This is a genomic window from Methylobacillus draconifructus, from assembly GCF_045984355.1.
In the GTDB taxonomy this organism is placed as follows: Bacteria; Pseudomonadota; Gammaproteobacteria; order Burkholderiales; family Methylophilaceae; genus Methylobacillus; species Methylobacillus flagellatus_A.
The window spans coordinates 56,899-114,569 of record NZ_JBJQII010000003.1 but is presented as its reverse complement, the minus strand read 5'-3'; the positions used below and the strand labels follow the sequence as shown (position 1 = coordinate 114,569).

Here is a 57,671-nt window from a genome sequence, read left to right as displayed (position 1 = left end):
CCAAGCTGGCCCCGGTGCGCCAATCCAACCTGTGCATGGAAATTGCGCTGCCGACGCACCCGCTCGAGGATATCAACGACGAGAACGGCGAGATCGCATTGTGCACCTTGTCCGCGTTCAACCTCGGCGCGCTTGAAAGCCTCGACGAACTGGAAGGGCTGGCCGATCTCGTCGTGCGTGCATTGGACGCCTTGCTCGAATACCAGGATTACCCGGTCAAGGCCGCGCTCAACGCTACCGACAAGCGCCGCTCGCTGGGCGTGGGCGTGATCAACTACGCCTATTACCTCGCCAAGAACGGCACCGGCTACACCGACGATGCGGCGCTAGGGCTGACCCACCGCACCTTCGAGGCGATCCAGTACTACCTGTTGAAGGCCTCGGTGCAGCTCGCGCGCGAGTTCGGCCCTTGCGGCGCGTTCAATGAAACCACTTATTCGCAAGGCCTGCTGCCCATCGACACCTACAAGAAGGACCTCGATGCGGTGTGCCAGGAAGCATTGCAACTGGACTGGGAGCAACTGCGCAAGGACATCGTCGCGCACGGCTTGCGCAATTCCACCCTGACCGCGCTGATGCCTTCCGAGACCTCCAGCCAGATCGCCAACGCCACCAACGGCATCGAGCCGCCGCGCGGCCTGGTGTCGGTCAAGCAGTCCAAGGACGGCATCCTGCGCCAGGTGGTGCCTGAGATCGAGCGCCTGCGCAACCAGTACCAGCTGCTGTGGTCATTGCCCAACAACGACGGCTACCTCAAGCTGGTGGGCATCATGCAGAAATTCGTCGATCAGTCGATTTCCTCCAACACCAATTACGATCCCAAGCGCTTCGAAGGCGGCAAGGTGCCGATGAAGCAATTGCTCAAGGACCTGCTGCAAGCCTACAAGCTGGGCGTGAAGACCCTGTACTACCACAACACCCGCGATGGCGCGAGCGAAGGCGGCGATGCTGGGGACGACGGCTGCGAAAGCGGCGCGTGCAAAATCTAGGCAACGGGACTAATTAATGGCTAACAAAACTAAGCGAAGCGCTCCTGGCTAGGCGCTCTGCCGCAGGCAGTACAATGAGTACGACAAGGCAGGGCAACAAAGCCAGGAGAGTTTTGTTAGCCGTTCTAAATAGAGCAGGGCGGCCATGCGCCGCCCTGACGGGATATATCGGGACAAGTCATGGCATACAGCATTTTTTCCAAGGTCGACAACGAACAACTGAAAGAGCCGATGTTCTTCGGGCAGCCGGTCAACGTGGCGCGTTACGACCAGCAGAAATATCCGGTGTTCGAAAAGCTGATCGAAAAGCAGCTTTCCTTCTTCTGGCGTCCGGAAGAGGTGGACGTGTCGCAGGACCGCATCGACTACCAGGGCCTGCCCGACCATGAGAAGCACATCTTCATCAGCAACCTGAAATACCAGACGCTGCTGGACTCCATCCAGGGCCGCAGTCCCAACGTCGCCTTGTTGCCGCTGGTGTCGCTGCCGGAGCTGGAAACCTGGGTCGAGACCTGGGCGTTTTCGGAAACCATCCATTCGCGCTCCTACACCCACATCATCCGCAACATCGTCTCCGACCCGGCGCTGATCTTCGACGATATCGTGCGCAACGAGAACATCGTCGCGCGGGCGAGCGATATTTCCGCCTATTACGATGACCTGATCCATTACACCATGCTGTATTCGCAATTGGGCGAGGGCGACCACGTCATTAACGGCGAGACCAAGACCGTCAACCTGCGCGAGTTGAAGAAGCTGCTGTACCTGTGCCTGATGAGCGTCAATATCCTGGAGGCGATCCGCTTCTATGTCAGCTTTGCCTGCTCGTTTGCATTCGCCGAGCGCAAGGTGATGGAAGGCAATGCCAAGATCATCCGCCTGATCGCGCGCGACGAGGCGCTGCACCTCACCGGCACCCAGCATATGCTCAACATCATGCGCAGCGGGCAGGACGACCCCGAGTTCGCCGGTATCGCCAGCGAACTGCAGGACGAATGCTTTGAGATGTTCAAGCGCGCGGCGGAGCAGGAGAAGAAATGGGCCGACTATTTGTTCAAGGACGGCTCCATGATCGGCCTCAACCGCGACATCCTCTGCCAGTACGTGGAATACATCACCAACAACCGCATGGCCTCGGTCGGTTTGCCTGCCGCGTTCCCCAATGCCAAGAGCAACCCCATCCCCTGGATCAATACCTGGCTGGCGTCCGATACGGTGCAGGTCGCTCCGCAGGAAGTAGAGCTGAGCTCCTACCTCATCGGCCAGATCGATTCCGAGGTCAGCTCCGACGATCTCGGCGACTTCGAGCTTTGAGCACGGTCCGCACCCAGCACACCAGCTTTAGCCTCATCCCCCAAGAAACCCTGCTCGACGGTCTCGAACGTACCGGCCACGAAGTGGAGTACCAGTGCAGGGGAGGCTATTGCGGCATGTGCCGGGTGCGCCTGCTGGACGGCGAGGTGCAATACCTCGAGCAACCATTGGCATTCGTTGCCGCCGACGAAATCCTGCCATGCTGTTGCGTGCCCCGGTCGGATGTCAGGGTGGATTGCGAACTCAGGCCCGAACTGCGGGATTGGCAAGGGCAGGAAGACATGTTCCCCGTGCAGCAGCCGCTTTTCGCCGATGCGTTGCCTCTACCGGAGCGGCCTCCTGCGAAGAAAGCGCGTAGAAAAAGAACCACCAAATCCGCTGCATCGGCAAGCAATTTATCTTTATTCTAAAAGTTGTTGTTTTTTTGCCGAACTCATCAGTACAAAAGTGTAAATAAAATGTAACAATTATTATTTCCTAATGCTGTTGAGAATGATTTTTAATAAAATCGCTGCTTTTCTTTCGTCAGGGAAAAGCAATGAAGCAAACTCCAATATTGGCAGTCCAGAAGCCAAAGCTTGTGTATCTCGTGGTCGGCGCATTGTTCGCAATGCCTGCCATCGCAGCGGATAGCGATAGTTCGGTATTACCAGAAGTAGCCGTCGTCGGCGCCAAGGCTGGCGATGAAAGCGGCAGCTATGTCGCCAAGAAGACCAAAAGTTCAACCAAGACCGATACGCCCGTTGTAGAAACGCCGCAATCCATTTCGATTGTCGATCGCAAGGAACTGGACGACCGTAATGCGCAGACCTTGAACGAGGCAGTTGCATACACTGCAGGCGTGAGATCCGAGGTCGGCGGTATGGATAGCCGAGCCGACAGTTATTCCATTCGCGGTATCAAGGGCGGTATGGAAGCCGATGCCGGCATTTCCAACCTATTCCAGGACGGCCTCAAAGTACCCGCTGGCGGCATGTGGAACCGTGCCAGTTTCGACAACTTCGGTTTGGAGCGTATAGAAGTGCTCAAAGGACCATCGGCCGCCGTGTACGGACAGATTACTCCCGGCGGCATGATCAATCTTGTCAGCAAACGGCCAACGGCAAACCAGGTCAACGAAGTGCGTTTGCAAGGCGGCAGCTTCGATCAATACAAAGCAGCATTCGATATCGGCGGCAGCCTCGCTGACGATCAGTCGGTTTTGTTCAGGCTGGTGGGTTCGTTCAATGATGGTGGTTCCCAGATCAAACATAACGATTTGCAACGGACCTACTTCGCACCAAGTCTGCTCTGGCAGATTTCGGACAAGACTAGCCTGACATTGTTGGCACAGTATCAACGTGACAAGGGAGGAGCAACTTTCCAGTTCCTGCCATATTACGGCACGGTGGCATTCAACTCTGCGATTGGCGGCCGTCTCGATCGCGATACGTTCTATGGTGACAAGGACTGGAATACTTATGATCGTGAACAGTCTACGGTAGGCTGGGAATTCGACCATCGTTTCAATGATACATGGCAGTTCCGCCAGAATTTGCGATATACAAGTATTGAGAATACCTATAAGTCGGTAATTGGTGGAAGAAATGATGGCTCTAATGGATTACTTCAGCGTCGGTCTACTTTGGGTGAAGGTAAGTCTGATGGCGTAGCGGTTGATAATCAGTTGCAAGCCGATTTTGCGACCGGAGAATTGCAGCACACGGTGTTACTCGGATTGGATGCGCAACGGTTCAGTTGGAAGAATGAACGTTCTAATGGTACTGCAACTGATATTTCCCTGTTGAATCCAAGATATACCAGTGCGGGTGACTATGCGATGACATTGGGTTGGTCTCAGGATGTAGATCAAAAGCAAACAGGCGCTTATATTCAAGAGCAGGCTGCATTGGGCAACTGGCGCTTCAGTCTGGGCGGTCGCTACGACTACTTCGACAATACGATGTTCAATGCCGTCAATGGTCGTCGATTTGCTTATAATGATCATGCGTTTACATGGCGTACTGGCGCAGTTTATCAATTCGATAATGGCATTGCTCCGTTCGTCAGTTATTCCACTTCGTTCGATCCAGGCATGTTAGGCGTTGCAATGCTGAACGATGCAGATGTGAAGCCTGTAAAAGGTAAGCAGTACGAAGCAGGCGTGAAATACCAGCCACCAGGCAGCAATAGCTTGATCACTGCTTCTGTATATGAGTTGACGCAGGATAATCGGGTAGTGACGGCTGGTGTCCCTAATACAATTGTTTGCCCAGATGCAACCGGGAATACGTGTTATACGCAGGTCGATGCGAGGATACGTGGTTTCGAGCTGGAAGGTAAAGCTGCTGTTACCGATAATCTGAGCTTACTCGGTAGCTATACCTATATGGATAGTGAAATTACCAGTAACAACAGTTTGACCGAAAGCAAAGGCGCGGCTATTCCTCAAGTTGCCAAGCACATGTCTTCATTGTGGGCAAATTACGTTTTTACTACTGGTTATTTGGATGGTTTAAGCGTAGGACTAGGCGCTCGCTACGTTGGTGGGAGTTATGGTGTCGCCCGTGCTGCAGGGCCAGCAGATAATCTTTATCTGCATACCGATGCATATACGACTTATGATGCTGCACTACGATATAACCTGAAGTCATTGGGATATGCTGGCGCCGAGTTTGCAATCAATGCCAGCAACCTGACGGATAGGTTGTATGTGACTACTTGTACAGGTTCAACTGCTTGCTACTACGGTTCAGGCCGTGTAGTCAACGCTACCCTGAAGTACAACTGGTAATTTGATCCAGGGCGATTGTCCGCGATGAGCGGGCAATCGCTTTTTTATGGATGAATAATGTGAAGCTGAATCCGATTTTATTTACAGGCCTCTTGTATTTATGGGCAATGCAGCCTGGTGCCAGTATTGCGGAAGAGAATAGTGCTTGGCGGGAAGCGACTTTGCCGATAGCCCAGCAGCAGGATATCCGTTCGTCAGCGACAGGCAAGACTTACCGTATTTTTATTTCCAAGCCCATGTCTGAACCGCCTGCCGGCGGCTTCCCCGTGATTTATGTGCTGGATGGGAATGCATTATTTTATCCGGTTTCCATGCTGGTACATGGGCAGTCCCAACGGCGCGATGCGACCGGCATAGTGCCGGCAGTGGTGGTGGGGATCGGTTACCCGACGCAGGCAATGCTGGATGAGGTATCCCGCGCTGAGGATTTGACGCCGCCAGCACCCGACTTATCCAATACCGGCGACCAGCGTGCTCCCAGGCAGGGAGGGGCAGACCGTTTTCTGGATTTTGTCGAGCACGAGTTGAAGCCTATGATTGCCAAGGAAGTCAATATCGATCCGAAGCAACAGGCCTTGTTTGGACATTCATACGGCGGCTTGTTTGCCCTACATGCATTATTCACACGCCCCCAGGCTTTCCAGGTTTACATCGCTTCCAGCCCTTCCATTTGGTGGAACAAGCAATTCATTCTCGAGGAGCAGAAACGATTCTCTGCGCAGTCGTCTATCGACCTGGGACAATCTCGCTTGCTGCTGATGGTGGGCGGTCTGGAGCAACGGCCGCTGGCCGGCTCAGCTTCACAATCGCCCAGAATGGCCCATATGCAGCAGAGGCGCATGGTGGATGCCACGCGCGAGTTGGCTGAAGAGTTGCAGCATAGCCGTCCGCATGGGTTGGATACTTTCTTCCGGTTGCAGAAAGGGGAGAATCATGGCACCGCCATGCTGACGGGCAGCATCCGGGCAGTGGAGTTTTTCCTGGGCAGGCATGAGCAATTCAATGCGGGAACATTAGGTCAATGAAACCGTCTCGCGATATCGGCTTAAGGGTGCTGGCTGCGTTTGTCGGCGGTTATATCCTGACGGCCTTGTTCAACCTAGTGTGGGTGCTGTGGTGGCCCGGTCATCGTGCGGATGCGGTCTATTACGGCACCTTGTTGCCGTGGACGGTATATTGCGCGGTGATGATATGGGCATTTTCCGCGCGCAGCGCCTGGCGTGCCTGGGGCTGGATTGTCCTGGTCGCGCTTGTACTTGCCATATTGTGGGGACTGGCCCGGCTCGTAAAATGAAGAAGACGTTTTCCTTATCGATGGCCTGGCTGCACACCTGGTTTGGCTTGTACCTGGGATGGCTGTTGTTTGCGGTATTCCTGACCGGCACCATGGCGGTATTCGAGCACAGCATTACGCACTGGATGCAGCCCGAGGCCAGCATTGACCGCTCTGTTCCTCTGCCTTCCTTTGAAAAACAGCTTGAGGTAGGCCAGGCTTACCTGGAGCAGCATGCGCTGAGGGAGAAAGGCAGCCTTTGGAGAATTATCCCGGCAGGGGAGCATCATCCCACTTTGGACGTCGGATGGCGTGACAAGGGAAAGAATCATGAAGTGGCCCTTGATCCCTATTCCGGCCAAGAGATTGATATACGTGAAACCGAAGGCGGGGAAATGCTCACCCATTTCCATTACACCCTGTTGGCCGGTATCCCCGGCACCATCATTGTCGGGCTGGCTGCGGTCGTCATGCTGGTAGGGCTGATTAGCGGCATTGTGATTCACAAACGCATATTCAAAGACTTTTTCACATTTCGCAAGCAATCATCTTCACAGCGCTCATGGCTAGACGCCCACAACGTAGCAGGGGTCATGATGCTGCCATTTCTCTTGATGATTACCTATACAGGATTGGTGATGCAGCCGCTGGTTTTCCTGCCTTTAGGTATCAAGGCCGCTTATGAGGACCCTCGGGCACTTCGTGCAGACGCGGTGCAGTCTTTCGACCTGCCTTACGTCGGCGAACAGGCGGCATTGCTCAATATATCTTCATTGCTACCACGGGCGAGGGAGTCGCTTGATACAGTGGAGTGGGTGGTCATCAAGAACGGCGGCGACGCTTCCGCGGTCGTCGAATTCTACGAGAGCATCGATCACAAGATTTCCGCAGTGGCTAATCATGCCGCATTCAATGGCGTCAACGGGGAGCTGATCGGGGCGCAGACAGAATGGCGCGACTCTGCCTACATTTTCCGCGCTTTTGTCGGCACGCATGTGGCGGTGTTCGGCGGCTGGACGGTCTCCTGGCTGTATTTCATTGGCGGCGCCGTGAGTTGCGGCTTGATTGCCACAGGGATGGTGCTGTTCACCATCAAGCGCCGCAAGCGGCCTGAAAATGAGTTCGGCGCTGCCAGTGGCCGCGTATATAGGTTGATCGAGGCGCTTAATGTGGCAGCCGTCATGGGCAGTATCAATGCCATATTGATCTATTTCTGGGCGAATCGCGTATTGCCGGCTGACTTGGCAGGGCGCTCCGACTGGGAGGTGCGCGCCTTCCTGTTCACATGGCTGGCAAGCCTTGCGCATGCCTTGGTACGCAAGCCATTGGCTGGCTGGCGCGACCAGCTTGTCTTTGCCGTTGCGCTGTGTTGGCTGTTGCCGGTGTACTCGTGGCTGAGCGGTCAGCCCAACTTGCTGTCTTTCTTGCAAAGAGGCGACGGCGTAGCGTTAGGCGTTGAAAGCACGATCGTGGCATTCGGCGTGTTGCTTGCCGTCGCGGTGCCCAAGGTTTCCGGCGCGATGCGGGGCGTGCCTGCCAGGCGGAAAGGCTAGTGTTTTTTTATTCCTTGATTGCTGAAGTGCGGTTGTTCTGGCTTGGCACTGCGCCAGCTGATCCTGCTAAGAATATGGGTTGATTTGATGGGTAATACTTCTTTGTTGGCTGCTTGCTTTGTGACGTATGCCCTGGCTTATGCGGGCATGACTGCGTTGTGCCTGGCCATGGAAAAACATTATGCCCAGGCAATGCGGGGAGCCGATCTGCCTGCGGGCAGGAAAAAGTGCTTGAAGGTGACGGGCTGGAGTCTTCTCGCCCTGGGCATATTGTCCAGCATCCATGGATGGAACCCGACCATAGGCATCGTGGTCTGGAGCGGCTTTGTGTCGGTGGCAGCAATCAGCATGGTGCTGGTGCTTTCCTATTTTCCTACCCAGGTTGTCCGGATAGGCGCAAGCGCTTTGGTTATGGGCTTGCTCAACCTGCTGGCTCTCATGCTCGGCTAAGCGCCGCGAACTAAATCCTTAGGCGTCGTTGCTCTGCTTGCCGTACTGTGTTTACTGCCTCGGCAGGGAGGCTCGCCAGAATTGCCGCACTGAATTTATTCGGGGCTTTCAAGGCCATTGTTACCGACTTAATCGGGTCTAATTCTTGTCAATGACGCGCGAGCTGGCAAAAATATCCCACATGGTGATGAACAGCGCGGCGATCAGCGGCCCGATCACGAAGCCGTTGAGGCCGAACACCGCCATGCCGCCCAGCGTGGAGATCAGCACTACGTAGTCGGGCAGCTTGGTATCCTTGCCGACCAGGATGGGGCGCAGGATATTATCTACCAGGCCGATCACGAAGACCCCGAATGCAATGAGGATGACGCCTTGCCAGATGGCGCCTGTCGCGAGGAAATAGACCGCAACCGGCGCCCAGATCAGGCTGGCCCCCACCGCCGGCAGCAATGAGAGGAACGCCATGATCACGGCCCATAGCAGTGCCGCCTGGATGCCGAGTATCCAGAAAATCAGCCCGCCGAGCGCGCCTTGGGTAATCGCGACGAGAATATTGCCTTTGACCGTGGCGCGGATGACGGTGGTGAACTTGTTGAACAGGTGGCGCTTGTGTTCGGCGCTGAGCGGGATGGCTTGCTTCACGCGCATGGAAAGCGAGGTGCCGTCCCTTAGCAGGAAGAACATCAGGTAAAGCATGACGGCAAAGCCGACCACGAACTGGAAGGTGTTCTGCCCGATACTGAGCGCCTTGGTCGCCAACAGTTGGCTGCCCTGCATGGCCAGCTGCGAAAGCCTGTCCTGGAAGCTCCTGACGTCGGTCAGGCCGACGCGTTCCAAAACCCGGTGTACGGGAGCCGGCGCGGCATCCAGTATTTCCTGCGTATACACGGCAGGATTGATCTCCCCCGTCTTGAGTTTCTGGAACAGCGTAGCGCCCTCATGCACCAGGGAGCTGGCAATGATGACGACCGGCACGATGACGATGACGATGCAGGTGCTCAGCGTGCCGAGCGCCGCGAGGTTACGGCGGTTTTTCGTGGCTGCAAGCAGGCGCCGGTACAGCGGCGTGAACAGGATGGAGAGAATCACGCCCCAGAATACCGCGCCGTAAAAAGGCAGCAGGATGATGATGAGCCCGGCGGAAACCAGCAGGAGCAGGAAGATGAAGGATTTGTTATGGAAATCGGCACTGTTCATGAGGCGGGAGTCTACTGGTTAAACACGCTGGCGCACAGCTTATTTCCACATCACGTCGCTTTGGTTCTGGATAGCGGATTGCAGCAGTTCTATCAACGGCAGGGCCCGATTCTTCAGGCTGACATGAGTGGCTTCGTCCTCAGTAGCCGGCGATTCAGCGCTATCGGGTGCGGTTGCGCCTTCGAGACCTTGCTGCAAATGCTGCAACGCCTGTGGCACGTCGGCGGCGAGGATTGCTCCGGGAATCGTGCCGCTATGGCCCATGAGTTGGAGCAGTTGCTTGGCGACATCGCCAAACAGCATGATGTCGCTATAACGGGAGGTGGAAAAGGTGACGAGCATGGTGGCGGCCTTGAACTTGAATATGTGGGCAGGCCATCTGGCAAACGCAAGACAGCCCGCGGTAGGGATTAGTCGGTTTTGCTGCCCGGGCCGGCCAGGTACCAGACAATCAGGCCAAGCACAGGGAAGATCAATACGCCAAGAATCCATAGGATTTTCTTTACCGTGTCTGCCGAGCTCTGGATAATCTTGATAATCGCATAAATGTCTGCAATGAGGATCAATAGACCGATGACGCTTTGCATGATGTTTTCCTTTTTCTTGGTGGTGGAAGAGACGGCAGAGACTCCCTGCTGCAGTTCGGATAGGAGCGTACGCTGCACATGCAATCCGTAATATCAGACTACACTGAATTACAAGTAGGACTTTACCGACTCGCCGCAGGGCTTGGCAAGCGGAGATTGCATGCCTTGACGGGGCGAATGCGTGGCTGACAGGATGCGTTTGCCTGTCACGGTATTGACCGGGTTTCTCGGCGCCGGCAAGACCACCTTGCTCAACCGATGGCTGCGGCATCCGCAGGCGCAGGATACCCTGGTCATCGTCAATGAGTTCGGCGAGACCGGCCTCGACCACTTGCTGGTAGCGCATCAACAGGAACAGCCCATGATAGTGGAGCTGAGCAATGGCTGTCTGTGCTGCCGGCTGCGTAGCGACCTCAAGCAGACGTTGAAGGACATCCATTGGCGCTTTTCCCGCAACGGCGTGCGGCAATTCAAGCGCGTGGTGATCGAGACCAGCGGGCTGGCCGATCCCGCCCCTGTCCTGCATACCCTGATGACCGACGCCTATGTTGCATCAGCCTACCAGCTGGATGGCGTGGTTACGGTGGTCGATGGGCTGTTGGGGAGGGCAACCTTGGAGCGTCATCCGGAGGCTGTGAAGCAAGTGCAGCTGGCAGACCGCCTGTTGGTTTCGAAGACCGATCTGGCCGGCAGCGACGTATTGCATCGACTCGAGGCATGCCTGCATCAACTGAATCCTCTAGCGACGTTAACCAGGCTGGATCCAGCCCGGCCTGACGCATCAGGATTCTCACTCTTATTTGGGTCGGCGCCAGCCGCAGGTTTCCCGCATTGGTTATCAGCGCTGGCGACGCCGGCCTTGCATGGCGGCGAGGCAACCACCTTGAGCCTGTCGCTGGACAAGCCTGTTCCCAGGGCGGATTTCGAGCGCTGGCTAGAGATACTGCGCGATGACGACAGCCCGGGACTGTTGCGTCTCAAAGGCGTGTTCCATATTGAGGGAGAGCCCGACCCGATAGCGGTGCACCGCGTACAGCACGTATTGCATGCGCCCGAGCCCTTGCCGCATTGGCAGGGCCGGGACCGACGCAGCCGACTGGTGCTGATTACCCAGTCGGGAATCGGCAATGACGAGAGGCAATTGTTGCAGCCTCTTGCCAGGTTTATGGATTAAGTTTGGCAGCTCAAACCCGTGGTTGCCTTCTTGAGCAACTCGTACTGCCCGCAATCAAAGCTTCCACAGGCACTATATCTGCATCAACGCATCGCGGATCCTGATTTCATCCAGCCCCTTGCCGATCAGGACAATCCGGGTAATCGGCTCGTCTTCATCCCAGCCTTGCAGCAGGTTGGGCGGGTAAAGCGTGTGGTGCACTGCATGCACCGCCAGGGGCGCCGGCTGGTCCTCGGCATGGATGATACCCTTCATGCGCAGCAGGTTTTCGCCATGCGTGGCGCAAAGCCATTGCAATACGGGTTCGAGCTGCAGCCAGGTTAGCGGCTTGGGCATGGTCACGGTAAAGCTGCCGATTTCGTCCTCGTGCACGGCTTGCGGCAGCATGCCGCGCCTGGCCTTGGAGCGCGACGGCGCACGCAGCCAGCGCTGCGGCTGCGCCTGCGTGCCGCCGGGATTGAACAGGCCTGCGTCAATCACCGCGGAGGGATCTATCTCGCCATGGCTGATGCGGTATTGGGTGGCGCCGGGGTTGAGCTCCTGCAGCGCCGCCGAGAGTGTATCCAAGCTTTCCGACGATGCCAGGTCGGTCTTGGTGATGAGCAGCACATCCGCCACGGCGGCCTGCTTGCGCGCCTCGCCGTGGCCTGCAATCTGCTGCAGGCCGTAGGTGCTGTCTATGGTGACCACTACCGCGTCCAGGCGGTAGGTGGAGGAAATCACCGGCTCGTTGAGCAGGTTGGCCATGATGGGGCCGGGGTCCGCCATGCCGGTGGTCTCGATCACCAGGCGGGAAAAAGCGGGGATCGCTTCCAGCTGGCGTTTGAAGAACAAATCGCGCATGGTGTCCGCCAGCTCGTTGCTCAAGGTGCAGCACAGGCAGCCGGACTCCAACAGCACGGTGTTGTCGGCAATATGTTGGCTCTCGACCGTGCGGGCGAGGATATGGTCCAGCCCGGCGCTGCCGAGCTCGTTGATGATGACGGCGGTGTCCTTCATGCCGGGGTGGTTGAGCAGCTTGTTGAGCAGCGTGGTCTTGCCGCTGCCGAGAAAACCGGTCAGCAACGTCACCGGGATGCGATGGTCCAGCGTCATTGAAAAATTCCTTGAGTCCCTTGGGTATGTTGTGAGGATAGCAGGATGCCGTATTGGGGTTACGGCATTCGCATTTTAAACGAGAATGGCGGTTCCTGGCCAAAGGCAAGCGTGCCGGCAGTAGTCAGGCGGCGCTTTCTTCCGGTTGGCGGTCCCAGGCGGGGAAAGGGTCGTTGAAATCCCCCCATGCCTGCATGCCGAGCATGAGTTCGGCATCCGTCAACAGGCAGTGGTCGAATTCCCGCCTCAGGTCGGTTTCGTCCATCTTGCTACCGATCAGCACGATCTCCTGCTGGCGGTCGCCGAATTCGCCGGAAAAGCGCGAGCGGATGATGCTGAGCGATTCCATGTCCTCGGGCCAGTAGGCCTTGGGCGTGGCGGCCCACCAGTATCCGGCCGGTCCGTGCCGGGTGATGGAACCGGCCTGGGACCAGCTGCCGCAATAGGCGGGGCGGCTGGCAATCCAGAAATGTCCCTTGGAGCGGACGACGTTCGGCCACTCGCGCGAGAACCATCGCCACAACCGTTCCGGGTGGAAAGGTCGGCGCGCGCGGTAAACGAAGCTCGTGATGCCGTATTGCTCGGTTTCCGGCGTGTGCTCGCCGCGCAATTCCCTGAGCCAGCCCGGGGCGGCCTGGGCTTCGGCAAAATCGAACAGCCCGGTGTCGAGCACCTGGTCGAGCGGCACGCGGCCGAATTCGCTTTCCACGATCCGGGCGCGCGGATTGAAGCTTTTCAGGATGCCGTGCAATTGCTGCAATGCCTCCTGGCCGACCAGGTCGGTCTTGTTCAGCACGATGACGTCGCAGAATTCCACCTGCTCGATCAGCAGGTCGACGACGGTGCGCTCATCCCCTTCGCCCATCGAGGAGCCGCGTTGCGCCAGCATGTCGCGTGAGGCATAGTCGCGCAGGAAGTTGAAGGCGTCCACCACGGTGACCATGGTGTCGAGCCGTGCGATGTCGGAAAGGCTGGTACCGTTTTCATCGCGGAAGGTAAAGGTTTCGGCGACGGGAAGCGGCTCGGAAATGCCGGTGGATTCGATCAGCAGGTAGTCGAAGCGCCCGGCTTCCGCCAGGCGCTTGATCTCGACCAGCAGGTCTTCGCGCAGGGTGCAGCAGATGCAGCCGTTGCTCATTTCCACCAGTTTCTCTTCCGAGCGCGACAAGTCGGCTCCGCCCTCGCGGACGAGTTGCGCATCGATATTGACCTCCGACATGTCGTTGACGATGACAGCGACGCGCTTGTCCTCGCGGTTGTTCAGGATGTGGTTGAGCAAGGTGGTCTTGCCGGCGCCGAGAAAGCCGGACAGCACGGTGACGGGGAGTTTGCGGGTGGTTTGCATAGTGGTTCCTGGAGTTTGATGATTCTTACAAGAGTGGCTGACAAAACTCTCCTGGCGTTGTTGCCCTGCCTTGCCGTACTGCTTGTACTGCCTGCGGCAGAGCGCCTGGCCAGGAACGCTTCGCTGAGGTTTGTTAGCCGCTCTTAATGGCTGTATTGGCGTTCGCGCCTTTCATGCCGCTCCTGCGCCTCCAGCGAAAGGGTGGCGGTAGGGCGGGCGAGCAGTCGTTGCAGGCCGATAGGCTCGCCGGACTCTTCGCAATAGCCGTATTCGCCATCGCGGATGCGCTGCAATGCCGCGTTGATTTTCTTTTCCAGCTTGCGCTCGCGGTCGCGCGTACGCAGTTCCAGCGTATGCAGTTCTTCCTGTGTGGCGCGGTCGGCCGGGTCGGGAAATTCTTCGTGTTCCCTCAGGTGCTTGCTGGTCTCGGCGGCGTTGTCACGGATATGGGCGAGCTGCTGCTCGAGCAGGCGTTGGAAGAAGGCAAGCTGCTGCGGGTTCATGTAATGTTCTTCAGGCATGGAAAGCAATTCTTCAATGCTGACGACGTCTGGATTCGGCATGGTTTTGAATAATAAATGCAACAAAGTTGCATTTTAGGGTGTGGCGTCTTGATGTGCAACTATGTTGCAATTAATTTTATCTTAAGGGGAGGTTGATGCAAAGACCGGCCCGCGCCTTAAAGAAAGCCTGGCCTAGAGGAATCAGTTTCTTGCGGAATTACAGTGGTCGCATTGACCTTTTATATTGAGTTCGACCGACTCGACGGTAAAATGGGAGGGTACGCTATTGGGAATGCGCGGCTTGACTTCGTCCAGGCAGAATATCTTGCCGCAGGAGGAGCATTCGAAATGCGCATGGTGGTGCTTGGCGTTGCGCTGGGTCAGCTGGAAGCGCCTGGCGCGGTCGTCGCCCATGATGGGATGCACGAGGTTGCACTCCACCAGCCAGTCGAGAACGCGATACAGGGTGACGCGGTCGAAGGGCGCTTCCTTGGTCAGCGTTTGCAGTAATTCATGATGCGTGAGCGGGAATTCCGACTCCATCAGGACATTCAATACAGCAACACGTGAGGAGGTCGGGCGCTGCCCAATCTCATGTATCATTCGTTCGGCGTTATGCATAGGCGCTAAATTACAGACAATCATCACGTGCCGTCAACAGGGCACGTCCAAAAAGCAGGATTATGAACGTATTTTTTGAAGAAGAGGGCAGTTTCAAGGTTGCCTCGGTCATGACGGAAAACCCCAGCTCTCTCCAAGTAGAGGCCATTTCCGGCAAACGCTCCAAGATCAAGTCCGCCAACGTCTTGATGCGCTTCGAGGGCGCATTGTCGGGATTCATGGAAAACGCCAGCGCAGAGGCCGAGGGCCTCGATGTCCCATTTCTTTGGGAATGCTGCGGCGAGCCCGAGTTCGGTTTCGAGGAGCTTGCCGAGGAGTATTACGGCGGCAAGCCGACCTCCATCCAGGCGGCCGCCGTCGCCATCCGGCTGCATGGCGCGCCCATGTACTTTTACCGCAAAGGCAAGGGGCGCTACAAGGCCGCTCCCGAGGAAACCCTGCAGGCCGCGCTGGCCGGGCTGGAAAAGAAGCGCCTGCAAGCCGAGAAGGTGGCGCAGTATGTCGAGCAGCTCAAGGCCGGACAGTTGCCTGCCGAGTTCGACGGCAAGGTGATAGACGCCTTGCTCTACCAACCTGACAAGAATAGCCTGGAATGGAAGGCGCTGGAGCAGGCGGCGGGAGAAAGCAACCAGCATGTCGTCCGCGTGCTGGCGTCGTGTGGCGCAATTTCATCCGTGCATGATTACCACCTCGGCGCGTTCCTGCGGGAATACTTCGCCGAAGGGCAGGGCTTCCCCGACATGGACCCTCCCGTATTGCCGGCGGATCTGCCGCGTGCCGAGGCCGAGGCATTCAGCATCGACGACAGTACGACCACCGAGATCGACGATGCCTTCACCCTGGTGCAGCTGGCCGACGGCGTGACCAGGGTGGGCATCCATATCGCCGCACCTGCGCTGGGCATCCTGCCGGGCAGCCAGCTGGACCAGGTCGTCATGCAGCGGCTTTCCACCGTCTATATGCCCGGCAACAAGATCACCATGCTGCCGGAGGATGTCGTGACGCCGTTCAGCCTGAACCAAGGCGAATGGCGGCCGGCGCTTTCGCTTTACCTGGACGTGGCGCCCGACTTGAGCATCATCAAGCGGGAAAGCCGCGTCGAGCAGGTCAAGGTGGCCGAGAACCTGCGCCATGACACGCTGGAGCCTTTCTTTAACGAGAACACGCTGGAGCAGGATACGGGCCATCCCTATTGGCAGCGCCTGCTGTTCCTGTTCCGGCTGGCCGAGTCGCTGGAAAAGGCGCGCGGCAAATATGATCCCACACGCCCGGTCCAGCTCGACTACAACTTCTACGTCGACGACGGCCGGGTGCGCATCGTCGGCCGCCGCCGCGGCGCGCCGATCGACAAGCTGGTCGCCGAACTGATGATCGAAGCCAACAGCCATTGGGGCGGCCTGTTGGCCGAGCACAATGTGCCGGGCATCTACCGGGCCCAGAACGGCGGCAAGGTCTACATGACGGTCAAGGCCGAGCCGCACCAGGGGCTGGGCGTGAACCAGTACAGCTGGAGCACTTCGCCGTTGCGCCGTGCGGTGGACCTGGTCAACCAGCGCCAGATCGTTGCCGTGGTGCAGGGGCAGGAGCCTGTTTATCCGCCAGGTAGCGACGAGCTGGCGGTGGTGATGCGCAACTTCGACCTGACCTACAACGCCTATAACGAATTCCAGACGCGCATGGAGCGCTACTGGTGCCTGCAATACCTGTTGCAGGAAGACATCCATGAGATCGGCGCCACTGTCTGGCGCGAGAGCCTGGTGCGCCTCGACGGCATGCCGCTGATCGCCAAGGTGCACGGCATGCCCGAGCTGGCGCCCGGCAGCCGCGTGATTATTGAAATCCAGAAGGTCGATACCTTGCTGATCGAGCTCGAAAGCCGCTTCAAGGCGGTGGAGCATGCCGAAGCCGCGGCAGAAAGCGAGGCGGCCTGATGTTCAGGGTGGGGCGCAAGATCGCGCGCAGCATACACAAGGCCATTACCAGCGAAGACAGCGTCGATGTGAGCGAGATCGACGGCGTGCGCTCCCTGCACCTGGGGTCGGACACCATCCAGAGCTCGATGCGCATCAAGGACCCGTACGCGCTGGAGCTGCGCTACTCGCGCGGCATGATGGTGTACCTGCTGTTCCAGAAGCAGCCGCGCGACCTGGTGGTGCTGGGTCTGGGCGGCGGCTCGATTCCCAAATACGTTTACCACCACATGCCGCAGGTGAAGACGCGGGTGGTGGAAATCAACCCGCGCATTATCGAGGTGGCGCGCAGCCACTTCTTCACCCCGGAAGACGACGAGCGTTTCGAGATCATCGAGGGCGATGCCGCCGCTTTCCTGCGCGACAACCCGGGCACGACTTCCATGCTCATGATGGATGCTTTCGGCAGCAACGGCTTGCCGCCCGACCTATGCTCGCAGGATTTCTTCGATTCCTGTTTCGAGGCGCTGACGCTGGACGGCATGTGCGCGATCAACCTCTGGGGCAGCGACAAGAATTACGACGTCTACCTGCAGCGTATCGAGACCAGCTTCCATGGCCGCATCCTGGTGATGCCCACAGGCAGACCCGGCAATGTGGTCGTGTTCGGCTTCAAGCGCGCGCCGAACGATTTGCGCTGGAGCACGCTGCGCGTTCGCGCCAAGGCGCTTGAAGCCGAGCACAAGGTCGAGTTCCTTGAGTTCGTCGAGCGCTTGCGCGAGCACAACCCGAGTACCAGCAACCGCTTGTTGCTGGAATCCTAACAGCCTTCAGGATACCGCATGCATTATCAATTTTTTGCCACTTGTCCGCGCGGACTGGAATCCCTGCTCGAATACGAGCTGAAAAGCCTCCATGCGCGGCAAATCAAGCCGACCGACGGGGGCGTGGGTTTTGCCGGGGATATGCTCCTCTGCTACCGCGCCAACCTCGAGAGCCGCATCGCCACGCGTATCCTGCTACAGGTCGGCAAGGGGCGCTACAGCAACGAGGACGAGCTTTACCAGGGCGCATACAAGATCGACTGGGCGCAATGGTTCGAGGTGGAGCAGGATTTCATGGTCAAGGTGACCGGCGTGAAATGCCCGCTCAAGAGCCTGGAATTCGCGACGCTGCGTATCAAGGACGCTATCTGCGACCGCTTCCGCGAGGAAGTCGGCAGCCGGCCCTCCGTCGACACACGCGAGCCGGATGTGCGCGTGCACGCCTACCTGGGCGCGGAGGAGTACCAGCTTTACGTGGATACTTCCGGCAATGCCTTGTATCAGCGCGGCTTGCGCCGTTCCAGCATCGAGGCGCCGTTGCGCGAAAACCTGGCCGCAGGCATCCTCAAGCTTTCGGGCTGGCAGCCAGGCATGCCCTTGCTCGACCCGATGTGCGGCAGCGGCACTTTCCTGCTGGAGGCGGCGATGATCTCCCTGGATATCGCGCCCGGAAGCAACCGCAGCTTCGGTTTCGAGCGCTTGAAGAACTTCAATGCCGGCGCATGGCAATCCCTGCTCAAGCAGGCGAAGAGCCGGGCCAAGCCCGTGACATTCCAGGGCATCTACGGCAGCGACGCGGACCTGCGCGCGGTGAGGGTGACCCGCAAGAACCTGGAGCAGGCCGGATTGCTGGAAGCGGTGCAAGTCGCGCATCGCGATTTCACCGAGGCGGTTCCTCCTGCGGCTGAGGGTATCCTGGTCGCCAACCCGCCGTACGGCGTACGCATCGGCGAAGATGAGGAGCTGGCGGCGCTCTATCCCAAAATGGGCGAGGCGCTGAAAAAGAAGTTCGCCGGCTGGAACGCTTATTTCCTTACCAACGACATGCGCCTGCCCAAGCTGATGCGGCTATCGCCCACCAAGCGCACGCCCCTGTTCAACGGCCCGCTGGAATGCCGCGTGTTCGAGATTAAGATGGTGGCCGGCTCCAACCGCAAGGAGAAAAGCAATGACTGACGACAGCAGGCGGCCGGATTCCCTGGAAAACCTGCGCGCGAGGATCAACCATTTTGTCGCCGAGCGCGAGTGGGATCAGTTCCATACGCCCAAGAACCTGGCCATGGCGATGATCGTGGAAGCGGCGGAAGTGGTGGAGCATTTCCAGTGGGACAGCCCGGCCGAGAGCGCTGCGCTGACCGATGAACGCAAGACCGAGGTCGGCCACGAGCTCGCAGATACCTTCGTTTACCTGCTGCGTATTGCCGAGGTGTGCGGCATCGACCTGATTGCGGCAGTCAATGCCAAGATAGACCTCAACGCGAAGAAATATCCCGCCGACAAGGTGCGCGGCAGCAACGCCAAATACACCGCATACCAGGAGCAGTGATGGTCGGTGACGAATGACTACCATAGACCTGGTTTGCTTGCGTCATGACGTCGAGCGATATGCCAGAGACGGAATCTCTTGCTACTATTGAGTCTAGTTAACCCGAAAATTCCAGCCCGAAAATCCAGCCAAGAAGAAATGCCATCCATGTTCCCAGATACCGAAGCCGCGCCAAAAACCATCTACCTCAAGGACTACACGCCTGCGCCTTACCTCGCCTCGCACATCGCGCTCAAGTTCGAATTGTTCGAGGACAAGACCGTTGTCAGGTCGGAAGTCGCCTATGCGAAGAACCCGTCGGCCACCTCGAACCGGCTGGTATTGAACGGGCAGGACCAGGTCGTCCAGTCCGTGGAATTGGACGGGGCGCCGTTCGACGGCTATGTGCTGGAAGGCGACAGGCTCGTCATCGACGATGCGGCGGAGAAATTCACGCTCGCGATCACCTCCGAGATACACCCGGAAACCAATACCGCGCTCGAAGGGCTGTACAAGTCCCAAGGCACTTTCTGCACCCAGTGCGAGGCGGAAGGGTTCCGCCGCATCACTTACTTCCAGGACCGGCCAGACGTCCTGGGCATCTTCTCGGTGCGGATCGAGGCGGACAAGGCGCATTACCCTGTGCTGCTGTCGAACGGCAACCTGGTGGCTGCTGGCGATCTGGAGCAAGGCCGCCACTTTACCGAATGGCACGACCCGTTCCCCAAGCCTTGCTATTTGTTCGCCCTGGTCGCCGGCGACCTGGTGCGCATCGCCGATAGCTTCCAGACCAGGTCCGGCCGCAATGTCGATCTTCATATTTACGTGCGCCAGGGGGACGAAGGGCAATGCGGCCATGCCATGGCGTCGCTCAAGAAAGCCATGAAATGGGACGAGGACAAGTACGGGCGCGAATACGAGCTTGACCTGTTCAACATCGTGGCGGTCAGCGACTTCAACATGGGGGCGATGGAGAATACTTCGCTCAACATCTTCAATACCAAGCTGGTGCTGGCGCACCAGGAAACCGCGACCGATGCCGACTTCATCAGCGTCGAGGCGGTGATTGCGCACGAGTATTTCCATAACTGGACCGGCAACCGCGTGACTTGCCGGGATTGGTTCCAGCTTTCATTGAAGGAAGGCCTGACCGTGTTCCGCGACCAGGAGTTCAGCGCGGACATGAACTCGCGCGCGGTCCAGCGCATCGACGACGTCGACCAGCTGCGCAGGCTGCAGTTTCCCGAGGATGCGAGCCCGCTGGCGCATTCGGTGCAGCCCGACCACTTCATCGAGATCAGCAACTTCTACACCATGACCATCTATGAAAAAGGGTCGGAGCTGATCCGCATGCAGCATGCCCTGCTTGGCGAGGAGAAGTACCGCCAGGCCACCGATCTCTATTTCCAGCGCTACGATGGCCACGCGGTCACCATCAACGATTTCGTCCAGTGCATGGCGGACGCCTCAGGGCGCGATATGTCGCAGTTTTTCCGCTGGTACAAGCAGGCTGGCACGCCGAGCCTGCAGGCGAGCGGCCGTTACAACCCGGAAGCCGGGCAATATACCCTGACCCTCAAGCAATCCCAGCCGGACACGCCAGGGCAGACCGGCAAGCAGCCGTTGCTGATCCCGGTTGCGGTGGGATTGCTCAATGAGGCTGGCGAGGAGACGCATGCCACCCGCGTGCTGGAGATGACGGAGCCCGAGCAAAGCTTCACCTTCGACAACGTGCCGTCGCGTCCCGTGCCTTCCATCCTGCGCGGATTTTCCGCGCCGGTGAAATTGTCCACCGACCTCAGCGACGACGACCTGCGCCTGTTGCAGCTCAAGGACACGGACGGTTTCAATAAATGGGAGGCCGGCCAGACCATTGCGTTGCGCACCATTCAGCGGGTCATGGCCGACAGTGAAGCGGATATCGCGCAATTCATCGCCGATTTCGGCGTCCTGCTGGAGCAAGGCTTGAGAGAGGACACAGACAAGGCCTTGTTGGCGCGCGCCTTGTCGCTGCCCTCCATCGCGGTCATCGCCCAGGCGCAGGACGTGGTCGACCCAGCCGCGATCGACCAGGCGCGCAGCGCCATCCTCAATGCCATCAAGCGCGCGCATAAGGATACGCTGGCCTCGCTGTACGAGCATAACCGCGGCGCGGGAGAGTTCTCCATTTCGCCGGCGGCGATGGGCCGCCGCGCGTTGCGCAACGCCTTGCTGGATTTGCTCACCGTGACCAATGGCACCGGGTGCGCCGCGCGCGGCAAGGCGCATTACGACCAGGCCGACAACATGACAGACCGCGTGGCCGCCTTGTCCAGCCTGGCGGACAGCAACAAGCCGGAACGCGATGAGGTGTTTGCGGATTTCTACGAGCGCTTCAAGGGCTACCAGCTGGTGGTGGACAAATGGTTCTCCCTGCAGGCGATTGCCAACCGGGAAAGCGTTTTCGAGGATTTTGCCCGGCTGCGCCAGCATCCCGAATTCAATATCCGCAATCCGAACCGCGTCAGGGCGCTCTATTCGGCGTTTGCCGTGAACAACCCGGTGAAGTTCCACGACCCCAGCGGGCAAGGCTACGCCTTGCTCCGGGACGCGGTCATCGAATTGAACGCGATCAACCCGCAGATCGCCGCGCGCCAGGTAACGCCTTTCCGCGAATGGAAACGCTACACGCCGGTGCTGCAAGCCCAGATGCAGGATGCCCTGCGCGCCATCATGGAAACTCCCAACCTCTCGAATGACGTATTCGAGGTGGTGAGCAAGTGCCTGCAGGCATAGGCATGCCCGTAGCGGCTCATAAGACTTGATGAGCCGCTACGGGCCTTCAATCCAGCTTACTGATTTACGCAGTTTGCCTTGATTGTATTTTGACGGTCAATTGTTGAAACAATTGGTTTTCAAGCGGTTTTCTTAATCGAGCGACGAAGGAGAGGGCAATGGGCAATCCGATCTGTACGGAAGACGAAATCAAGGCATTGGTGCATGCTTTCTATGCCGACATCCGCCAGGACGAGCGCTTGGGACCGATATTCAACGGGCATATCGCCGACTGGGATACGCACCTGGCGAAGCTGGAGGATTTCTGGTGTGCGATTTTGCTGGGAAGCCGGCGTTTTTCCGGGACGCCCATGCCCAAGCATATTGCCTTGCCGGACTTGAGCGCTGAGCTGTTCGAGCATTGGCTGGCCTTGTTCCGCCAAACGCTTGCCGTTCAACCCAACCGGGCCATGCAGGCGCAGGCCGAGCTCATGGCAGGCAAGATCGCCAACAGTTTGTGGATGGGCTATCAGATGCACCGCCAACCGGGAGAGTTGCCGGCCTGTCTGGCAACGGACTGACTCAAAGCCCGCTAAAAGTGTCGCGGGCGTGCAGGGCGCTCATTTCCAGCGCCTCCTGAAACCGCAACCTTGCGCTTGCGATACCGAACTGCACGATGACGACATCCCACTCCCTGTGGCTGCGGTTGGGCGTGCAGCAGGCGCGGATGTATGGTCAGTACGTCGCCTGCCTCGACATCCGGGTGGGCAGTAGCGTCTTTATCCAGTGTGTTCTTGTCCATGCTGTCGTCCAGGTGGCTGCCAGGAACGACTGCCGTTCCGCCGTTTTCCTGCGACATGCCTTGCAAGGGAATCAGCAGGCGCAGGAAGCTGTCATCCTCCGGGCAGAAAAAAGTATTCTCATTGTCACGGTGCCAACTGATGGCCGGGCCTGTTCCTGCAGGTTTACGCGTCAGATTGGCATAGTGGAATACGATGTTCCCGGCTTGTGTGTCCAGCAGGTTCGCCGCGATCGACCAAAGCGGCTCTTCCGACAGCAATGAAACAAAGCGCCTGTCCAACGCAAGCATATCGCCGATGATGAAGGGCTCATTGATCAGCTTGCTGCCGTCAATGCCGGGATTGCGTTCGGGTTTCGCCAGGGCGAATTCTCCCAGGCTGACACCGTTCTGTTGCGCCAAGGGCTCATTGGCGCGGTATTGCCTGATGATGGATGCGACGGCATCGCGTGCGCGTTGCAGCCAGGATGGCGAAAGCGCATGCCTGAAAACTTGGAACCCATGCGCGGGGTAACGGGCAGTGTTGCCAGGGGGCATGATGAGGGGAGGAAATGCAGCCGCGGGCTGGCCACGGCTGCGTAAGTCGTTACAGTGCGGCTAGTGCGGCGTCGTAATTGGGTTCATTGGCAATTTCGGATACCAGCTCGCTGTGCAGCACCTTGTTGTTTTCATCGAGCACTACCACGGCGCGCGCAGTCAGGCCCGCCAGGCTGCTGTCGGCGATTTGCACGCCGTAATCCTTGGAGAACTTGGCGGTATCGCGGAAGGTGGAGAGCGTGACGACATTTTCCAGGCCTTCGGCGCCGCAGAAACGGCTTTGCGCAAACGGCAAATCTGCGGAAATGCATAGCACCACGGTATTGGCCAGGCCGCTGGCCTGCTTGTTGAACGTGCGGACTGAGGTGGCGCAGGTCGGAGTATCGATACTTGGGAAGATGTTCAATACCTTGCGCTTGCCGGCAAAGTCGGCGAGGCCGACCAGGTTGCGTTTCGCATCAGCCAATTGGAAATCGGGAGCGGTTTCGCCTTTTTGCGGCAGGTTGCCGCCGATTTGTACCGGGTTGCCTTTGAGGGTGACGGTTGCCATAAATCAAGTCCTTTTCTATCTGGTTGAGTGGTGTCGGTTATTGACCAGCCATCAGTGTTGCTATTATTAAAGCTTCGTTATTTTAGAGCTCGGCTATCATAACGCTTCGCTCAAGTAACCTATGGTCATGGTCTGGTTGTGCAATACATTGTCCGTGGTGTTGGGCCGCGGACAGAATTCCCCGTAAGAGTAGAAGCCGGTCAGCACGGTCTGGCTGCCCAGCGTTTGCTGCACTGCCTGGATTTCATCCGCGATCTGGTCGGCCATGACCAGTTTGCGCCCGACGCAGCTGACGCACAAGGCCAGGCCGGGCTGGCTGGTATCCAGGTTGCCGGTCACCAGCCTCGCAGCGCCGCTTGCGCCTTCCACCAGCCTGTCGTGCGTGGTTTGGCAGAGTCGCACCGTTTCGCCTTCCTCCACATTGCCTGCGAAGGTAAGGCTGTTTTTTGCGGAGTCGATGGCAAGCAGGGTACGGACTTTTTCCACTTCGCGCTTGCCTTCCTCGATCACTGCGAAGGGGAAGCGCAGGCCCGAACCGGGCAGGGTCTTGGCATTCTGCTCGCCGATGTACATGCGGTAGAGCGGCAGGGCGGGCTTGCCGTCCATTTCATACACCACGTTTTTTTCCGAGCGCGTGATCTTGCGTGGGGGGCCGTAAGGTTTCCATCCGCCTAGCGCCCCGCTGGCGGTGATCAGCTTGTCGCCGTAGAGGCCGATGGCGATGACCAGGCCTTCTTCAACGCTGTCGTTGAGCAGTTGCAGCGTCTTGGAAAACTCGGCATTGTCGCCCGCCATGCCGCCCACGATCGGGATGTCGCCCAGCACGCTCTGAAAGCCCTGCAGCAATTCCGAGCCATTGATGTGCAGGCCGTCGGAAAAGACCAGGACGGTGCGCAGGCTGTCCGATTTGAGTTGCTTGGCGAGGTTGATGGCCGTCTCGGCCGATGTCTGCATGTTGTTGGCGCGGGCGTAGGTGACGCGCTGCATGGTCTTGTCCCAGGCGATGGCCGTGATCTGCAGGCTGTCGTCGCTGACGCCATGCGGGCCGATTTCACCGGATGTGGTGCAGCCGACGATCTGGGCGGCAGGGTAGCGCTCCTTGAGCTGGGCCGGCAGCTTGCCATCGCTGAAGCGCCTGACCGAGCCGAATACCAATACGAGATTGGCATTGGGTAATGGTGAAGACGATGGCAAATCCTTGATGCTCATCTTCGTCGTGAGGGCTTCCTGTCTGACTAGCATGATCTCCGTTCCCTAGTACGGCCGCTTATGGTTGGCGCGGCGCTTCTGGTTATTGTTGTTTTGTGCGACTATGCAGATGACGTTTCAGGTCATCGTGCCTGATAGGCAGGTTATTTAACCTTTTTGTTCGCGGATTGACAACCTGCTTTTTATGGCGCCGGTATTGCACGGCGTCGAAGTCTGTAGATAGAATGGTGCGAAAACCGGGCGCTTTCTCATGAGCGCCGATTAAGAGCGGCTAACAAAATTCAATGTAGCGATCCTGGCTAGGCATCTTGCCGAAAGCGTTACAAGACAGGGCGGCCCCAGGGGAGTTTTGCTAGCCGTTCTAAGCCTGCTGCTCAATGCAGCCTGTCAATACAGGGGATAAAGGGTGGGGGAAACTGATCTATCTGGTGTGAAGGTGATGGTCATTGATGACAGTCATACCATACGCAGGAGCGCTGAAATTTTCCTGCGGCAATCGGGGTGCGAAGTGTTTCTGGCCGAGGACGGCTTCGATGCTTTGTCCAAGATCGCCAACCACTTGCCGGACGTGATTTTCGTCGACATCATGATGCCGCGCCTCGACGGTTACCAGACCTGCTCCCTGATCAAGCGCAACGCGCGCTTCAAGTCCATTCCCGTGATCATGCTTTCCAGCAAGGACGGCCTGTTCGACCGCGCACGCGGCCGCATGGCCGGTTCGGATCAATACCTGACCAAGCCTTTTACCCAGAATGCCCTGCTGGATGCCGTGCGCCAATACAGGCACAGTCCGGGCGAGCTGACCATGGAACAAGAATAAATGCGACGGGACAAGAATAAATGACGATCAAGAAAATCCTCGTAGTGGACGATTCGGCGACCGACCGCCTGTATTTGAGCGAGCTTCTGCAAAAAGCCGGCTTTGAGGTGAGTACGGCAGAAGACGGCCAGGACTGCCTGGACAAGGTGAGCACGGCCATGCCGGACCTGGTGCTGATGGACGTGGTCATGCCGCGCCTCAACGGTTTCCAGGCGACGCGGTCTTTATCCAAGAATCCCGCCACCGCGCATATCCCCGTCATCGTCTGCACTGGCAAGGAGCAGGCCACCGACCGCATGTGGGCCTTACGGCAGGGTGCCAAGGACTGTGTCATCAAGCCTGTGGACGCGGACGAGCTGCTATCCAAGATCGCGGAGATCGATTGAGGTGGCTAAATCCAGGCTCAATCTGCAGGCTTATCAGCAAAGCATCCTGGAGCGCCTCCAGCATGTGACCGCCGACACGGGGTCGGACAGTTCCAGGCTGGGCATCCATGCCGGGGGGCAGCGCTACCTTGTTGCCTTGCGGGATATCAGCGAGGTGTTGCCGGTGCCGGAAATCCAGCCCGTGCCACTGGTGCAGCCTTGGTTTCTCGGCATGTCCAATATTCGCGGCAACCTCTATGCTGTCACCGATCTGGCAAGGTTCCTCGGGGTAAGCCATCAGCCATCTGTCATCACGGCCGAGAGCAGATTGCTGCTGGTACATGATGATTTCGACATCAATGCCGGCTTTCTCATCGACAGCCTGGCCGGGCTGCGCAGCCTCGAGGATTTCAAGCCGCTGAACATGGTGGCGGATGTGCCATTCCATGTGGCGGCCCGGTACGAAGACGATCAGCATCATCAATGGGAGGTGCTGGATATAGCCCTCATTCTCGAAAAAAAAGAATTTCTGCAGGTAGCCGCCTGACGGAAAAGGGGAGATATTTATGGCAGCAAGTTTTGCAATATTAAAGAACCTATTCGGCAGGAAGAAGGCCGAGGACCCAGCCCTGCCGCAGGTAGGCAAGACCAGCAAGGCAATGCTGGGCGCCTTGCTGTTGGCGCTGGTGCTTGCCTTGCTCGGTTTGTTGTTCAACCAGTTGCAGGTGGCCCGCAACAACCACTTCGCCGACATCGCCACCAGCCTGAAGGTGGAGGCGCAGCAAGTGGCGCGGGATGCCGCCTTGAGCGCGGGAGGGGACGCTACCGCCGGCGACCGTCTGCGCACCACGCTGGACCAGGCTTTTGCCCGCTTGGCGGATTTGCGCGAATTGCAGGAGGCTGCCTTGTTGCAAATCAGTGACGTGGCCGAGAACTTCACGCGGCTGGAGCAGGTTTGGAACGACCTGCGCGAGCAGGCTTTGTCCCCAGGGGAATTGGCCCAGCTGGCCTCGCAGAGCGACCTGGCCGTGCAGGCCACACACCAAACCTGGCAAGCCTACCTTGATCAAGGCAAGGCAGGATGGTGGCTGGCCTTGTCAGTTGTCGCTGGCCTGCTGGCACTGGCCTTGCTCGTGCGCATCGGTTATCAGCAGGTTGTGGGCGCGCGCGGCCGGTTTGAGGAAATCGAACAGACCAACCTTAATAACCAGGAAGCGATCCTCAACTTGCTGGATGAGATGGGCGACCTGGCGGATGGCGACCTGACGGTGAAGGCCGAAGTGGCGGAAAACATCACAGGCGCGATTGCCGACTCCATCAACTACACCATAGACAGCCTGCGCGACCTAGTGACCGAGATCAACCGCGCGACCGAGCAAGTGAACCAGGCGACCGCCCAGGCGCAGGAAACCTCGGCCGCGCTCCTCAACGCGGCCGAGCTGCAGTCGCAGCAGATCACGGAAACAGGCGAGGCGGTCAACCACATGACCCAGTCCATCATGCAGGTTTCAAGCAATGCGGAGGAGGCTTCGGACGTGGCCCGGCGTTCGCTCGACGCGACCAACCAGGGGACGAGGGCCGTGCAGAACACGATCGCCGGCATGAACGAAATCCGTACCCAGATCCAGGAGACTTCCAAACGTATCAAGCGCCTGGGCGAGAGTTCGCAGGAAATTAGCGAAATCGTCGACCTCATTTCCGACATTACCGAGCAAACCAATATCCTGGCCTTGAATGCCGCCATACAGGCGGCGTCCGCCGGCGAGGCCGGCCGCGGCTTCACCGTGGTGGCGGAAGAAGTGCAGCGTCTTGCCGAGCGCTCCTCCGAGGCGACCAAGCAGATCAGCGCAATCGTGAAGACGATCCAGACCGATACCAACGGCGCCGTTGCGGCGATGGAGAAAAGCACGGAGGGCGTGGTGGAAGGCGCACGCCTGTCCGATGCCGCGGGCAAGGCCCTGGGCGAAATCGAGAATGTGACCAATAATCTCGCGCGCCTGATTGAGGAAATCTCCAACGCAACTGAGGCGCAAACCAAGGCGGCTGCTACCGTGAGCTTGAATATGCAGCAGATTCAAAGCATTACGTCCCAAACTTCGGAAGGCACCAGGAAAACGGCCAATTCCATCGGCCAGCTCACCAGCCTGGCGGAGGAGCTGCGGGCCTCGGTGGCTGGCTTCAAGCTCAATTAGGACATATTGGTGGAAGATTTCGATATCGGCCCGCTGAGCTGGGTCAAGGGTGAAATAGACCAGGCCCTGGAGCAGGTGTTGGCGCAACTGGCCGCGCTCGGGGCCAACCCCGCCGATCTGTCGCCATTGCGTTTTGCCAAGACGCATCTTTATCAGGTCAATGGCGCTTTCGACATGGTGGGCCTGGAAGGATGCAAGCGCTATTGCAACGAAATCGAAACCATCGTTTCCAAGCTGGACAAGTCGGAGCTCAGCCTGGAGCCTGAGTATCTGGACACGCTGCGCTACGCCATCCTGCATTTGCAGCAATACCTGCAGGAGCTCATGAATGGAGAGCCGGACCAGCCCTTGCGCCTGTCCTTGCCCTTGCAGAAACTGGCGTCCTTGTACGGTGAAACCTTGGAGGATTCGGAACTGTTCTTCCCGGATACCAGCCTGCGCCTTCCCAAGAACATCCCCACCGAAACGCTGGACTCGCAAAGCTTGCTGGCTACCCTCAAGGAACAACGCGCCCAATTCCAGAAATCCTTGCTGTCCTGGCTGAAAGGCGATGCAGAGGCGCTACAGGACATGACCGCCGCGCTGGAGCGCGTGCAGCTTGTGCAGTCCCAGGCAGTACAGAAAACCTTGTGGTGGGTGGCGACTGCATTCACCGAGACCCTGGCCGAGGAAACCCATCGCCAGGATGCCGGCGTCAAGCGGCTGTGCCGCCGCCTTGACCAGGAGTTGCGCTCTGCCGGCGAGGGCGTGAACCGCCCGGCCAGCCTCTTGTTGCGGGACCTTTTATATTTCCTCGCCATCAGCAAGCTCGCTACCGAACGTATTGTCCAAGTGAAAGCGTTGTTCGAGCTGGACGGGTTGATCCCCGCCGAGGCGACTTTCGTGCCCGACGTCGAAGAGCAGCAATATATCAGGCAATGCCAAGTGGCCCTGGATGCGCTCAAGGAGTTGTGGGCGCGCGCGCATGAAGGCGAAGCCGTCTTCAATGAGTTCATGACCCGCTTTGCGGGCATCCTCAATACCTATCCGGCGTTATCGAATGAACCGGTGAAGCAGTTGTTCGCTGCAGTACATGACCAGGTGTTGGTCTTGCAGCAAGGCCATCATCCCCAGCAGGATATTGCCCTGGTCGAAGTCGCCTCTGCCTTGACCTTGTTGTCGGATGCTCTGCAGCATTACGGCCGGCAAGGCGAGCAGGCTGAGCTTGAAATGGAAAAGCAACTGCAGCGCTTGCAAACCCTATTGCATGGCGAACTGCCTGCCTTGGCGCCTGCGCCTGCGGTGCAGCAGGCGGCGCAGCATGCATTGGCGCGCGAGACGGCGGCGGCATTGCAAGAGGTGGAGCAACTGCTGGATGCCTATTTCCGCCAGCCGGGCGATGCCGCCCCGTTGTCTCAGGCAAGCACGCCTTTGCAGCAAGTCTCCAACGCCCTGGACATACTGGAAATGCCCGAAGTGAAGGCTCTGGCACAGGTCGCCCAGGAGGTGATCGCCGGGTTGCAGCAGGGGAGAATAGCTACAGGGCAGGAGGTGTTTGAATCGCTGGCGGACAGCCTGAGCCTGGTCGGGATGACGGTCGAGCAATATCCTCATGCCGTGGGCGGGGCGTTTGCGCTCGAGGATGCGCTGGCAAGGTTGAAGGCAGTGCAGAATGCAGAACCGGGGACGCAGCCTGCCGAGGCGGCGGAAATCCCAGAGACTCATACCGCAACGCCTGAATTGCCTGACGACGAGCTGCTGGATGTCTACCTGACCGAGGCCGAGGATGTGCTGGCGAATGTCGCGCAGCATTTGCAGGCATTGCGCGTCAATGCAACCAATCACCAAGCCTTGGTCGAGGTGCGCAGGGGCTTCCATACCCTGAAGGGCAGCGGCCGGACAGTCGGCTTGGCCGATCTCGGCAATGTGGCTGCCATCGTCGAGACCTTGCTCAACCGCGTGATCGAACGCAAGCTCACGCCAACCAGCGCAATGATTGCCTTTATTGAGGATGCGACGGCTGCTTTCGCCGGCTGGGTCGCGTCATTGCGCGACAAGGCGCATCAGGCGGTCGAGGCTGCGCTTTGGCAAGCGCGTGCGGACGAGCTGGAATCCAGTCTGTCTGGATTGGCGGCCAAGGAGCAAGCGGAGGAAGTGCTGATCGGCGGCACGCGCAAGATCAGCCGCGCCTTGTTCGAAGTGTTCCTGCAAGAGGCAGGACAGCACCTGGAACAATTGCAGGACTGGCTGCAGGTCGTGTTGCATCGCAGCGAGCCCGTGCTCACGCCGGACAAGGAAACCTGCAGGGCCGCCCATACCCTGGCCAGCAACGCCGGTTCCACCGGGTTCAACGCATTGTCAGACCTGGCGCGTGCGCTGGAGCATTGGCTGGACGCGCACCAGGGCAACTGGACGGAGCAAACCGCGGCTTTGTTGCAGAATGCGGTCTCTACCTTGGAGAAAATGCTGGGCAAGGCCCGCGAGCGCAAACAGTCGCGCGCTGCCACGGCCTTGTTGCGCGCACTCAAGAAAGCGGCGGCGGAGGCGGCGATACCGGTGATTGATGCCTCTACCGGCAGCAATGTCGTGCCATTGGCCCCGCGCCTGGCCAAGACCGAGGATGCCGTGGCCAGCCTGCTGGAAGCCGAGGCCAAGGTGAGCGGCCTGATGGAGCAGTCCCAGACGCAGGAGCCCTCTACGGAAACCGAAGAGGCCGCACCTGCTGAATCCGTTCGCGACCAAGATACCTCCGAAGCTCCGACTGCCGACCTTCCTGCCTCACAACAGGCGGTGGACCAAGAGCTGTTTGCCTTGTTCGTCGAGGAGGCCAGCGACCTCATGCCCATGGTCGGCAGCGAACTGCGCGCCTGGCATGCGGCCCCGTATGAGGCTGAGCATCCGGACATGCTGCAACGTGCCTTGCATACCCTCAAGGGCAGCGCGCGCATGGCAGGGCAAGGCAGCCTGGGCGACGCGGTGCATGGCATGGAAGACCTTGTCATGCGCGCCTTGAAGCAGGTGCCGCAGGCCGAGGATTTCGCCGAGATGTTTGCAGGGCTGGACCATATCGGCGCCTTGCTGGAAGAGGTACTGGGCGGGCAGACCACGCTGGCCACGGGCCGCCAGTCGGCGATCCAGCGCGCTGGGCGGGAACGCCGCGTTCAATACCTGCGGCTGCGCGCCGAGGCGCTGGACCGGCTGATCAACGAGGCGGGAGAAGTCAGCATCGCGCGCTCGCGCCTGGAGCGCGAAATGCAGGCGTTCAAGCAGTCCTCGCTCGACCTGACCGAAAGCGTGCAGCGTCTTCGCAGCTACTTGCGCGAACTGGAAATCGAGGCGGAAAGCCAGTTGCAGTCGCGCATGACATTGCTGCAGGAGTCGAACGAAACATTCGATCCGCTGGAATTCGACCGCTTTACGCGCTTGCAGGAGCTGACGCGCATGATGGCGGAAAGCGTCAACGACGTTTCCACCATCCAGCAGGGCCTGTTGCGCAACCTCGATGAGACCGAGGCTGCGTTGCAGCAGCAGGGGCGCATGAGCCGCGACCTGCAATATGGCCTCATGAACGTGCGCCGGGTGCCGTTCTCGCTGGTGACGGAGCGGCTGCACCGCATCGTGCGCCAGACGGCGCGCGAGCTCGATAAGCGGGTCGAGCTCGCGCTCGACGGCGCTGACACCGAGATCGACCGCAGCGTGCTGGACCGCATGGGCGCGGCGGTGGAGCATATCCTGCGCAATGCGGTGGCGCACGGCATAGAGTCGCCCGACGTGCGGCGCAAGCATGGCAAGCCCGCGGCGGGCATTATCACGCTCAAGGTGCGCCAGGAAAACGATGAAATCATGCTCACGGTCAGCGATGACGGCGCAGGCGTCGACCTGGGGCGGGTGCGGGAACGGGCATTGGCGCAGCACCTGCTGCAGCCCGACCAGGAGGTGAGCGACCAGGCTTTGCTGGCATTGATTTTCGAGCCGGGCTTCACCACGGCGCGCACCGTGTCGCAGATATCGGGCCGGGGAGTGGGGTTGGACGCCGTGCGCAGCGACATCACGGCGTTGGGCGGTCGTATCGACGTCAACAGCACCCAGGGCACGGGAACCATATTCAGCATCTTCCTGCCCGTGACCCTTTCCGTGTCGCAGGCGGTCTTGGTCAGGTACGGCAATCGCCAGTTCGCATTGCCGGCGGTGATGGTGGAGCAGGTGGTGAAGCTGAAGCCGGACGTACTGACGGCGGCGTACGCGGATGGCAAGTTGAGCTGGGCCGGTCATGATTACCCGATCTACTTCCTCGGCAGGTTGTGCGGCGATGCCCAGGCAACGGCGGAAAGCCAGCGCTATACGCCGGTCATGCTGCTGCGTAGCGGCCACTACCGTGTGGCACTGCATGTGGACGATATTGTCGGCAACCAGGAAGTGGTGATGAAGCAGATCGGCCCGCAACTTGCCCGCGTGCCCGGCTTGATTGGGGCCACCGTGCTGGGCGATGGCGGTATCGTGCTGATCGTCAACCCATTGCAGCTTGCCAACCGCGAGACCTTGTCGGCAGGCAGCCTCAACATCGCCGTGACAGTTGACACCCCGTTGGCGTCAAGCAAGCCGGTGGCATTGCTGGTGGACGACTCCCTCACCATGCGCAAGGTGCTGGGACGCTTCCTCGAGCGCGAAGGGTACGAGGTCGTCACGGCCAAGGACGGCATGGAAGCCATCCAGGCCATGCAGCAGTCCTTGCCGGCCGTGATCCTTACCGACATCGAGATGCCGCGCATGGATGGTTTCGAGCTTGCCCGCAATGTGCGCGACGACGAACGCACGCGCCATATCCCGCTGGTGATCGTGAGCTCGCGCATGGCGGAAAAGCACCGGGCCCTGGCAAAAAGCCTGGGCGTGGATGCTTTCTTCGGCAAGCCGGTACAGGAAGACGAGCTGGCTGCCGCGTTGCGCCAGTTGCTGGCCTGATATTGGTCCGGCCGGGAGGCCCGGATGCAATCTCCTGATAGCAAGGCCGCCTGAATCAGGTAAAATCAGGGCAGTATGTCGAATCCCTCATTCATCCATCTGCGTTGCCATAGCGAGTATTCCGTGGTCGATGGCACCGTGCGCATTGGCGATTACGTCAAGCAGGCGGTGGCTGACCAGATGCCCGCATTGGCCTTGACCGACCTCAGCAGCCTGTTCGGTGCGGTCAAATTCTATAAATCCGCCCGCGGCAAAGGCGTCAAGCCGCTGATCGGCGCCGATATCTGGCTGGAGAATGATTCCAAGCGCGATCAGCCCCACCGAGCGCTGTTGCTGTGCCAGACGCATGCGGGCTACCTGCGCCTGTGCGAACTGCTAAGCCGAGCCTTTCTGCAAAACCAGTATCGCGGCCGCGCCGAGGTCAAGCGCGAATGGCTGCACGAAAACGGCACCGAGGGCCTGATCCTGTTGTCCGGCGCCATGGGCGGCGACATAGGGCAGGCACTGCTGCAGGGCAACTACGCCCAGGCCCAGGCGCTTGCCGGGCAATGGGCGGCGCTGTTCCCGCAGCGGTTCTATATCGAGCTGCAGCGGGCAGGCCATGCCCAGCAGGAAACCTATATCGCCAGTGCGCTCGCGATCGCCAGCGAATTGGAGTTGCCGGTGGTGGCGACCCATCCCGTACAATTCATGACGCCGGACGACTTCAAGGCGCACGAAGCGCGCGTCTGCATTGCCGAAGGCTATGTGCTTGCGGATAACCGCCGCCCCAAGCTGTTTACCCCTGAGCAGTATTTCAAGTCCCAGGCGCAGATGGCGGAATTGTTCTCCGACATCCCCGAGGCGCTTGCCAACAGCGTCGAGATCGCCAAGCGTTGCAACCTGACCCTGACGCTGGGCAAGAATTACCTGCCTCAATTCCCGACACCCAATGGCGAGAGCCTGGATGAGTACCTGGTCGCCCAGGCCAAGGCCGGCCTGGAGGAGCGGCTCAAGGTGCTGTATCCCGATGAGGCTAGGCGTGAAGCAAAGCGCCCGGAATATGAGGCGCGCCTCGAATTCGAGACCAACATCATCATCCAGATGGGTTTCCCGGGTTATTTCCTCATCGTGGCGGACTTCATCAACTGGGCCAAGAACAACGGCGTTCCGGTCGGGCCGGGCCGGGGTTCCGGCGCCGGATCGCTGGTCGCCTATAGCCTGGGGATTACCGATCTCGACCCGATGCGCTACGCATTGCTGTTCGAGCGCTTCCTCAACCCCGAACGGGTTTCCATGCCCGACTTCGACATCGACTTCTGCCAGGAAGGCCGCGACCGCGTCATCGATTACGTCAAGCGCAAGTACGGCCTGGACTCGGTCTCCCAAATCGCCACCTTCGGGACCATGGCCGCCAAGGCCGTGATCCGGGACGTAGGCCGGGTGCTGGATCTGCCGTTCAACTTCGTCGATAGCGTGGCCAAGCTGATCCCGAACGAGCTGGGCATCAGCCTCAGCGACGCGTTAGAGAAGGAACCGCAGCTCAAGGAGCGCCGAGAGCAGGAGGAAGAGGTTGCCGAGCTGCTCGAACTTGCGCTGAGGCTGGAGGGCCTGACCCGCAATATCGGCATGCACGCGGGCGGCGTATTGATTTCCCCGGGCAAGATTTCCGATTTTTCTCCGATCTATTGCCAGGCAGGCGGCGAGAGCGTAGTCAGCCAGTACGACAAGGACGATGTCGAGGCCGTGGGCCTGGTCAAGTTCGACTTCCTGGGCCTGCGTACGCTCACCATTCTGGACATGGCGCTGGAAAGCGCCAACCAGCAGCGTGCGGAAAAGGGCCTGGAGCCGTTGCATTTCGAGACGCTGCCCATAGACGACAAGGCCAGCTACCAGCTGCTCAAGGCTGCCAATACCACGGCCGTGTTCCAGCTGGAATCGCGCGGCATGAAGGATATGCTGAAGCAGGCCAAGCCGGACGTATTCGAGGACATCATCGCGCTGGTGGCGCTGTACCGTCCCGGTCCGATGGACCTGATCCCGGACTTCTGCCGCCGCAAGCATGGCTTGCAGCGCGTGGAATACCCGCACCCGGCGACCGAGGCTATCCTGAAAGAAACCTACGGCATCATGGTGTATCAGGAGCAGGTGATGCAGATCGCCCAGGTGGTGGCGGGCTACAGCCTGGGCGGCGCCGACCTGCTGCGCCGCGCCATGGGCAAGAAAAAGCCCGAGGAAATGGCGCAGCAGCGCAGCATCTTCATCGAAGGGGCGGTCAAGAACGGCACGCCCGAGAAGCAGGCCGGCGAACTGTTCGACCTGATGGAGAAGTTCGCGAGCTACGGCTTCAACAAGTCGCACGCCGCAGCCTATGCACTGGTGGCCTACCATACGGCCTATCTCAAGGCGCATTATCCCGCGGCTTTTCTGGCTGCGACCATGTCGGCGGACATGAACAATACGGACAACGTCCACCTCTTCTATGACGATTGCATCGTCAATGGGCTGGAGGTGCTGCCTCCGGACATCAATGCCAGCGAATACCGCTTCAAGCCGATCAATGCCAAGCAGATCATTTACGGCCTGGGTGCGATCAAGGGCACCGGCTGGGCCGCGATCGAGCTGATCCTCGCCGCCCGCAAGGAAGGCGGCGACTTCAAGGACCTGTTCGATTTCTGCAGCCGCCTGGACTTGCGCAAGGTCAACCGCCGCGTGATCGAGTCGCTGATCCGCGCCGGGGCGTTCGACAAGCTCGAACCCAACCGGGCGGCATTGCTGGCAGGCGTCAGCCTGGCGATCAGCGCCGCGGAGCAGAGCGGGGCGGCGAGCGGACAGGACAGCCTGTTCGGCTCCGTGATCGACAGCGCCGTGCATGTATTGCCCGAAACGCCGCCATGGTCGGAAAAGCAACGGCTGCAGGAAGAAAAGGCCGCGCTGGGCTTTTATTTCAGCGGCCACCCTTATGCGGATTACCAGAAAGAAGTCGCGACCTTCGTGCGCAACAACCTCGCCAGCCTCAAGCCCAGCGACCAGCCGCAGCTGCTGGCCGGCATCGTGATGGGCGTGCGCGTGCGCATGACAGGCCGCGGCAAGATGGCGATCGTCACGCTGGACGACATGGCGGGGCGCGTGGACATTGTCGTGAGCGGGGAGCTGCTCAACGAGAATGCGGCCTTGATCAAGGAAGACCAACTGCTGGTGGTGGAGGGGCGCGTCAGCCATGACGACTTCTCGGGCGGCTTGCGCGTCAATGCGCGCCGCCTGACCGATATCGCCGGCGCGCGCAGTGCATATGCCAACCTGCTCAAGCTGAGCTGCAACGGCCAGTCCGATGCCGACAAGCTACGGGCATTGCTGGCCCCTTATTGCAAGCCTGGCAATCCCGAGGCTGGGCGCGGCTGCGCCGTGAAGGTGGCTTACCACAACAAGGATGCGCAAGTGGAGCTCATGCTTGGCGATAACTGGCGTGTGGAACTGCAGGATGAGTTATTGTATGGGCTGAAGGGTTGGCTCAGCGATGAAAACGTGAAAATACTTTATAATTGACGCCCTATGAACGCCAAAACCAACAACGTGAAAACCAGTTTCCTCGAGTTCGAGCAGCCGATTGCCGAACTGGAAGCCAAGATCGAAGAGCTGCGCTATGTGCAGGATGATTCCGCATTGGATATCTCGGAAGAGATCGAGCGCCTGCAACAAAAGAACAAGACCCTGACCAAGGATATCTACGCCAAGCTCACCGCTTGGCAGATTTCCCAAGTGGCGCGCCATCCGCAGCGGCCTTACACCCTGGATTACATCCGCGGCATCTTTACCGATTTTGAAGAGCTGCATGGCGACCGCGCTTTTGCGGATGATCCCGCCATCGTGGGCGGCATCGCCCGTTTCGAGGGGCAGCCGGTGATGGTGATCGGCCACCAGAAGGGCCGCGACGTGAAGGAGCGCCAGTACCGCAATTTCGGCATGCCGCGTCCCGAGGGCTATCGCAAGGCCTTGCGCCTTTACCGCCTGGCCGAGAAGTTCAGGCTGCCGATTATCACCCTGATCGATACGCCAGGCGCTTATCCCGGCATCGGTGCCGAGGAGCGTGGCCAGTCCGAGGCGATCGCGCGCAACCTTTATGTGATGGCGGAGCTCACTGTGCCGATTATCGGGGTGATCATCGGCGAAGGCGGCTCGGGAGGCGCATTGGCGCTGGGCGTGGTCGACCACCTGATGATGCTGCAATACTCCACTTACTCCGTCATTTCGCCCGAAGGCTGCGCCTCCATTCTGTGGAAGAGCGCCGACAAGGCATCGGAAGCCGCAGAGACGCTAGGCATTACCGCAGCGCGCCTCAAGACGCTGGGCCTGGTTGACCGTATCGTGCCCGAACCCATGGGTGGCGCGCACCGTGCGCCGGAAGACATGATGCAGAACCTGCGCCGCGCCCTGGCTGACGAACTGGCCCATTTGCAGGTCAAGTCGGTAGACAACTTGCTGGAGGCGCGCCATGAGCGCCTCATGAGCTATGGCAAGTTCAAGGAAGTCCCTGTCAAGTAAGCCCTTATCCGGGAATGAGGGAAAACCTCCCCGTTCCCGCGATCCTGCCACTTCATCCACTTGCGTATCCGAGCTGATGCGCCGGATGGGTAGTTTTATTTCATCCCATACCAGGCCAGGACAGCATTTGCTGCTCGCATTCAGCGGCGGGCTGGATTCGCGCGTGTTGCTGCAATTGCTTGTGCAAGCCAGGGCAAATCATGATTTCGTACTGGAAGCCATGCACGTGCATCATGGCCTGAGCCCGAATGCGGACCAGTGGGCCGAGTTCTGTGCGGCAGAGTGCCTCAGGCTGGAAGTGCCATTCCATTGTGCGCATGTGCATGTCGAACAGCAGTCTGGCATGGGCATAGAGGCGAGCGCCAGACGGGCACGGTATGCTGCCTTGCTGGCCCACCACGCTGATTATGTGTTGTTGGCGCATCATCAGGATGACCAGGCCGAGACCTTGCTGCTGCAGTTGCTGCGCGGGGCCGGCGCCAAGGGGCTGGCAGGCATGGCGATGCACGACCCGTCCCGCAGGCTGCTGCGTCCCTTGATCGACGTTTCCCGTACCGAGCTCGAAGCGTATGCCAGGCAAGCCGGCTTGCAATGGGTGGAAGACGAAAGCAACCTGGATATGCGTTATGACAGGAATTTCTTGCGCCATGCAGTTTTTCCAGTTTTAGAACAGCGTTATCCTGCTGCGAAAAGCACGTTAGCCCGCTCAGCCATGCATATGGCTGAGGCGATGGCTTTACTGGATGAGCTTGCAGCGCTGGATGCTGCGTCCGTGATCGCGGATGGCAAGGTCAATGTCGAGAGTCTGGGCATGTTGTCCGGCCAGCGCGCGCGCAACCTGCTGCGTTGGTGGCTGGCCTCATATGGCTTGCCGATGCCGGGATTGCCGCGTTTGCAGGAGATGTTGCAGCAGCTGCAACATGCCGGCGACGAGGCTATCATCAAGGTCCGGGTGCATGAAGCGAGTTACCTGCGGCGTTACCGCGGCTGGGCCAGCCTGAGCGTAGAGCCGCCTATTCCAGATCGGGCCGGTTTGCAGTGGCAGGGTGAAAATAGCCTGCTTTTGCCCGCGAACGGTCAATTGCTGGCCCGGTATGATGTTGCGAACGGCTTAGCCATGTCACGATTGCAGGGACGCAAGCTCGGCATACGCTACCGTAATGGTGGAGAGCGTTTCAAGCCTGATGCCAAGCGCCCGACCCGTACGCTCAAGCAACTCTACCAGGAAGCCAATATCGCGCCATGGCTGCGCGAACGCCTGCCGTTGGTTTACCTTGATGACGAGTTGGTGCTGGTGCCGGGGATCGGGGTTGCAGAAGGTTGGCAGGCAAGGCCTGGCGAGCAGGGCATGATGTTGGATTGGCAGCCCCTGCAGCCGGGTTCGCCATACTGACGCATAAGGAGAAGCAGCGCGGCCGTGCTAGGACGGCTTGCCGGACTTGAGCAGCGGCTCCAGCTGCTTCCAGACGTTTTCCAGGATGGCTTCCTGGGCATTGGCTTTAGGGTGCAGTCCATCCTGCTGTGTGAACTCGACCTTGCCGGCGACGCCCTCCAGCAGGAACTCGACCAAGGGCAGCTTGAATTCTTTTGCCAGCGCTGCATAGCTGGCAGTGAACTCTCGCGTGTATTTAGGGCCATAGTTCGGTGGAATCATCATGCCTACCAGCAGCACTTGCGCCTTGGCTTCCTGGCCGGACTTGATCATGCCGGCAAGGTTGTTGCGCATCTGGGCGACAGGCAGGCCGCGCAGGCCGTCATTGGCGCCTAGCTCCAGGATGACGATACCTGGCTTGTGCTGAGCGAGGGTTGCGGCAATCCGGCTGACCCCGCCGCTGGTGGTCTCTCCGCTGATGCTGGCGTTGACGACCGTGTAGCCGGGATATTGCTGTTTGAGGCGGTTTTCCAGCAGGGCTACCCAGCCTTGCTCGCGCGGAATGCCGTAAGCTGCGGAAAGGCTGTCGCCATAGACCAGGATGGTGGCGGCATGCGCGGTGTTGGCCACCATGGCGCAGGCAAGGCTGAATAACAATATGAAACGGAACATCATTGATGCAAACACCTTTGGCAGTTGAAGCGGTTAATCTCGACAAATATATAGAAAACGGGGCGGGCAGGCTCGATATTTTGCAGTCGCTCTCGCTCCAGGTGGCAGCCGGGGAGAAAGTCGCCATTATCGGCAGCTCGGGCTCGGGCAAGTCTACATTGCTGAGCCTGCTTGCAGGCTTGGACAGCCCCAGCGGCGGAAAAGTGCTGGTCAACGGCACCGAGATCAGCCACCTGGACGAAGACGGGCGGGCGGCTATCCGTGGCAAGAGCATGGGGTTCGTATTCCAGTCATTCCAGTTGCTGCCATCGCTTACGGCTTTGGAAAACGTCATGCTGCCCTTGCAGCTGGCCGGCCGCAAGGATGCCAGGGAAAAGTCAGCCGCCGCGCTCGAACGGGTCGGGCTTGGGCGCCGTCTTTCGCATTACCCACGCCAGATGTCCGGCGGCGAGCAGCAGCGCGTTGCAATCGCGCGCGCCTTTGCCCCGCAACCCGCCATCCTGTTTGCAGACGAGCCGACGGGAAACCTGGACGAGCATACCGGCGAGCGCATTGTCGAGTTGCTGTTCGGCCTGAATGCCGAATCCGGCACGACCTTGATCCTCGTAACGCATGACATGCAGCTGGCATCGCGCTGCCAGCGCAGGCTGCGCCTGCATGACGGCCAATTGCACGAAGAGGGTGCTGCATGATGGCCTTCCTGATTGCCTGGCGCCAGTTGCGCAGCCAGTGGGCGGCTGGGGAGGTGCGCGTGCTGGTCTTCGCCCTCGTATTGGCCGTGGCTGCCACGACCTCGGTCGGCTTCTTTACCGACCGCATTGAGTCCGCCCTGGTGAGGCAGGGCGGCATGCTGCTGGGCGGCGACATATTGGTGGCAGCGGACCATGCCATTCCGGACAGCTATATCGATGAAGCTAGGCAGCGCGGCTTGCAATCGACGTATGCCGCGGAGTTTCCCAGCATGGTGCTGCATGGCGATGACAGCCAGTTAGCCGAGATCAAGGCGGTGGGGGAGGGCTTTCCCTTGCGCGGCGAATTGACGGTGTTGCAGCAGCGGGTTGAGCCGGCCTTGATGTTGACGGGTGGACAAGCCGCAGCCGGCATACCGACGCCGGGTACGGTCTGGATAGAGCCGCGCCTGGCCTCCAAGCTGGGTGTGAACGTGGGCGACAGCCTGGAAGTAGGCGAGCGCAATATGCAGGTGTCCGCCATCCTGCAACGCGAGCCGTCACGTGGCGGGGACATGTTCAGCATCGCGCCCCGCGTGATGATGAATGCGGCTGACCTGGCTTCGACCGGGTTGATCCAGTTCGGCAGCCGAGTCAAGTACCAGGTATTGCTGGCCGGCGAGGCGGCCGGGGTAGATGATTTCGCTGCCTGGCTCAAGCCCAGGCTGGAGCGGGGGGAGCAGCTACAGAAGGTCACTGATGCCCGCCCCGAGATGCGCAATGCCCTGGAAAAGGCGCAACAGTTCCTCGGCCTCTCCGCCATGGTGAGCGTAATCCTGGCCATGGTGGCGATGTTTCTCGCCAGCCAGCCCTATGTGCAGAAAAGCCTGGACAGCTATGCCCTCATGCGTTGTTTCGGCGCTTCGCGGCGTTTCATTTTTCGTATCCTCATGAGCCAGACCTTGCTGATCGCCGCTTTCGGCAGCGGCTTGGGTGTGTTGCTCGGCTTTGCCGCGCAAGCCGGCCTCGCAGTGCTGGCGGATAGGTTGTTGCTGGAAACGCTGCCTGCGCCTGGCGTCATGCCGGCTGTTTCCGGCCTCACGGCGGGCTTTGCCACCATGCTGGCCGTGGTCTGGCCGCATCTTGCCCGTTTGCGCGACGTGCCTGCCTTGCGCATCCTGCGGCGCGACCTGGGGGAGCAATATCAGGCGCATTGGCTGCATTTCGTTCCGGCCCTGCTGGTGTTGGCCGGGTTGATCTTGTGGCAGGCGGGCGACGCAAAGCTGGGGGCCATCGTGCTGCTGGCATTGGCAGGCCTGTTATTGGCAGTCGCCTTGCTGGCCTGGCTGGGAGTGCGCCTGCTCGCACGCTTGCCTCAGAACGCGACCGCTTCCTGGCTGCTGGGCCTGGCGGCCTTGAAGCGCAGGCCCGGCCTGGTGGTAGCCCAGGTGCTGGGATTCAGCCTGGGACTGACGGCGCTGATCCTGCTGGCGATCGTGCGCGGCGACTTGCTGTCAAGCTGGCAGCAGACCTTGCCCGAGGATGCGCCGAACCGGTTCATTATCAATATCCAGCCCGGCCAGATTACGCCGATCAAGCAGTTTTTCGACCGAAGCGGCCTTCATCATGTCGACATATTCCCTATGGTGCGCGGACGCTTGCTGGAGATCAACGGCAAGCCGCTTAACGTGGAAGATTACCAGGATGACAGGGCGCGGCGGCTGGCCGAGCGCGAATTCAACCTTTCCTGGGCAGCTGACATGCAGCAGGATAACCAGCTGCTTGAGGGACATTGGTGGCAACCGTCGGAGCACGGCAAGCCCATGCTGTCGCTGGAGCAGGGGATCGCAAACGACCTGCACCTCAAGCTGGGCGATCGCTTGACCTATGATGTCGCCGGGACGCGGCTGGAACTGGAAATCACCAGCCTGCGCAAGGTGGAGTGGGATACCATGCGTGCCAATTTCTTTGCCGTGACGCCGCCAGGCGTGCTGGATAATTATCCTTCCAGCTATATCACCAGTTTCCACCTGCCAGGCGGCCAAGAACAGTTGCTCAATCAGCTGGTACGCGAGTTTCCCAACCTGACGGTGATTGATGTCGCAGCCTTGCTTGACCAGGTGCGCGAGATCATGAACAAGATGAGCCACGCGCTTGAATATGTATTTGCCTTCAGTTTGTTGACCGGGCTGGCGGTGCTTTATGCCGCCCTGGTGGCCACTCGCGAAGAGCGCGTCAAGGAGGCAACGCTGTTACGCGTGCTGGGGGCCTCCAGGCGGCAGGTGTTGCAGGCGCTCTGGACCGAGTTCGCAGTCATTGGTGCATTGGCTGCGCTGGTTGCCACGCTGGCGGCGGCCATCATGGCGTATTACCTCAGCAGCCAGGTGTTCAATATTCCTTACCAGTTCAACCTGCGGGGTGCCTTGGGCGTCATGGTGCTGGCTGCTTTGCTGGTGCCTGCCGCCGCATGGCTGGGCATGCGGCGCTTCCTCAACCAATCTCCGCGCGCTATATTGCAAAGTATATGAATGGGGTGGTTATATACAGCCAATTTGGCTATATATAACCACCATAATTGGTTGTTTATAACCGATTCAAACGAAGTTCTGATATTCTCTTTCACAGAAATCCATGAATACAATCACTTACCGCCTACCTGAAATCCGGCATGAAACTTGATAGATGGAGATGCCGGAATCATAAATATAAACCGGCGATCACAACAACTATGGAAGGATTGTATGTTAAAGAGAGAGAATCTGAGGTTGAGCACGGTTGCTGTGCTGGTTGCCAATGCCTGTATCAGCTTCCAGGCATATGCAGCAGATGCAACGCCTATCACTACGGATAAGGTCAACGTGGTGGGCACGACGCCGCTGCCTTCGCTCGGTCTGCCATTGGCGCAAGTGCCTGCAGGCATCCAGCTCATCACCGGCCCTCAAATGCAAAAGCAGCGCAGCGTCACGATTGCAGACTACCTGCAAAACAATGTGCCTGCGGTCAATGTCAACGATACGCAGAATAATCCGTTCCAGCCCGATATCAGTTTCCGTGGCTATTCCGCATCCCCATTGCTGGGTACGCCGCAGGGCTTGTCCGTATACGTGGACGGCGTGCGCGTCAACGAACCGTTTGGCGATGTCGTGAGCTGGGACCTGATCCCGGTCAATGCGCTTGCCAATATGTCCTTGATCCCTGGGTCCAATCCGCTGTTCGGCTTGAATACCCTGGGCGGGGCCTTGTCCTTGCAAACCAAGAGCGGCCGCGACAACCAGGGTGCTGCCCTGGAGGCCAGCGTTGGCTCATGGGGCCGCAAGACTGGATCTGTCGAGTATGGCGGTGTTTCCGAGGACGGCTCGGTTGATTTCTTCATCACGGCCAATTCATTCCGTGAGGACGGCTGGCGCGACCATTCCCCGACTGATGTGCGGCAATTGTTCGCCAAGGTGGGCTGGCAGAATGAAACCACCAAACTGGACCTAAGCTATACCGGCGCCGACAACGACATGATCGGCAACGGACTGGTGCCGTCGGAAATGATGCGCGCGCTGGGTCGCGACACCATCCTCACCCGTCCGGACCAGACACGCAACACCCTGTCTTTCCTCAATCTGACCGGTTCGCATTGGTTCAATGATGAAGTGATGCTGAGCGGCAACGTCTATTATCGCCAGTCCAGGACCCGTACCTTGAACGGGGATGGCAACGATGACGTGGATGATAATGATTATATGGCGGACTGTAGTAGTTTGACTAACCCCGAAGATGCCGAGGAGTCATGTGCAGGCGCCCTTAATCGTAGCCGTGCACGTAAGGACAGTTATGGCTTTACTACTCAGTTGAGTTTCAACCAGGATTGGTTGCAAAAGAAAAACCAATTCATCGTTGGGTTCGGTTTTGATCAGAGCAAGACACGGTTCAGCCAATCGACAGAGTTTGGAAACTTGACGTCAAGCCGCGGCGTAAACGGCATTGGTTTGTTTGGCGATGAAGGCGAGGTTGAACTGACAGGGCGCACGCGTACCTGGAGCCTGTTTGCAACTGATACCCTGTCGCTCAACGACTTTTGGCACCTGACGATGTCCGCGCGCTACAACCATACAAAGGTGGAGAATCGTGATCATCTGGTTGCGAGTGGTGACGAATCACTGTCTGGCGATCACAGTTTCAACCGCATCAATCCGGCAATCGGCCTGAATTTCACGCCAACCAAGGATTGGACGTTCTATGGTTCCTACAACGAAGGCAGCCGCGCGCCGACCGCTATCGAATTAGGGTGCGCCAATCCTGAAGAGTCTTGCAAGCTGCCTAATGCGATGGCGGGTGATCCACCTCTGAAACAGGTGGTGGCGAAAACCTACGAAGCAGGAGTACGTGGCAATTTGACCGAGGACTTGCGCTGGACGGCCAGTGTGTATCGTGCGCAGAACTACGACGATATCCAGTTCATCTATGTACCTGGAACTAACGGCAGGGGCTACTTCGACAATGTGGGTAAAACCCGACGCATGGGCTTGGACACCAGCCTGATGGGCAATCACGGCGGTTTCAACTGGATGCTGGGCTATAGCTACATCAAGGCGACCTATGAGAGCGATCTTGAGTTGGTCAACGAGGTGAATACCACCGCCTCTGGTGGCAGCATCAACGTCAACAAGGGTGATCGCCTGGCTGCCATTCCTGCCCACCGCCTGAAGTTCCGTGGTGAATATGCCATTACGCCGAAGTGGAGCATAGGAACCAATGTCCTGATGTTCTCCGATCAATATGCCCATGGCAACGAAAACAACAAGGACCAGGGAGAAGGTGCGAAGCTGGGCGGCTACACCATCGTTAATCTGGATACCCGCTATAACTTCGGCAACGGCTGGCAATTGTTTGCCAAGGCCATCAATATTTTCGATCGCGAATACAGCAGTGGCGGCATGATCGGGGAATCCTATTTCCTGGCTGACGGCACTTATGATGGCGGCGAAGATCACCGGGCGAGCTTGCGGGCTCCTGGTGCTCCACGCGCAGGCTGGGTAGGCGTGCGCTGGGAGTTTGGTGGTCCCAAGAATTTAGTATCTTCCAACTAAGCTAAGTTGTATTAAGGAGTGACCTCGCGATGCAGGAACAGGTAGCTGGGCAGGATCAGAAGTTTCAGGTCGGACGATCTGGGCCCAAGGTACGTGTCCTGCTCGTCGAGGATGAAGTGATTTTTGCGCGTGCTGTGGCCAAGCGGCTACAGCAGGCGGGATATGACTGCGAGCATGCCGCCACGCTTGAAGAGGGGCGTGAGCTTGTGCGGCAGATGGCGCCTGATCTGGTATTGCTGGATATGCGCCTGCCCGACGGCAACGGCCTGGATTTATTGCCAGAGCTGGTCGCCAAAGGCATTTCCGTGATTTCCATGACGGCCTACGGCGAAGTGGCGGATGCAGTGTATGCAATGAAGCTGGGGGCAACCGATTACCTCAAGAAGCCGGTGGATCTTGATGAGCTGCTCCTGACGATAGAAAAGGCGCAAGCTGCCACCCAATTAAAACATCATCTCGATTATTCGCGGCAGCGCAACATGCATGCTGCCGAAGGCGTCGAGCTTCTGGGCGACAGCCCGGCCATGAGCAGCGTGAAGGCGCAGATAGCGCGATTTGCGCAGCTGGTGGCTTTTTCCGATGCCATTCCGCCAACCGTATTGATCCAGGGAGAAACCGGCACGGGCAAGGACGTGGCCGCACGGTTGCTGCACTTGTCATGTGCGAACAGCGACCGGCCTTTCGTGCATGTGGATTGCGCTTCCTTGCCTGCCGAGTTGATCGAGAGCGAGTTGTTTGGCCACGAAAAAGGCGCTTTCACGAGTGCGCAAGGCTCCCGTTGCGGCCTGATCGAGGCCGCCGAGGATGGCACCCTGTTCCTGGACGAGATCGGCGAGTTGCCGTTGGCCCTGCAGGCAAAACTGCTTAACGTGCTGGAAAGGCGCATGGTGCGCCGACTCGGCTCGACCAAGGAACATCCCGTGCTGGCGCGGTTCGTGGCCGCAACCAACCGCGACCTGCACCAAATGGTGCTGGAGGGCCGTTTCCGCTCCGACTTGTTCTACCGCCTCAACGTATTGACCATGAACATGCCGCCGTTGCGCGAACGCGGGGATGACATCCTGCTGTTGGCCAAGCATTTTGCCGCTCAAACCGAACGTCGCTACGGGTTGCAGCCGCGGCCGTTCTCCGTGGACGCCAGCCAGATGATCCGCGATTACCACTGGCCCGGGAACGTGCGCGAGCTCAAGCACCAGGTGAGCCGTGCCGTGTTGCTCAGCCGCGAAAGCCAGATCATGCCGCATGACCTGGCCTTGCCGGGGAGCATACAGGCCGAGCAGGCCATGGCGATCCCGGAGCGTGGCGTCACCCTGGAATCCGCAGAAAAAGTGCTGATCGAGAACGCGCTGCGCCAATCCAACAACAATGTGTCGGAAGCCGCCCGCCAATTGGGCATTACCCGCATGGCGATGCGTTACCGCATGGAGCGTCACGGCATCAAGATTTGAGCGTGCAGGGTATCGTCTGGCGCTTGCCTGAACGGCGTCAATGCGCTGCTCGTGGTATCATTCCGGGCATTTCCATGCTATTCAATTCCGGAGTGTTCATGAAGATCGGTACCCCTCTCAGTCCTGTGGCCACGCGTGTCATGCTGCTTGGCAGCGGGGAATTGGGCAAGGAGGTGATCATCGCCTTGCAGAGGCTGGGGGTCGAGGTGGTTGCAGTTGATCGTTACCAGAACGCACCCGGCCACCAGGTCGCGCATCGCGCTTATGCCATCGACATGACGGACCCCGTTGCCTTGCGCGAGTTGATCGACAAGGAAACCCCCCACCTGATCGTGCCCGAGATCGAGGCGCTGAACACCCGGTTATTGGCCGAGGTCGAGTCGGCCGGGCATACCCGCGTGGTTCCCACCGTCAAGGCCGTGCAGCTCACCATGAATCGTGAAGGCATACGCCGCCTTGCTGCGGAGGAGCTCAGGCTGCCGACTTCGCCTTATGCGTTTGCCGATAGCGAGCAGTCGTTGCGGGCAGCGATTGAAAGCGGCATCGGTTATCCCTGTTTCATCAAACCCACCATGTCGTCGTCCGGCAAGGGTCAATCCCGCATCACTTCCCCCGAGCAGATTGCCGCCGCCTGGGAATATGCCGCCACGGCCGGACGGGTGAACCAGGGCAAGGTGATTGTCGAAGGGCAGATCGATTTCGACTATGAAATCACCCTGTTGACCGTACGCGCCTTGAATGCAGGGGGCGAAGTTGAGACGAGCTTCTGCGAACCTATCGGCCATTTGCAGGAAAAGGGCGACTATATCGAGAGCTGGCAGCCGCAGCCCATGACGGCATTGGCATTGGATCGTGCGCAGGAGATTGCACGGGCGGTGACCGAAAGCTTGGGAGGGCTGGGGTTATTCGGGGTCGAATTGTTCATCAAGGGCGACCAGGTCTGGTTCTCCGAAGTCAGTCCGCGCCCGCATGATACCGGCATGGTGACGATGGGCAGCCAGCGTTTCAGCGAGTTCGACCTGCATGCGCGCGCTATTCTGGGCTTGCCGGTCAATGTCAGCTTGAGCCGGCCCGGGGCCAGTGCCGTGATTTATGGCGGGCGGGACAGCGGGCAACTCGTGTTCGAGGGCGTCGAGCAGGCGTTGGCCGTTCCGGAGGCCGATGTACGACTGTTCGGCAAGCCGGAGTCATTCGAGCGCCGCCGCATGGGCGTGGCCTTGGCGACCGCAGACGATGTACAAGAAGCGCGCGAGCGCGCACGCAAGGCGGCAAGGCTGGTCAGAACGCACGATGGAATTTGAGAGATGCTGGACAAGATAGGCGAGCCAGGGAGCAGCAAGGCTACCCTGTTCGAATTGCTGGGCGGGACGGAGCAGGTTCGCGCCATCGTGGAGCGCTTTTACGACATCATGGATACCGACCCGCGCGCTGCGGGAATTCGTGCCATGCATACGCCAGACCTGACGTCGGCACGCGAAAAGCTATTCATGTTCCTGACCGGGTGGACCGGCGGGCCGCAGCTTTACATGGAGCGTTACGGGCATCCCCGGCTGCGCATGCGGCATATGCCATTCCCGATTGATGAGTCCGCCCGCGACCAATGGATGTATTGCATGGTCAAGGCCATGCACGATACCGGCGTGGACGAGGCCATCATCGAGAAAATGGGGGCTGCGCTTTATGGCGTGGCGGATTTCATGCGCAACCGCGAAGGTTAGCCCAGGATGATTTGCTGGATTGTCTGAAGGTAATAAAAAAGGCGCTGGATGCGCCTTTTTTATTACTTGCGGTTCAACCCGCCGAGCAGGGCGGGAATCTCTTTCTTCGACTTTTCCCGGGAATGCATGGGCTTGGGCGTCGGCGCATCTGTGGAAGGCTCATATGGCTTGAAGAACCATTCATCTTCTTTATTGCGGGCGGTTTGGCGCTGGCGCGGCGCAACGCTGCCTGACTTCTGCCGCTGGGTTTCCTGGCCGCGGCGTGAAGGCTGGGGAGCAGTGGCCTGTTCCTTCGGCAATTCGCGCTTGATGAGCTTCTCGATTTCCTTGAGGAATTTCTCCTCCTCGCTGGCCACCAGGGAAATCGCGATGCCGGAAGCGCCTGCGCGGCCGGTACGGCCGATGCGGTGTACGTAGTCCTCGGCGGCGCTGGGCAGCTCGTAGTTGATCACCATGGGGAGCTGGTCGATATCGAGGCCGCGTGCGGCCACGTCGGTCGCCACCAATGCCGTGATCTTGCCTTGCTTGAAGGCGTCCAGCGCCTGGATGCGCTCAAGCTGGCTCTTGTCGCCATGAATCGCGCCGGCGGCAATGCCCTCACGCTCCAGGTGGCGCGCCAGGCGGCTTGCGGAGAGCTTGGTCTTGGTGAAGACGATGACCTGCGTCGCTTCCTTGCGCAGCAAGTCGGCCAGCACGTGCTGCTTGTGCTCGCTTTCCACCAGCAGGATTTTTTGCGTCACGTTTTCGGAGGTCGCGTTGCTGCGGGCGACTTCGATCAGCGTGGGCTTGGTCAGGAACTCTTCGGAAAGCTTCTTGATTTCAGGCGAGAATGTCGCTGAGAACATGAGGTTCTGCCGTTTTTTCGGCAGCAGCGCGAGGATGCGCTTGAGGTCGGGCATGAAGCCCATGTCCAGCATGCGGTCGGCTTCGTCCAGCACCAGCATCTGCACCTGGCCTAGTTGCACCGTGCGTTGTTCCACATGGTCAAGCAGGCGGCCCGGGGTGGCCACCAGGATTTCCACCCCTTTCATGAGATAGGGCGTCTGGGTCTTGATATCCACTCCGCCGAAGACAACCAGCGAACGCAGCGGCGTATGCTTGGCATAGGTCTTGACACTTTCTTCCACCTGGATAGCCAATTCACGTGTCGGCGTCAGGATCAGCGCCCTGACCGGGTGCCGGGCAGGCGATGCGCTGGAACTTGCCAACGGAAGTAGCTGTTGTAGCAGGGGCAGGGTAAACGCGGCGGTCTTGCCGGTCCCCGTCTGCGCGCCTGCCATCAGGTCGCCGCCTTGCAGGACCACCGGGATGGCCTGCGCCTGGATTGGCGTTGGAGTAGTGTAACCCGACTCATCCAGCGCCTTGAGCAGTTCAGGCGCCAGATTGAGCGATGCAAAGCTGATAGTCTCTGTATTCACGTTTTCTTCGGTAGTGTTGTACAAGTTTAATTAAGCAAAACTACGTGGGCGGCGTGCCGGGCGGTCACCGTCATGGCGCTTGGCGGCACCGAACTTGTCGCCCCCTCGGGAGGCATTGCCGCGGGCAGCATCACCGCGACCGCTGGCAGCGCGGTCGCCGAAGGTACGGCCTTCCGGGCGTGAGCCATTGTTGTCGCGATTGCCGGCATAGCCTTGGCCTCGCGACTTGTAGCCGCCGCCATTGCCGCCTGGACGCTGGCCGGGGCGGCCGCTGCGCGGCTTGTCGTTGCGATCCATGCGCGGAGCGGGGCGCTTGGGCTCCAGGCCTTCGATCACGGAAATTTCCAGGCGCTGGCCGGTATATTGCTCGATCTTGCGCAACTGGTGCCTGTCCATGTGCGAGGCAAATGAGAGCGCAACGCCGGTATTGCCTGCACGGCCGGTACGGCCGATGCGGTGGACGTAGTCTTCCGCAAACTTCGGCAGGTCGTAATTGATGACGTGCGTAATACCGTGCACGTCGATGCCGCGGGCCGCGACGTCGGTAGCCACCAATACGCGCACATCGCCATGACGCAGCTTGGTCAGGGTGCGGTTGCGTGCGCCCTGTGTCATGTCGCCATGCAGGGCGGCGGATTTGTGGCCGGCGGCATACAGGTCTTCCGCGAGCAGGTCGGCATGACGCTTGGTCGAGGTAAAGACGATGGCCTGGTTGACGTCAGGGGCGATCAGCAAATGCTCGAGCAATTTGTTCTTGTGTGCCATGTCGTCGACGAACAGTAGTTTCTGCTCGATATTGGCGTGCTTTTCCTTTTGCGCCGCGATCTGGATGACCTTGGGATCCTTGAGCAGGGTCTTGGCGATATTGGCGATCTGGCCTTCGAAAGTGGCGGAGAACATCAATGTCTGGCGTTCGCCCGGCAAGGCGGAGGAAATGCGCTCGATATCCGGCATGAAGCCCATGTCCAGCATGCGGTCGGCTTCGTCCAGGATCAGCATCTGCAGGCGGGACATGTCGATGCGGCCGCGCTCCATATGGTCGAGCAGACGGCCTGGCGTTGCTACCAGAATATCAATCGGCTGCGACAGCAGCTTGTTCTGCAACGGGTACGGCATGCCGCCGACGATGCTGACAGTACGGGCGCGCAGGAACTTGCCGTATTTGCGCGCCGCATCGTTTACTTGTGCGGCCAGTTCGCGGGTCGGGGTCAATACCAGGATGCGCGGGCCGCGGCTCTTGGCTGGATGCGGTGTTGCAAGCAGGTTGAGTGCTGGCAGGGTGAACGCGGCGGTCTTGCCGGTGCCGGTCTGGGCAGAGGCCATGAGGTCATGGCCTTCCAGGACTTCAGGAATCGCCTGGGCCTGGATAGGTGTTGGGGTGTTGTAGCCAGCCTCGGTCAAGGCACGCAGGATGGCAGGATGTAGGTTCAAACTTTCAAAAGACACAAAATTCCCTTTCAAGGAAAACTGACGAGGCCTCGGAAAGGCCTCAAAAGGGCGCAAGCAGCCATAGTGAACCTGCCTTGTTGGCAGTATCAGTATCAGGCGCAATGACTAAATTTTTTTAGCATTCTTACCGGCGCACGGGCATAGCCACTAACCGGTAACAAAAGCAAGAGAGCCGTAAAATTGCACAGGCTTCGAGAGGCTAGGGCGATGAATCATCAACTCATAGAGAATTGAATCAGTCCGGCAGTATATAGCTTGTCCTCAATTTGTCAAAGGTTTTCACGCGGATTTAATCAAGTCTGTGTTAAAATCGCGCACTTTTTCGCAAATAGAGTAATCACACATGTCGCGCGCCCTCCGTAATATCGCCATCATCGCCCACGTTGACCATGGCAAGACCACCATGGTGGACAAGCTCCTGCAACAGGCGGGCACATTTGCCGCCCACCAGCAGGTTTCAGAACGTGTCATGGATTCCGGTGATATCGAAAAGGAACGTGGCATCACGATCCTTGCCAAGAACACTGCCGTCAATTACGAGGGCACCCACATCAATATCGTCGATACGCCGGGACACGCCGACTTCGGTGGCGAGGTGGAGCGCGTATTGGGCATGGTGGATGGCGTGGTATTGCTGGTGGATGCCGTTGAAGGCCCGATGCCGCAGACCCGCTTCGTGACCAAGAAGGCGCTTGCGCTCGGCCTGCGCCCCATTGTGGTGATCAACAAGGTGGATCGCCCCGGCGCGCGCACCGACTGGGTGATCAACCAGACCTTCGACCTGTTCGCCAACCTGGGCGCTACCGACGAGCAGTTGGACTTCCCGGTTGTGTATGCTTCTGCGCTGAATGGATTTGCCACGCTGGACATAAGCAAGCCTTCCGACAATATGCGCCCCTTGTTCGAGACTATCCTGAGCCATGTGCAGCCTCCTGCGGGCGATAGCGACGCCGGGCTGCAGCTGCAAATTTCCGCGCTGGACTACTCTACCTATACTGGCCGCCTGGGCGTAGGCCGCATCCGCAATGGCCGCATCAAGCCCGGCCAGGTCGTTTCCGTCATGAAGGGCGATGAGCAAGTCGCCCAGGGCCGCATCAACCAGGTGCTGGGCTTCCGCGGCCTGGAGCGCGTACAGGTGGAAGAAGCCGAGGCCGGCGATATCGTCATCATTTCCGGTATCGAGGAAATCGGCATCGGCGTCACCGTGGCCGACCGCGACAATCCTGCCGGCCTGCCCATCCTTGCCGTGGACGAGCCTACCCTGACCATGGACTTCATGGTGAATACCTCGCCGCTGGCAGGCACCGAGGGCAAGTTCGTCACCAGCCGCCAGATCCGCGACCGCCTGAACAAGGAGCTGCTGACCAACGTGGCGTTGCGTGTTGAAGATACGGCCGATGCGGATGTATTCCGCGTTTCCGGCCGCGGCGAACTGCACTTGACCATCTTGCTGGAAAACATGCGCCGCGAGGGATATGAAATTGCCGTGGGCAAGCCTCGCGTGGTGTATAGGGAAATCGACGGCCAGAAGTGCGAGCCATATGAAATCCTCACGGTGGACCTGGAAGACGACTGCCAGGGCGCCGTGATGGAAGAGCTGGGCCGCCGCCGCGGCGAGCTGCAGAACATGGAGTCCGACGGCAATGGCCGCACCCGCCTGGAATACAAGATTCCGGCACGCGGCCTGATCGGCTTCCAGAGCGAATTCCTCACCATGACGCGCGGTACCGGCCTCATGGCGCACATTTTTGACGAATACGCCCCGGTGAAGGCGGATATGCCTGGCCGCCGCAATGGGGTGCTGATTTCTTCCGAACAGGGCGAAGCCGTGGCTTATGCCTTGTGGAAGCTGCAGGATCGCGGCCGCATGTTCTCTTCCCCTGGGGATAAGCTATACGAAGGCATGATCATTGGTATCCATAGCCGCGACAACGACCTGGTGGTCAACCCGATCAAGGGCAAGCAGCTGACCAACGTCCGCGCTTCCGGCACCGATGAAGCTGTGCGCCTGGTCCCGCCCGTGCAGCTCACCCTGGAATCCGCGGTCGAGTTTATCGATGACGACGAGTTGGTGGAAATCACCCCCAAGAACATTCGTATCCGCAAGCGCTACCTGCTGGAGCACGAGCGCAAGCGTGCCGCTAAGGACTAATCGTTCTTTATATCGGAATAAACCAAACCCCGGCTTGCCGGGGTTTTTTCTTTTCAAGGCCTGGCAATGGCGTCGTGTCTAAAATTGTTTCAAATTTGTAACAGAAACTATTGCCAGGGTGATGCCCCTTCATGCAGAATGCCTATAAATATACAAAATTGTATATATCCCGCACCGTGGGGAACGGTACGGTTTTGCATCAGCGGCCGATAGAGCCGCAATGCATATAATGAACTATGGAGATGTGGTATGAAGCAAGGTGTGCAGGCGGCCAGGCAGCCTGGCCAGGGCGAGGTTCATGCGCTTTTCAACCTATACAATACTGGCCAGTTGAATGCGGCGGAGGCAAGGGCGCGCGCATTGCTCAAGCAATATCCCGGGGCGCTGGTCGTCTACAACGTGCTTGGGGTCGCGCTCGAGGGACAGGGCAAGCTCCAGGACGCGGTGCAGTGCTACCGCAAGGCGCTGGCCATCAATCCCTCGATTTCCGAGATGCACTTCAATCTTGGATCGGTTTTGTCCCAGCTTGGGCATGACGATGAAGCGGTCACTTCTTATCGGCGGGCCATCCAGATCAGCCCGGGTCTCGCGGTAGCGCATTTCAACCTTGGCGCCTTGTTGCAGAAAAAACAGTCGCTTGACGAGGCGATCAAGCACTACCGCCAAGCCGTCGTGATCGAGCCGGGTTTTTTCGAGGCTTATGGCGCCATGGGCACCGCCTTGCAGCAGCAGGGCCATCTCGATGATGCGATTGCATGCTATCGCCAGTCGCTGGCGATTTCCGACCATGCGCAAGGACATTTCAACCTGGCGACCGCCTTGCGCGACCGCGGCGGGCTGGAGCAGGCCATTTCGCATTACCGCCAGGCGATTGCCCTGCAGCCGAACTATGCCGATGCGCACAATAACCTCGGCGAGGTGTTCCGCGACCAGGGCAATATGGAAAACGCCGTGACCTGCTACCTACAGGCCTTGCGCATGAAGCCAGGCCACCGGGCGGCCTCCTTCAATATGGCGCAGTTCCTTTACGATGCCGGGCGCTTCATCGAAGCGATCCCCTATTTCGAGGATTCGCAGCAGGAAGACTGGCAAGAGAGAATCCTCTATTGCCTCTACAAGTCGGAGCAGTACGAGATATTTCGCCGCCGCTTGCTGCCCATGCTGGCAGCCAGGGAGCATGTCTCGCCTTTCCTCGCGACCTTGTCCACGCATTATGCGACCAACTTCCATATCGAGGATGCCTACCGCTTCTGCAAGCAACCCATGGATTTCATCTTTCACCGCAGCATCAAACCCCTGGCAGAGCCGGGCAGCGCTTTGCTGTCGCAATTGCTCGACGACATCCAGCTCACGGAAATCGCCGAGCGCAAGCAAGGCCGCCTGCACCATGGCATGCAGTCTGCCGGCAACCTGTTCAAGCGCAAGGAGGATTCATTCTGCGAGCTTGCCGACTTGATCCGCGCCGAGGTATCGGCCTATGCGCAGGCATTCCAGGGACGGGACTGCGACCTCATGCGGCACTTTCCCGAACAGGTCGAGTTCGCCAGCTCCTGGTACGTGCGCATGCGCCAAGGCGGGCACCTGACTTCCCATATCCACGAGATCGGCTGGCTGAGCGGCTGCGTCTACCTGGCATTGCCGCGGCAGGTGGAGGGAGGCGACGACGGTTGCATCGAGTTCAGCACCCATGGCGACGACTATCCCAAGCTGCATGACGATTTCCCTGTGAAGACCATCAGACCTTCGGTAGGCGATATCGTGCTGTTTCCATCCTCGCTCTTCCACCGCACCGTACCGTTTCACTCGGACGAGGAGCGCATCTGCATTGCGTTCGATATCAAGCCGTCGGCGCGGTTTTCCCAAGGCATGCTGAGCTTCAACAGCATGAAGGTCATGGCATTGGCAGCATTCAACCTGATTGTGGCCGAGATTGCGGAATTATCGGCCTGGTCATTGAGAGTATTCGTCTAGATCGTTTTCTGGCCGCCCCGGGCTTCTCCTTGCTTTCCCTGATCTGGTCCGGGCGGCCTTTTTTTGCTGGTTTTTTCTTCCTGCTGGAAGCGCAATCCGGCCGCCAACTAAGAGCGGCTAACAAGACTCCGTGAAGCGATCCTGGCTAGGCGCTCTGCCGCAGACACTACAAGCAGTACGACAAGGCAGCGCAACAACGTCGGGAGAGTTTTGTTAGCTGCCTTAAAAGGTCAGCAGACGCCGGCGAGGGATGCGTTATAATTTCATCCCTATGATAGATATATTGCTCCTCCTTGCCGCATTCGCCTCCCTGTTGCTCCTGCTCTGGCTCGCCTATCGCCAAACACGGGGCGGTGACGCCAACCGGCTGCTGCAGCAATTGGAGGAAAAGCACCGCGAGATGCTGCGCGATCTCAATGACGGTCTGAATAAACTGGGGGACCGCCTCAACCAATCTTCAAGTGAACAGGCGGAGCGCCTGCGCACTGCGGTGGCGCAAGAGCTGCAACAGACGCGCGATGCCATGAAGGCGCTGGAGTTGAGCCAAATAGCCAACCTGGCGCAAACGCGCGAAACCATGCTGGAGCGCTTGCATGTCACATTGGCCGAACAGGGCAAGGCCGAGCAGGCATTGATCCAGGACACCATGCTCAAGGCCACGACGCAGCTCACAGGCAGTATCGAAGCCTTGACCAAGACGGTGGATGGCAGGCTGGAGCAGATCGGCGGCAAGGTCTCGGAGCGTCTCGACGAAGGCTTCAAGAAGACCAACGATACCTTTGTGCGCGTCATGGAACGCCTGGCCACCATCGACGAAGCGCAGAAAAAGATCGACGGCCTGACCACCAACGTGGTGAGCCTGCAGGAACTGCTTGGCGACAAGCGCTCCCGCGGCGCTTTCGGCGAAGTGCAACTCGAAGCCTTGGTGCGCAACGTATTGCCGGTGACCTCCTATGCCATGCAGCACGTGCTCAGCAACGGCACGCGTGTGGATTGTGCCTTGTTCCTGCCCGAGCCCACCGGCACCGTGGCGGTGGATTCCAAGTTCCCGCTGGAAAACTATCATCGCATGCTGGATCGCGACATTGCCGATGCGGAACGCATTACCGCGCAACGCCAGTTCAAAACCGATGTCAAAAAACATGTCGATGACATCGCCGGCAAGTACATCATCCCCAACGTCACTTCGGACGGCGCGGTGATGTTCGTCCCGGCAGAGGCGGTGTTTGCGGAGATCCACGCCTATCATCCCGACCTTGTCGATTACGCGATGAGCCGCAGGGTATGGGTCGTGTCTCCCACCACCTTGATGGCGGTGCTCAATACCGCGCGTGCCGTGCTCAAGGATGTGGAGACGCGCAAGCAGGTGCATATCATCAAGGACGAATTGGGCAAGCTTTCCAAGGAGTTCTCGCGCTTCGACGTGCGCATGAAGAAGCTTGCCGACCATATCCGCCAGGCGCACGAGGACGTGCAGGACGTGCACACCACCAGCCAGAAGATATCGCGCCGCTTTGCGCAGATCGAGCGCGTGGAACTGGAAGGCGAGCCGCAGGCCGGCCTGGCATTGCCCGACAACGATTTAGAGGAGTAAGCAATATGAGCGATGAACAAGGCCTGATCATGCTGATCCAGCAATATGCCAGCAAGTTCGGCATCACCTTCAGTTCGAGCCTGATGGACAATGAAGAGCACAAGCAAAAATTATTGGTGCTGATGATGGATGCCATCAATGGCAAGCGCGGCCCGGTGACCGATCAGGACGTGACCGGCGCATGATTCAACTGCTGTATTTCGCCAGGTTGCGCGAAACGCTGGGTATCGATGGCGAAAACCTGGAATGGCCTGAGCCTGGAACTATCTCCGCATTGAAGCACAAGCTGGCCGGGCGCGGCGGTGCCTGGCAG

At 59.1% G+C, this 57,671-nt stretch carries 47 protein-coding genes (2 of these 47 only partly in view); 34 read left to right on the top strand and 13 right to left on the bottom strand.

The genetic code is table 11. The annotated features are described in order from the left end of the window. The 8 genes from nrdA to ACJSDX_RS06980 form a co-directional block, all read left to right on the top strand. Positions 1-989, top strand: the 3' portion of a protein-coding gene (gene nrdA, locus ACJSDX_RS07015) for a class 1a ribonucleoside-diphosphate reductase subunit alpha (protein WP_309565004.1). The gene continues 1,288 nt to the left of window position 1, outside the view; only the last 989 of its 2,277 coding nucleotides appear in the window; the start codon falls outside the window, past its left edge; the stop codon is at positions 987-989. A 180-nt stretch (positions 990-1,169) separates the two neighbouring features. Then, complete coding sequence (nrdB, locus tag ACJSDX_RS07010) at positions 1,170-2,303, top strand: class Ia ribonucleoside-diphosphate reductase subunit beta (protein WP_309565005.1); 1,134 nt, start codon at positions 1,170-1,172, stop codon at positions 2,301-2,303. Beyond that, positions 2,300-2,713, top strand: a complete 414-nt coding sequence (gene yfaE, locus ACJSDX_RS07005; protein WP_407994095.1) for a class I ribonucleotide reductase maintenance protein YfaE — start codon at positions 2,300-2,302, stop codon at positions 2,711-2,713. Before nrdB ends, yfaE begins: the two co-directional genes overlap by 4 nt. A 128-nt stretch (positions 2,714-2,841) precedes the next feature. Beyond that, positions 2,842-5,076, top strand: coding sequence for a TonB-dependent siderophore receptor (locus ACJSDX_RS07000; protein WP_407994094.1), 2,235 nt, complete (start codon positions 2,842-2,844; stop codon positions 5,074-5,076). 107 nt (positions 5,077-5,183) lie between these two features. Further along, on the top strand, positions 5,184-6,101 hold the full coding sequence (locus ACJSDX_RS06995; protein ID WP_407994093.1) for an alpha/beta hydrolase: 918 nt from the start codon (positions 5,184-5,186) through the stop codon (positions 6,099-6,101). Beyond that, positions 6,098-6,370 carry a hypothetical protein gene (locus ACJSDX_RS06990; RefSeq protein ID WP_407994092.1) on the top strand — a complete coding sequence of 91 codons (273 nt, stop codon included), beginning with the start codon at positions 6,098-6,100 and terminating at the stop codon, positions 6,368-6,370. The genes ACJSDX_RS06995 and ACJSDX_RS06990 overlap by 4 nt, the downstream gene beginning before the upstream one ends. Next, positions 6,367-7,902, top strand: a complete 1,536-nt coding sequence (locus ACJSDX_RS06985) for a PepSY-associated TM helix domain-containing protein (protein WP_407994091.1) — start codon at positions 6,367-6,369, stop codon at positions 7,900-7,902. The genes ACJSDX_RS06990 and ACJSDX_RS06985 overlap by 4 nt, the downstream gene beginning before the upstream one ends. Before the next feature lie 87 nt (positions 7,903-7,989). Then, on the top strand, positions 7,990-8,352 hold the full coding sequence (locus ACJSDX_RS06980) for a DUF3325 domain-containing protein (protein WP_407994090.1): 363 nt from the start codon (positions 7,990-7,992) through the stop codon (positions 8,350-8,352). Positions 8,353-8,490: 138 nt separating this feature from the next. Here ACJSDX_RS06980 and ACJSDX_RS06975 read toward each other — a convergent pair whose 3' ends face one another. From ACJSDX_RS06975 to ACJSDX_RS06965, 3 genes are all read right to left on the bottom strand, one after another. Further along, a complete protein-coding gene (locus ACJSDX_RS06975; protein ID WP_407994089.1) occupies positions 8,491-9,549 on the bottom strand; it encodes an AI-2E family transporter in 1,059 nt (352 codons plus the stop codon). 39 nt (positions 9,550-9,588) lie between these two features. Next, on the bottom strand, positions 9,589-9,891 hold the full coding sequence (locus tag ACJSDX_RS06970) for a DUF1840 domain-containing protein (RefSeq protein ID WP_407994088.1): 303 nt from the start codon (positions 9,889-9,891) through the stop codon (positions 9,589-9,591). 68 nt (positions 9,892-9,959) lie between these two features. After that, positions 9,960-10,214 carry a PLD nuclease N-terminal domain-containing protein gene (locus ACJSDX_RS06965; protein WP_407994087.1) on the bottom strand — a complete coding sequence of 85 codons (255 nt, stop codon included), beginning with the start codon at positions 10,212-10,214 and terminating at the stop codon, positions 9,960-9,962. Between the two features lie 115 nt (positions 10,215-10,329). Here ACJSDX_RS06965 and ACJSDX_RS06960 point away from each other — a divergent pair, with 115 nt between their 5' ends. Continuing rightward, complete coding sequence (locus ACJSDX_RS06960; protein ID WP_407994086.1) at positions 10,330-11,310, top strand: CobW family GTP-binding protein; 981 nt, start codon at positions 10,330-10,332, stop codon at positions 11,308-11,310. 72 nt (positions 11,311-11,382) lie between these two features. On the opposite strand, the gene ACJSDX_RS06955 is transcribed toward ACJSDX_RS06960, so the two are convergent. The 4 genes from ACJSDX_RS06955 to ACJSDX_RS06940 all read right to left on the bottom strand — a co-directional run bounded on the left by ACJSDX_RS06955 (position 11,383) and on the right by ACJSDX_RS06940 (position 14,856). Further along, positions 11,383-12,405, bottom strand: coding sequence for a CobW family GTP-binding protein (locus tag ACJSDX_RS06955; protein ID WP_407994085.1), 1,023 nt, complete (start codon positions 12,403-12,405; stop codon positions 11,383-11,385). 124 nt (positions 12,406-12,529) lie between these two features. Beyond that, the gene (gene zigA, locus ACJSDX_RS06950) at positions 12,530-13,750 is read right to left on the bottom strand and encodes a zinc metallochaperone GTPase ZigA (protein ID WP_407994084.1); all 1,221 of its coding nucleotides are present in this window, start codon (positions 13,748-13,750) and stop codon (positions 12,530-12,532) included. 143 nt (positions 13,751-13,893) lie between these two features. Next, entirely contained in the window at positions 13,894-14,313 is a 420-nt protein-coding gene (gene dksA, locus ACJSDX_RS06945) for an RNA polymerase-binding protein DksA (protein WP_287110365.1), read from the bottom strand. Between the two features lie 141 nt (positions 14,314-14,454). Further along, a complete protein-coding gene (locus tag ACJSDX_RS06940) occupies positions 14,455-14,856 on the bottom strand; it encodes a Fur family transcriptional regulator (RefSeq protein ID WP_287110364.1) in 402 nt (133 codons plus the stop codon). Positions 14,857-14,936: 80 nt separating this feature from the next. On the opposite strand from ACJSDX_RS06940, the gene ACJSDX_RS06935 reads away from it, so the two are divergent. The 6 genes from ACJSDX_RS06935 to ACJSDX_RS06910 all read left to right on the top strand — a co-directional run bounded on the left by ACJSDX_RS06935 (position 14,937) and on the right by ACJSDX_RS06910 (position 22,468). Next, positions 14,937-16,805, top strand: coding sequence for a ribonuclease catalytic domain-containing protein (locus ACJSDX_RS06935; RefSeq protein ID WP_407994083.1), 1,869 nt, complete (start codon positions 14,937-14,939; stop codon positions 16,803-16,805). After that, on the top strand, positions 16,805-17,608 hold the full coding sequence (locus ACJSDX_RS06930; protein ID WP_407994082.1) for a polyamine aminopropyltransferase: 804 nt from the start codon (positions 16,805-16,807) through the stop codon (positions 17,606-17,608). Before ACJSDX_RS06935 ends, ACJSDX_RS06930 begins: the two co-directional genes overlap by 1 nt. An 18-nt stretch (positions 17,609-17,626) precedes the next feature. Beyond that, complete coding sequence (locus ACJSDX_RS06925; protein WP_407994081.1) at positions 17,627-18,784, top strand: THUMP domain-containing class I SAM-dependent RNA methyltransferase; 1,158 nt, start codon at positions 17,627-17,629, stop codon at positions 18,782-18,784. Next, positions 18,777-19,154, top strand: coding sequence for a nucleotide pyrophosphohydrolase (locus tag ACJSDX_RS06920; RefSeq protein WP_407994080.1), 378 nt, complete (start codon positions 18,777-18,779; stop codon positions 19,152-19,154). Before ACJSDX_RS06925 ends, ACJSDX_RS06920 begins: the two co-directional genes overlap by 8 nt. Positions 19,155-19,292: 138 nt before the next feature. Beyond that, positions 19,293-21,908 carry an aminopeptidase N gene (pepN, locus tag ACJSDX_RS06915; RefSeq protein WP_407994079.1) on the top strand — a complete coding sequence of 872 codons (2,616 nt, stop codon included), beginning with the start codon at positions 19,293-19,295 and terminating at the stop codon, positions 21,906-21,908. 158 nt (positions 21,909-22,066) lie between these two features. Next, complete coding sequence (locus tag ACJSDX_RS06910) at positions 22,067-22,468, top strand: group III truncated hemoglobin (RefSeq protein ID WP_407994078.1); 402 nt, start codon at positions 22,067-22,069, stop codon at positions 22,466-22,468. 11 nt (positions 22,469-22,479) lie between these two features. Here ACJSDX_RS06910 and ACJSDX_RS06905 read toward each other — a convergent pair whose 3' ends face one another. The 3 genes from ACJSDX_RS06905 to ACJSDX_RS06895 form a co-directional block, all read right to left on the bottom strand. Beyond that, complete coding sequence (locus tag ACJSDX_RS06905; protein ID WP_407994077.1) at positions 22,480-23,223, bottom strand: phytanoyl-CoA dioxygenase family protein; 744 nt, start codon at positions 23,221-23,223, stop codon at positions 22,480-22,482. A 49-nt stretch (positions 23,224-23,272) separates the two neighbouring features. Continuing rightward, complete coding sequence (tpx, locus tag ACJSDX_RS06900; protein WP_407994076.1) at positions 23,273-23,773, bottom strand: thiol peroxidase; 501 nt, start codon at positions 23,771-23,773, stop codon at positions 23,273-23,275. A gap of 96 nt (positions 23,774-23,869) precedes the next feature. Continuing rightward, positions 23,870-25,015 carry an FIST signal transduction protein gene (locus ACJSDX_RS06895; protein WP_407994075.1) on the bottom strand — a complete coding sequence of 382 codons (1,146 nt, stop codon included), beginning with the start codon at positions 25,013-25,015 and terminating at the stop codon, positions 23,870-23,872. A gap of 406 nt (positions 25,016-25,421) precedes the next feature. Here ACJSDX_RS06895 and ACJSDX_RS06890 point away from each other — a divergent pair, with 406 nt between their 5' ends. The 8 genes from ACJSDX_RS06890 (at position 25,422) to tilS (ending at position 39,211) form a co-directional block, all read left to right on the top strand. Then, positions 25,422-25,802, top strand: coding sequence for a response regulator (locus ACJSDX_RS06890; protein ID WP_309565027.1), 381 nt, complete (start codon positions 25,422-25,424; stop codon positions 25,800-25,802). Positions 25,803-25,822: 20 nt separating this feature from the next. After that, positions 25,823-26,188 (top strand): response regulator, encoded by a 366-nt coding sequence (locus ACJSDX_RS06885; protein WP_407994074.1) that lies wholly within the window; start codon positions 25,823-25,825, stop codon positions 26,186-26,188. 1 nt (position 26,189) lies between these two features. Further along, complete coding sequence (locus ACJSDX_RS06880; protein ID WP_407994073.1) at positions 26,190-26,714, top strand: chemotaxis protein CheW; 525 nt, start codon at positions 26,190-26,192, stop codon at positions 26,712-26,714. A 19-nt stretch (positions 26,715-26,733) separates the two neighbouring features. Next, a complete protein-coding gene (locus ACJSDX_RS06875) occupies positions 26,734-28,359 on the top strand; it encodes a methyl-accepting chemotaxis protein (protein WP_407994072.1) in 1,626 nt (541 codons plus the stop codon). Between the two features lie 9 nt (positions 28,360-28,368). Next, on the top strand, positions 28,369-33,297 hold the full coding sequence (locus ACJSDX_RS06870; protein WP_407994071.1) for a FimL-related protein: 4,929 nt from the start codon (positions 28,369-28,371) through the stop codon (positions 33,295-33,297). 75 nt (positions 33,298-33,372) lie between these two features. Then, the gene (gene dnaE, locus ACJSDX_RS06865; protein WP_407994070.1) at positions 33,373-36,822 is read left to right on the top strand and encodes a DNA polymerase III subunit alpha; all 3,450 of its coding nucleotides are present in this window, start codon (positions 33,373-33,375) and stop codon (positions 36,820-36,822) included. Between the two features lie 6 nt (positions 36,823-36,828). Next, on the top strand, positions 36,829-37,818 hold the full coding sequence (locus ACJSDX_RS06860; protein ID WP_405029488.1) for an acetyl-CoA carboxylase carboxyltransferase subunit alpha: 990 nt from the start codon (positions 36,829-36,831) through the stop codon (positions 37,816-37,818). Between the two features lie 76 nt (positions 37,819-37,894). Next, entirely contained in the window at positions 37,895-39,211 is a 1,317-nt protein-coding gene (gene tilS, locus ACJSDX_RS06855; protein WP_510355933.1) for a tRNA lysidine(34) synthetase TilS, read from the top strand. Positions 39,212-39,238: 27 nt separating this feature from the next. On the opposite strand, the gene ACJSDX_RS06850 is transcribed toward tilS, so the two are convergent. Then, positions 39,239-39,865 (bottom strand): arylesterase, encoded by a 627-nt coding sequence (locus ACJSDX_RS06850; RefSeq protein ID WP_407994068.1) that lies wholly within the window; start codon positions 39,863-39,865, stop codon positions 39,239-39,241. A 2-nt stretch (positions 39,866-39,867) separates the two neighbouring features. On the opposite strand from ACJSDX_RS06850, the gene ACJSDX_RS06845 reads away from it, so the two are divergent. The 6 genes from ACJSDX_RS06845 (at position 39,868) to ACJSDX_RS06820 (ending at position 48,774) form a co-directional block, all read left to right on the top strand. After that, positions 39,868-40,554, top strand: a complete 687-nt coding sequence (locus ACJSDX_RS06845) for an ABC transporter ATP-binding protein (protein ID WP_407994067.1) — start codon at positions 39,868-39,870, stop codon at positions 40,552-40,554. Then, the gene (locus ACJSDX_RS06840) at positions 40,551-43,058 is read left to right on the top strand and encodes an ABC transporter permease (RefSeq protein WP_407994066.1); all 2,508 of its coding nucleotides are present in this window, start codon (positions 40,551-40,553) and stop codon (positions 43,056-43,058) included. Before ACJSDX_RS06845 ends, ACJSDX_RS06840 begins: the two co-directional genes overlap by 4 nt. 213 nt (positions 43,059-43,271) lie before the next feature. Further along, a complete protein-coding gene (locus ACJSDX_RS06835) occupies positions 43,272-45,608 on the top strand; it encodes a TonB-dependent receptor (RefSeq protein ID WP_407994065.1) in 2,337 nt (778 codons plus the stop codon). A gap of 29 nt (positions 45,609-45,637) precedes the next feature. Next, positions 45,638-47,056: a sigma-54-dependent transcriptional regulator gene (locus tag ACJSDX_RS06830; protein WP_309565038.1), complete on the top strand. Its 1,419-nt coding sequence runs from the start codon at positions 45,638-45,640 to the stop codon at positions 47,054-47,056. Positions 47,057-47,154: 98 nt separating this feature from the next. Next, entirely contained in the window at positions 47,155-48,357 is a 1,203-nt protein-coding gene (gene purT, locus ACJSDX_RS06825; RefSeq protein ID WP_407994064.1) for a formate-dependent phosphoribosylglycinamide formyltransferase, read from the top strand. A 3-nt stretch (positions 48,358-48,360) separates the two neighbouring features. Beyond that, positions 48,361-48,774 carry a group II truncated hemoglobin gene (locus ACJSDX_RS06820; RefSeq protein WP_407994063.1) on the top strand — a complete coding sequence of 138 codons (414 nt, stop codon included), beginning with the start codon at positions 48,361-48,363 and terminating at the stop codon, positions 48,772-48,774. A gap of 62 nt (positions 48,775-48,836) precedes the next feature. On the opposite strand, the gene ACJSDX_RS06815 is transcribed toward ACJSDX_RS06820, so the two are convergent. Next, positions 48,837-50,192: a DEAD/DEAH box helicase gene (locus ACJSDX_RS06815; RefSeq protein ID WP_309565041.1), complete on the bottom strand. Its 1,356-nt coding sequence runs from the start codon at positions 50,190-50,192 to the stop codon at positions 48,837-48,839. Between the two features lie 30 nt (positions 50,193-50,222). Then, complete coding sequence (locus ACJSDX_RS06810) at positions 50,223-51,638, bottom strand: DEAD/DEAH box helicase (protein ID WP_407994062.1); 1,416 nt, start codon at positions 51,636-51,638, stop codon at positions 50,223-50,225. Positions 51,639-51,984: 346 nt separating this feature from the next. On the opposite strand from ACJSDX_RS06810, the gene typA reads away from it, so the two are divergent. The 5 genes from typA to moaD form a co-directional block, all read left to right on the top strand. Then, positions 51,985-53,793, top strand: a complete 1,809-nt coding sequence (typA, locus tag ACJSDX_RS06805) for a translational GTPase TypA (RefSeq protein WP_407994061.1) — start codon at positions 51,985-51,987, stop codon at positions 53,791-53,793. A gap of 249 nt (positions 53,794-54,042) precedes the next feature. Next, positions 54,043-55,764: a tetratricopeptide repeat protein gene (locus tag ACJSDX_RS06800; protein ID WP_407994060.1), complete on the top strand. Its 1,722-nt coding sequence runs from the start codon at positions 54,043-54,045 to the stop codon at positions 55,762-55,764. Positions 55,765-56,035: 271 nt separating this feature from the next. Beyond that, positions 56,036-57,358 carry a DNA recombination protein RmuC gene (locus tag ACJSDX_RS06795; RefSeq protein ID WP_407994059.1) on the top strand — a complete coding sequence of 441 codons (1,323 nt, stop codon included), beginning with the start codon at positions 56,036-56,038 and terminating at the stop codon, positions 57,356-57,358. A gap of 5 nt (positions 57,359-57,363) precedes the next feature. Then, positions 57,364-57,543, top strand: a complete 180-nt coding sequence (locus tag ACJSDX_RS06790; RefSeq protein ID WP_287110344.1) for a hypothetical protein — start codon at positions 57,364-57,366, stop codon at positions 57,541-57,543. Continuing rightward, positions 57,540-57,671: the 5' portion of a molybdopterin converting factor subunit 1 gene (moaD, locus tag ACJSDX_RS06785; protein ID WP_407994058.1), read on the top strand. The gene runs 120 nt beyond the window's last position; the window shows 132 of its 252 coding nt (coding positions 1-132); the start codon lies at positions 57,540-57,542; its stop codon lies beyond the right edge, outside the window. Before ACJSDX_RS06790 ends, moaD begins: the two co-directional genes overlap by 4 nt.

What these genes read in the sequence shown, in the direction of transcription:
- ACJSDX_RS06980 (WP_407994090.1), top strand. Translation starts at nt 7,990, where the DNA reads ATGGGTAATACTTCTTTGTTGGCTGCTTGCTTTGTGACGTATGCCCTG.
- zigA (WP_407994084.1), bottom strand. Translation starts at nt 13,750, where the DNA reads ATGCAAACCACCCGCAAACTCCCCGTCACCGTGCTGTCCGGCTTTCTC.
- ACJSDX_RS06845 (WP_407994067.1), top strand. Translation starts at nt 39,868, where the DNA reads ATGCAAACACCTTTGGCAGTTGAAGCGGTTAATCTCGACAAATATATA.
- ACJSDX_RS06960 (WP_407994086.1), top strand. Translation starts at nt 10,330, where the DNA reads ATGCGTTTGCCTGTCACGGTATTGACCGGGTTTCTCGGCGCCGGCAAG.
- ACJSDX_RS06995 (WP_407994093.1), top strand. Translation starts at nt 5,184, where the DNA reads ATGCAGCCTGGTGCCAGTATTGCGGAAGAGAATAGTGCTTGGCGGGAA.
- ACJSDX_RS06920 (WP_407994080.1), top strand. Translation starts at nt 18,777, where the DNA reads ATGACTGACGACAGCAGGCGGCCGGATTCCCTGGAAAACCTGCGCGCG.
- ACJSDX_RS06795 (WP_407994059.1), top strand. Translation starts at nt 56,036, where the DNA reads ATGATAGATATATTGCTCCTCCTTGCCGCATTCGCCTCCCTGTTGCTC.
- ACJSDX_RS06835 (WP_407994065.1), top strand. Translation starts at nt 43,272, where the DNA reads ATGTTAAAGAGAGAGAATCTGAGGTTGAGCACGGTTGCTGTGCTGGTT.
- ACJSDX_RS06905 (WP_407994077.1), bottom strand. Translation starts at nt 23,223, where the DNA reads ATGCCCCCTGGCAACACTGCCCGTTACCCCGCGCATGGGTTCCAAGTT.
- ACJSDX_RS06830 (WP_309565038.1), top strand. Translation starts at nt 45,638, where the DNA reads ATGCAGGAACAGGTAGCTGGGCAGGATCAGAAGTTTCAGGTCGGACGA.
- ACJSDX_RS06875 (WP_407994072.1), top strand. Translation starts at nt 26,734, where the DNA reads ATGGCAGCAAGTTTTGCAATATTAAAGAACCTATTCGGCAGGAAGAAG.
- pepN (WP_407994079.1), top strand. Translation starts at nt 19,293, where the DNA reads ATGCCATCCATGTTCCCAGATACCGAAGCCGCGCCAAAAACCATCTAC.
- ACJSDX_RS06955 (WP_407994085.1), bottom strand. Translation starts at nt 12,405, where the DNA reads ATGACGCTGGACCATCGCATCCCGGTGACGTTGCTGACCGGTTTTCTC.
- tilS (WP_510355933.1), top strand. Translation starts at nt 37,895, where the DNA reads ATGCGCCGGATGGGTAGTTTTATTTCATCCCATACCAGGCCAGGACAG.
- ACJSDX_RS07000 (WP_407994094.1), top strand. Translation starts at nt 2,842, where the DNA reads ATGAAGCAAACTCCAATATTGGCAGTCCAGAAGCCAAAGCTTGTGTAT.
- ACJSDX_RS06940 (WP_287110364.1), bottom strand. Translation starts at nt 14,856, where the DNA reads ATGATACATGAGATTGGGCAGCGCCCGACCTCCTCACGTGTTGCTGTA.
- ACJSDX_RS06910 (WP_407994078.1), top strand. Translation starts at nt 22,067, where the DNA reads ATGGGCAATCCGATCTGTACGGAAGACGAAATCAAGGCATTGGTGCAT.
- ACJSDX_RS06800 (WP_407994060.1), top strand. Translation starts at nt 54,043, where the DNA reads ATGAAGCAAGGTGTGCAGGCGGCCAGGCAGCCTGGCCAGGGCGAGGTT.
- ACJSDX_RS06975 (WP_407994089.1), bottom strand. Translation starts at nt 9,549, where the DNA reads ATGAACAGTGCCGATTTCCATAACAAATCCTTCATCTTCCTGCTCCTG.
- dnaE (WP_407994070.1), top strand. Translation starts at nt 33,373, where the DNA reads ATGTCGAATCCCTCATTCATCCATCTGCGTTGCCATAGCGAGTATTCC.
- ACJSDX_RS06930 (WP_407994082.1), top strand. Translation starts at nt 16,805, where the DNA reads ATGTTCAGGGTGGGGCGCAAGATCGCGCGCAGCATACACAAGGCCATT.
- ACJSDX_RS06860 (WP_405029488.1), top strand. Translation starts at nt 36,829, where the DNA reads ATGAACGCCAAAACCAACAACGTGAAAACCAGTTTCCTCGAGTTCGAG.
- ACJSDX_RS06985 (WP_407994091.1), top strand. Translation starts at nt 6,367, where the DNA reads ATGAAGAAGACGTTTTCCTTATCGATGGCCTGGCTGCACACCTGGTTT.
- tpx (WP_407994076.1), bottom strand. Translation starts at nt 23,773, where the DNA reads ATGGCAACCGTCACCCTCAAAGGCAACCCGGTACAAATCGGCGGCAAC.
- ACJSDX_RS06885 (WP_407994074.1), top strand. Translation starts at nt 25,823, where the DNA reads ATGACGATCAAGAAAATCCTCGTAGTGGACGATTCGGCGACCGACCGC.
- ACJSDX_RS06925 (WP_407994081.1), top strand. Translation starts at nt 17,627, where the DNA reads ATGCATTATCAATTTTTTGCCACTTGTCCGCGCGGACTGGAATCCCTG.
- ACJSDX_RS06840 (WP_407994066.1), top strand. Translation starts at nt 40,551, where the DNA reads ATGATGGCCTTCCTGATTGCCTGGCGCCAGTTGCGCAGCCAGTGGGCG.
- ACJSDX_RS06790 (WP_287110344.1), top strand. Translation starts at nt 57,364, where the DNA reads ATGAGCGATGAACAAGGCCTGATCATGCTGATCCAGCAATATGCCAGC.
- ACJSDX_RS06970 (WP_407994088.1), bottom strand. Translation starts at nt 9,891, where the DNA reads ATGCTCGTCACCTTTTCCACCTCCCGTTATAGCGACATCATGCTGTTT.
- typA (WP_407994061.1), top strand. Translation starts at nt 51,985, where the DNA reads ATGTCGCGCGCCCTCCGTAATATCGCCATCATCGCCCACGTTGACCAT.
- ACJSDX_RS06890 (WP_309565027.1), top strand. Translation starts at nt 25,422, where the DNA reads ATGGTCATTGATGACAGTCATACCATACGCAGGAGCGCTGAAATTTTC.
- ACJSDX_RS06895 (WP_407994075.1), bottom strand. Translation starts at nt 25,015, where the DNA reads ATGCTAGTCAGACAGGAAGCCCTCACGACGAAGATGAGCATCAAGGAT.
- nrdB (WP_309565005.1), top strand. Translation starts at nt 1,170, where the DNA reads ATGGCATACAGCATTTTTTCCAAGGTCGACAACGAACAACTGAAAGAG.
- ACJSDX_RS06850 (WP_407994068.1), bottom strand. Translation starts at nt 39,865, where the DNA reads ATGATGTTCCGTTTCATATTGTTATTCAGCCTTGCCTGCGCCATGGTG.
- ACJSDX_RS06820 (WP_407994063.1), top strand. Translation starts at nt 48,361, where the DNA reads ATGCTGGACAAGATAGGCGAGCCAGGGAGCAGCAAGGCTACCCTGTTC.
- purT (WP_407994064.1), top strand. Translation starts at nt 47,155, where the DNA reads ATGAAGATCGGTACCCCTCTCAGTCCTGTGGCCACGCGTGTCATGCTG.
- ACJSDX_RS06935 (WP_407994083.1), top strand. Translation starts at nt 14,937, where the DNA reads ATGAACGTATTTTTTGAAGAAGAGGGCAGTTTCAAGGTTGCCTCGGTC.
- ACJSDX_RS06990 (WP_407994092.1), top strand. Translation starts at nt 6,098, where the DNA reads ATGAAACCGTCTCGCGATATCGGCTTAAGGGTGCTGGCTGCGTTTGTC.
- dksA (WP_287110365.1), bottom strand. Translation starts at nt 14,313, where the DNA reads ATGCCGAATCCAGACGTCGTCAGCATTGAAGAATTGCTTTCCATGCCT.